The 57,671-nt window shown below is 69.2% G+C and carries 50 protein-coding genes (1 of these 50 running past the window's edge); 28 read left to right on the top strand and 22 right to left on the bottom strand.

What is annotated here, in order from left to right:
- The 3 genes from AB0J78_RS20020 to AB0J78_RS20010 form a co-directional block, all read right to left on the bottom strand.
- A protein-coding gene (locus tag AB0J78_RS20020; RefSeq protein ID WP_363791065.1) for a nitrate- and nitrite sensing domain-containing protein crosses the window boundary here: on the bottom strand, positions 1-1,172 show its beginning. 1,198 nt of this gene lie to the left of the window's left edge; 1,172 of the gene's 2,370 nt are visible here — the first part of the coding sequence; the start codon lies at positions 1,170-1,172; its stop codon lies off the left edge, out of view.
- Positions 1,173-1,273: 101 nt separating this feature from the next.
- The gene (locus tag AB0J78_RS20015; RefSeq protein WP_363791063.1) at positions 1,274-2,071 is read right to left on the bottom strand and encodes an MHYT domain-containing protein; all 798 of its coding nucleotides are present in this window, start codon (positions 2,069-2,071) and stop codon (positions 1,274-1,276) included.
- 552 nt (positions 2,072-2,623) lie between these two features.
- Complete coding sequence (locus tag AB0J78_RS20010) at positions 2,624-3,625, bottom strand: hypothetical protein (protein WP_363791061.1); 1,002 nt, start codon at positions 3,623-3,625, stop codon at positions 2,624-2,626.
- Between AB0J78_RS20010 and AB0J78_RS20005 the strand changes: the two genes are divergently transcribed.
- Positions 3,624-4,838 carry a cation:proton antiporter gene (locus AB0J78_RS20005; protein ID WP_363791059.1) on the top strand — a complete coding sequence of 405 codons (1,215 nt, stop codon included), beginning with the start codon at positions 3,624-3,626 and terminating at the stop codon, positions 4,836-4,838. The genes AB0J78_RS20010 and AB0J78_RS20005 overlap by 2 nt on opposite strands.
- A gap of 188 nt (positions 4,839-5,026) precedes the next feature.
- Complete coding sequence (locus tag AB0J78_RS20000) at positions 5,027-5,848, top strand: lipase family protein (RefSeq protein WP_363791057.1); 822 nt, start codon at positions 5,027-5,029, stop codon at positions 5,846-5,848.
- Positions 5,849-5,919: 71 nt separating this feature from the next.
- Here the strand turns inward: AB0J78_RS20000 and AB0J78_RS19995 are convergent, their stop codons facing one another.
- Positions 5,920-6,873: an FAD-dependent oxidoreductase gene (locus AB0J78_RS19995; protein ID WP_363791055.1), complete on the bottom strand. Its 954-nt coding sequence runs from the start codon at positions 6,871-6,873 to the stop codon at positions 5,920-5,922.
- A gap of 111 nt (positions 6,874-6,984) precedes the next feature.
- On the opposite strand from AB0J78_RS19995, the gene AB0J78_RS19990 reads away from it, so the two are divergent.
- Together AB0J78_RS19990 and AB0J78_RS19985 are read left to right on the top strand one after the other, a co-directional pair.
- Positions 6,985-7,881 carry a LysR family transcriptional regulator gene (locus AB0J78_RS19990; protein WP_363791053.1) on the top strand — a complete coding sequence of 299 codons (897 nt, stop codon included), beginning with the start codon at positions 6,985-6,987 and terminating at the stop codon, positions 7,879-7,881.
- A gap of 625 nt (positions 7,882-8,506) precedes the next feature.
- A complete protein-coding gene (locus AB0J78_RS19985; protein ID WP_363791051.1) occupies positions 8,507-9,547 on the top strand; it encodes an NAD(P)-dependent alcohol dehydrogenase in 1,041 nt (346 codons plus the stop codon).
- A 188-nt stretch (positions 9,548-9,735) separates the two neighbouring features.
- Here AB0J78_RS19985 and AB0J78_RS19980 read toward each other — a convergent pair whose 3' ends face one another.
- Together AB0J78_RS19980 and AB0J78_RS19975 are read right to left on the bottom strand one after the other, a co-directional pair.
- Positions 9,736-9,954: a DUF397 domain-containing protein gene (locus AB0J78_RS19980; RefSeq protein WP_363791049.1), complete on the bottom strand. Its 219-nt coding sequence runs from the start codon at positions 9,952-9,954 to the stop codon at positions 9,736-9,738.
- The gene (locus AB0J78_RS19975) at positions 9,947-10,816 is read right to left on the bottom strand and encodes a helix-turn-helix transcriptional regulator (RefSeq protein WP_363791047.1); all 870 of its coding nucleotides are present in this window, start codon (positions 10,814-10,816) and stop codon (positions 9,947-9,949) included. The genes AB0J78_RS19980 and AB0J78_RS19975 overlap by 8 nt, the downstream gene beginning before the upstream one ends.
- A 175-nt stretch (positions 10,817-10,991) precedes the next feature.
- On the opposite strand from AB0J78_RS19975, the gene AB0J78_RS19970 reads away from it, so the two are divergent.
- Entirely contained in the window at positions 10,992-11,321 is a 330-nt protein-coding gene (locus AB0J78_RS19970) for a hypothetical protein (protein ID WP_363791046.1), read from the top strand.
- Between the two features lie 77 nt (positions 11,322-11,398).
- On the opposite strand, the gene AB0J78_RS19965 is transcribed toward AB0J78_RS19970, so the two are convergent.
- Genes AB0J78_RS19965 through AB0J78_RS19955 form a run of 3 tightly spaced genes read right to left on the bottom strand, consistent with a single transcriptional unit; the run spans position 11,399 to position 12,857 of the window.
- Positions 11,399-11,824: a hypothetical protein gene (locus AB0J78_RS19965; RefSeq protein ID WP_363791044.1), complete on the bottom strand. Its 426-nt coding sequence runs from the start codon at positions 11,822-11,824 to the stop codon at positions 11,399-11,401.
- 1 nt (position 11,825) lies between these two features.
- A complete protein-coding gene (locus AB0J78_RS19960) occupies positions 11,826-12,542 on the bottom strand; it encodes a hypothetical protein (protein WP_363791042.1) in 717 nt (238 codons plus the stop codon).
- An 18-nt stretch (positions 12,543-12,560) separates the two neighbouring features.
- Positions 12,561-12,857, bottom strand: coding sequence for a hypothetical protein (locus AB0J78_RS19955; protein ID WP_363791041.1), 297 nt, complete (start codon positions 12,855-12,857; stop codon positions 12,561-12,563).
- Between the two features lie 103 nt (positions 12,858-12,960).
- On the opposite strand from AB0J78_RS19955, the gene AB0J78_RS19950 reads away from it, so the two are divergent.
- From AB0J78_RS19950 to AB0J78_RS19930, 5 genes are all read left to right on the top strand, one after another.
- Positions 12,961-13,275 (top strand): hypothetical protein, encoded by a 315-nt coding sequence (locus tag AB0J78_RS19950; RefSeq protein ID WP_363791039.1) that lies wholly within the window; start codon positions 12,961-12,963, stop codon positions 13,273-13,275.
- Between the two features lie 185 nt (positions 13,276-13,460).
- Positions 13,461-13,841, top strand: coding sequence for a hypothetical protein (locus tag AB0J78_RS19945; RefSeq protein ID WP_363791037.1), 381 nt, complete (start codon positions 13,461-13,463; stop codon positions 13,839-13,841).
- Between the two features lie 212 nt (positions 13,842-14,053).
- Complete coding sequence (locus AB0J78_RS19940; protein WP_363791034.1) at positions 14,054-15,565, top strand: acetyl-CoA hydrolase/transferase family protein; 1,512 nt, start codon at positions 14,054-14,056, stop codon at positions 15,563-15,565.
- A gap of 45 nt (positions 15,566-15,610) precedes the next feature.
- Entirely contained in the window at positions 15,611-17,170 is a 1,560-nt protein-coding gene (locus AB0J78_RS19935; protein WP_363791032.1) for a M20/M25/M40 family metallo-hydrolase, read from the top strand.
- A 442-nt stretch (positions 17,171-17,612) separates the two neighbouring features.
- The gene (locus AB0J78_RS19930) at positions 17,613-18,035 is read left to right on the top strand and encodes a GreA/GreB family elongation factor (protein WP_363791030.1); all 423 of its coding nucleotides are present in this window, start codon (positions 17,613-17,615) and stop codon (positions 18,033-18,035) included.
- 142 nt (positions 18,036-18,177) lie between these two features.
- Here the strand turns inward: AB0J78_RS19930 and AB0J78_RS19925 are convergent, their stop codons facing one another.
- A complete protein-coding gene (locus AB0J78_RS19925) occupies positions 18,178-23,673 on the bottom strand; it encodes a carboxyl transferase domain-containing protein (protein WP_363791028.1) in 5,496 nt (1,831 codons plus the stop codon).
- 210 nt (positions 23,674-23,883) lie between these two features.
- Here AB0J78_RS19925 and AB0J78_RS19920 point away from each other — a divergent pair, with 210 nt between their 5' ends.
- The 3 genes from AB0J78_RS19920 (at position 23,884) to AB0J78_RS19910 (ending at position 26,541) form a co-directional block, all read left to right on the top strand.
- Positions 23,884-24,858 (top strand): hypothetical protein, encoded by a 975-nt coding sequence (locus AB0J78_RS19920; protein ID WP_363791026.1) that lies wholly within the window; start codon positions 23,884-23,886, stop codon positions 24,856-24,858.
- A gap of 149 nt (positions 24,859-25,007) precedes the next feature.
- Positions 25,008-25,751, top strand: a complete 744-nt coding sequence (locus AB0J78_RS19915; RefSeq protein ID WP_363791024.1) for a DUF4190 domain-containing protein — start codon at positions 25,008-25,010, stop codon at positions 25,749-25,751.
- A gap of 346 nt (positions 25,752-26,097) precedes the next feature.
- Positions 26,098-26,541: a ribonuclease domain-containing protein gene (locus AB0J78_RS19910; RefSeq protein ID WP_363791022.1), complete on the top strand. Its 444-nt coding sequence runs from the start codon at positions 26,098-26,100 to the stop codon at positions 26,539-26,541.
- 33 nt (positions 26,542-26,574) lie between these two features.
- On the opposite strand, the gene AB0J78_RS19905 is transcribed toward AB0J78_RS19910, so the two are convergent.
- Both AB0J78_RS19905 and AB0J78_RS19900 read right to left on the bottom strand, forming a co-directional pair.
- Entirely contained in the window at positions 26,575-27,495 is a 921-nt protein-coding gene (locus AB0J78_RS19905) for a D-isomer specific 2-hydroxyacid dehydrogenase family protein (RefSeq protein ID WP_363791020.1), read from the bottom strand.
- A 15-nt stretch (positions 27,496-27,510) separates the two neighbouring features.
- On the bottom strand, positions 27,511-28,806 hold the full coding sequence (locus tag AB0J78_RS19900; protein ID WP_363791018.1) for an Nramp family divalent metal transporter: 1,296 nt from the start codon (positions 28,804-28,806) through the stop codon (positions 27,511-27,513).
- 376 nt (positions 28,807-29,182) lie between these two features.
- Between AB0J78_RS19900 and AB0J78_RS19895 the strand changes: the two genes are divergently transcribed.
- Positions 29,183-30,640 carry an MDR family MFS transporter gene (locus AB0J78_RS19895; RefSeq protein WP_363791016.1) on the top strand — a complete coding sequence of 486 codons (1,458 nt, stop codon included), beginning with the start codon at positions 29,183-29,185 and terminating at the stop codon, positions 30,638-30,640.
- 163 nt (positions 30,641-30,803) lie between these two features.
- Positions 30,804-31,631 (top strand): aldo/keto reductase, encoded by an 828-nt coding sequence (locus AB0J78_RS19890; protein ID WP_363791014.1) that lies wholly within the window; start codon positions 30,804-30,806, stop codon positions 31,629-31,631.
- A 113-nt stretch (positions 31,632-31,744) separates the two neighbouring features.
- Here AB0J78_RS19890 and AB0J78_RS19885 read toward each other — a convergent pair whose 3' ends face one another.
- A complete protein-coding gene (locus AB0J78_RS19885) occupies positions 31,745-32,707 on the bottom strand; it encodes a transcriptional regulator (RefSeq protein WP_363791012.1) in 963 nt (320 codons plus the stop codon).
- Positions 32,704-32,841, bottom strand: coding sequence for a helix-turn-helix domain-containing protein (locus AB0J78_RS19880; RefSeq protein WP_363791010.1), 138 nt, complete (start codon positions 32,839-32,841; stop codon positions 32,704-32,706). The genes AB0J78_RS19885 and AB0J78_RS19880 overlap by 4 nt, the downstream gene beginning before the upstream one ends.
- A 438-nt stretch (positions 32,842-33,279) precedes the next feature.
- Here AB0J78_RS19880 and AB0J78_RS19875 point away from each other — a divergent pair, with 438 nt between their 5' ends.
- Both AB0J78_RS19875 and AB0J78_RS19870 read left to right on the top strand, forming a co-directional pair.
- Positions 33,280-34,011: an alpha/beta hydrolase gene (locus AB0J78_RS19875; RefSeq protein ID WP_363791008.1), complete on the top strand. Its 732-nt coding sequence runs from the start codon at positions 33,280-33,282 to the stop codon at positions 34,009-34,011.
- A 52-nt stretch (positions 34,012-34,063) separates the two neighbouring features.
- Positions 34,064-34,681 (top strand): MOSC domain-containing protein, encoded by a 618-nt coding sequence (locus AB0J78_RS19870; RefSeq protein WP_363791006.1) that lies wholly within the window; start codon positions 34,064-34,066, stop codon positions 34,679-34,681.
- An 8-nt stretch (positions 34,682-34,689) separates the two neighbouring features.
- On the opposite strand, the gene AB0J78_RS19865 is transcribed toward AB0J78_RS19870, so the two are convergent.
- The 7 genes from AB0J78_RS19865 to ykgO form a co-directional block, all read right to left on the bottom strand.
- Positions 34,690-35,712 carry a phosphotransferase family protein gene (locus AB0J78_RS19865; protein ID WP_363791004.1) on the bottom strand — a complete coding sequence of 341 codons (1,023 nt, stop codon included), beginning with the start codon at positions 35,710-35,712 and terminating at the stop codon, positions 34,690-34,692.
- Positions 35,713-35,717: 5 nt separating this feature from the next.
- Positions 35,718-37,373: a class I adenylate-forming enzyme family protein gene (locus AB0J78_RS19860; protein ID WP_363791002.1), complete on the bottom strand. Its 1,656-nt coding sequence runs from the start codon at positions 37,371-37,373 to the stop codon at positions 35,718-35,720.
- The gene (locus AB0J78_RS19855) at positions 37,366-38,718 is read right to left on the bottom strand and encodes a phosphotransferase family protein (protein ID WP_363791000.1); all 1,353 of its coding nucleotides are present in this window, start codon (positions 38,716-38,718) and stop codon (positions 37,366-37,368) included. Before AB0J78_RS19855 ends, AB0J78_RS19860 begins: the two co-directional genes overlap by 8 nt.
- Positions 38,715-39,971: an acyl-CoA dehydrogenase family protein gene (locus tag AB0J78_RS19850; RefSeq protein ID WP_363790998.1), complete on the bottom strand. Its 1,257-nt coding sequence runs from the start codon at positions 39,969-39,971 to the stop codon at positions 38,715-38,717. The genes AB0J78_RS19855 and AB0J78_RS19850 overlap by 4 nt, the downstream gene beginning before the upstream one ends.
- Before the next feature lie 63 nt (positions 39,972-40,034).
- Positions 40,035-40,826 (bottom strand): enoyl-CoA hydratase, encoded by a 792-nt coding sequence (locus AB0J78_RS19845; RefSeq protein ID WP_363790996.1) that lies wholly within the window; start codon positions 40,824-40,826, stop codon positions 40,035-40,037.
- Positions 40,827-40,981: 155 nt separating this feature from the next.
- Positions 40,982-41,677, bottom strand: a complete 696-nt coding sequence (locus AB0J78_RS19840) for a methyltransferase domain-containing protein (RefSeq protein WP_363790993.1) — start codon at positions 41,675-41,677, stop codon at positions 40,982-40,984.
- A 125-nt stretch (positions 41,678-41,802) separates the two neighbouring features.
- Positions 41,803-41,925, bottom strand: coding sequence for a type B 50S ribosomal protein L36 (gene ykgO, locus AB0J78_RS19835; protein ID WP_093416249.1), 123 nt, complete (start codon positions 41,923-41,925; stop codon positions 41,803-41,805).
- Between the two features lie 403 nt (positions 41,926-42,328).
- Between ykgO and AB0J78_RS19830 the strand changes: the two genes are divergently transcribed.
- Positions 42,329-43,486, top strand: a complete 1,158-nt coding sequence (locus AB0J78_RS19830) for an acyl-CoA dehydrogenase (protein ID WP_363790991.1) — start codon at positions 42,329-42,331, stop codon at positions 43,484-43,486.
- Between the two features lie 5 nt (positions 43,487-43,491).
- Here AB0J78_RS19830 and larA read toward each other — a convergent pair whose 3' ends face one another.
- A complete protein-coding gene (gene larA, locus AB0J78_RS19825; RefSeq protein ID WP_363790988.1) occupies positions 43,492-44,775 on the bottom strand; it encodes a nickel-dependent lactate racemase in 1,284 nt (427 codons plus the stop codon).
- A gap of 366 nt (positions 44,776-45,141) precedes the next feature.
- Between larA and sbnA the strand changes: the two genes are divergently transcribed.
- From sbnA to AB0J78_RS19775, 10 genes are all read left to right on the top strand, one after another.
- Positions 45,142-46,125 (top strand): 2,3-diaminopropionate biosynthesis protein SbnA, encoded by a 984-nt coding sequence (gene sbnA, locus AB0J78_RS19820; RefSeq protein ID WP_363790986.1) that lies wholly within the window; start codon positions 45,142-45,144, stop codon positions 46,123-46,125.
- A 32-nt stretch (positions 46,126-46,157) separates the two neighbouring features.
- Positions 46,158-47,177 (top strand): 2,3-diaminopropionate biosynthesis protein SbnB, encoded by a 1,020-nt coding sequence (gene sbnB, locus AB0J78_RS19815; RefSeq protein WP_363790984.1) that lies wholly within the window; start codon positions 46,158-46,160, stop codon positions 47,175-47,177.
- Positions 47,177-48,829, top strand: a complete 1,653-nt coding sequence (locus AB0J78_RS19810) for an IucA/IucC family protein (protein ID WP_363790982.1) — start codon at positions 47,177-47,179, stop codon at positions 48,827-48,829. The genes sbnB and AB0J78_RS19810 overlap by 1 nt, the downstream gene beginning before the upstream one ends.
- Positions 48,829-50,055, top strand: a complete 1,227-nt coding sequence (locus AB0J78_RS19805) for an MFS transporter (RefSeq protein WP_363791127.1) — start codon at positions 48,829-48,831, stop codon at positions 50,053-50,055. Before AB0J78_RS19810 ends, AB0J78_RS19805 begins: the two co-directional genes overlap by 1 nt.
- On the top strand, positions 50,052-51,650 hold the full coding sequence (locus AB0J78_RS19800) for an IucA/IucC family protein (protein ID WP_363790980.1): 1,599 nt from the start codon (positions 50,052-50,054) through the stop codon (positions 51,648-51,650). The genes AB0J78_RS19805 and AB0J78_RS19800 overlap by 4 nt, the downstream gene beginning before the upstream one ends.
- Positions 51,647-53,395, top strand: a complete 1,749-nt coding sequence (locus AB0J78_RS19795; protein ID WP_363790978.1) for an IucA/IucC family protein — start codon at positions 51,647-51,649, stop codon at positions 53,393-53,395. The genes AB0J78_RS19800 and AB0J78_RS19795 overlap by 4 nt, the downstream gene beginning before the upstream one ends.
- Positions 53,389-54,162 (top strand): aldolase/citrate lyase family protein, encoded by a 774-nt coding sequence (locus AB0J78_RS19790; RefSeq protein ID WP_363790976.1) that lies wholly within the window; start codon positions 53,389-53,391, stop codon positions 54,160-54,162. The genes AB0J78_RS19795 and AB0J78_RS19790 overlap by 7 nt, the downstream gene beginning before the upstream one ends.
- On the top strand, positions 54,155-55,333 hold the full coding sequence (locus AB0J78_RS19785; RefSeq protein ID WP_363790974.1) for a type III PLP-dependent enzyme: 1,179 nt from the start codon (positions 54,155-54,157) through the stop codon (positions 55,331-55,333). Before AB0J78_RS19790 ends, AB0J78_RS19785 begins: the two co-directional genes overlap by 8 nt.
- Before the next feature lie 133 nt (positions 55,334-55,466).
- Positions 55,467-56,069 (top strand): methyltransferase domain-containing protein, encoded by a 603-nt coding sequence (locus AB0J78_RS19780; RefSeq protein WP_363791125.1) that lies wholly within the window; start codon positions 55,467-55,469, stop codon positions 56,067-56,069.
- A gap of 89 nt (positions 56,070-56,158) precedes the next feature.
- Positions 56,159-57,628 (top strand): sulfatase, encoded by a 1,470-nt coding sequence (locus AB0J78_RS19775; RefSeq protein ID WP_363790972.1) that lies wholly within the window; start codon positions 56,159-56,161, stop codon positions 57,626-57,628.
- Positions 57,629-57,671: the final 43 nt, after the last annotated feature.

Raw genomic sequence — 57,671 nt, 5'->3', positions numbered from 1 at the left:
TCGATCTTCTCCCCCGCGCGCAGCCGCCGCATCGCCTCCGGCAGCTGCTCGTCGGCCAGCTCCATCGCCGAGTTCCGGAGACCGACCAGCTCGATCACCATGCCGCGTCCGATGCGCACCGAGATCGCCAGCGCCAGCAGCACGGCGACGAGACCGGCGACGACCGTCCAGATCGCATTGGTGCGCACCGACGCGCTCGCCGCCTCCGCCGCGGCCGCGCGCGCCAGCTGCGCCCGGTCCCCTCCGGCGTCCATCGCCTGGGTCACCTGGTCGACCGCGTCGCCCCACTGGTTCGGCGGAATGGTGCCGAGGGCGGCCGGATCGGCGCTGAGCAGCCGGGCCTGCATCTCCGACAGCGCGCGGTAGCCGTCGCTGCGGGTGAGCTGCTGGTATGCGTCCTGGTCCGCGCTCGACAACTCCGGCAGCAGGTCATCGGTCAGGACCCGCTGGCCTCCCAGCGCTTCGGCGAAGGCCGCGTGCTGCTCGGGACTGATCCGCGCGGCCGCGAACGCCGAGGTCGCCGCGGCGTCCTGCCGCTCGACCATCTCCTCGACCCGGCCGATGCCCAGGACCAGTCGCGCACCCTCGGCGGCCTCACCTCGTTGGACGCCGGTGATCCGCTCCTCGATGGAGAAGACGTCGTCGATCGCGCGCGTGTAGGCGCGGTAGGTGGAGTTCCAGTCGGTGTTCCCCGCCAGCACCGCCTGGTGCTGGGGCCGCAGCCGCTCCAGGTCGTCGTTGAGCACGTCGACGCGTCCTCGCAACTCCGGCGCGAGGTTCGCGATGTTCGCACTGGCCTGCTGGACCGCGGTCTGCAACGCCGCTGCGGCCGAGGAGGTCTGCTCGTGCAGCGACGCGAGTTCGGCGGTGGAACCGGGTGCGGCGAGGTGCCTGCCCACGGCTTCGCGCTCGGCCTGCAGGCGTTCCACCACGTCGTGCATCGGCGCGGACAAGCTGCGGTCGAGCTGCTCGGCCTGGTGCAGCGACCACGCGTCCTGCACGGCGGTCACCGTGGTCAGCGACCACAGCGCCATCAGCGACACGACGGGCACCGCGAGCAGTGCGACGGTTTTGGCCCGCACCGTCTTCGGGCGCAGCAGTTTCGGAAGGGCGGGAGCGCGAAGTCTCGCCCGGGAATGGTCCGGCTTCGAGTGTGCCGGTTTTGCAGACATGCTCAGGCCTCCATCCCGAAATGGAGAATCCGGGAATGAGATGTGCGGGTCCGCCCGCTACCAGCGGAATGGGGCGCGGCGGAAGACTTGGCGAACGGGTGTTATCCGGAGAGGGGCTGGTGTTCCTCAGCCGCTTCCTCGGGTCTGGCGGGGTTCTTCCGGCGCGAATTCGATCCGGGCACGTTCGGTGAGATCGCGACGAACGCCGAGGACAGGAACAGGTACGTCCCCAGCAGCACGGTCAGCGGGAAGATGAACGACATCGGCGTCGCACCGGGCAGTTCCGAATGGATCGCGTGCGCGCCCGAGTGGAGTTCGACGTGCACCGCGGCCATTCCGGTGTAGTGCATGAGGCTCACCGCGATGCCCATCACCAACGACGCGCCGAACGCGGCGAGGGAACCCCGCACGGTCAGCGTCGCCCAGAGCGCGGCGGTGGCCGCGACGACCGCGATGAGCACGGAAAGCGCGACGGTCAGCGGGTCGTAGTGGATCGAGCCGGACATCCGCATCGCCGACATCCCGACGTAGTGCATGACGGCGACGCCGATCCCCGTGATCACGCCGCCACCGAGCACCGCAGGCGTCTTGCTGCGGCTGTAGCTGACCACGAAAACCCCGATGCCGACCACGATGACGGCCACGACCAGGCTCAACACGGTCAACGGCACGTCGTAGCGGATGTCGGTCCCGGTGACGCTGAAGCCCAGCATCGCGATGAAGTGCATCGTCCAGATCCCGGTGCCGATCGCGAACGCGCCGTTGATCAGCCAGCTGCGCCGCGCACGTCCCGTCGTCCCCAGGGCCCGGACCATGCAGCGCAGCCCGAGCCCGGCGCCAACGCACGCCATCACGTACGACAGCACCGGCGTCAACCAGCCGAAACCGAACTCGGTCATCGAGCCTATTTGACCCATGATTCCCTAATGTGTGTAGGCAGCACTCGTCAAAAAAGAAGCGACCCACAAAGCCCCGACTGGCCGTTCACAACGGCAGCGACCATACACACGTGATCGAAACGTGACAACCATACTCAAAAGTAGGTTGGATGGCGTGATTGAATGCGAACACGCAGTGATATCCCCAGCTACAGCGCCTTTTTCGGCAAATTGGTAACACCCGGCGAACTCTCGGCGATGAAGTTCGCAGGGCTCCCTGTGCGCGCGGAGAATTGCAGAAAGTGGCGCGACGTTACCTCACCGTGATCGGCGATCGAATCCGCAAGATCAATTCATGGGCGACGCCGTCGACGCCGCATCGATCTTCTTCGAGATAGGGCGCCCGTCGGCGACCATCGGGCTGCTGCCGATGGCGACTTTCCGTGCGATCCGCCCGTCCAGGCGAAGTGCCCTGAGCGCGAAACGAGCAACACTGCCCTGGTCGACGGAATCTCCGAGGAACGAGGCTGGTCGGCGAACGTGAGGCTCAAGAGGCTTCTGCTGGTGTTCTCGTCAACCCAGCCGCGACTTGGCGAATTCGAGCACGGGGATGAGCAGGTACGGGATGAACAGGACCGAGGCTGATAGCGGTCCTGGTGTCAGGTTCTGGACCGCCCAGATGAAGATTCCCCCGGATGCCAACGTGGCGGACATCCAGGACGGCGAACTCTCGTACGACGTCATGACTCGATCGATCTTCTCGTACCGCCACTGCGAGCGAGGCGAGTTTCGCGCCCGTCGGCGGCGCTGCGCCGTCGGCGCCAGGCGTGCTAGGTACCGGTGATGCTCCGGAGTTCCCCTTCTGCAAGTCATCATGTGCCGGGCGAACACCCGGTGCTCCCTGCGGACTTCCTCGCTCAACCCGCTCCCGTGGAAGCCGAACGCGTTCCGAGTGGATCTGAGCAACCGCATGAAGAAGATCATCACAACCCAGAACACGAGGCAGTGCACCAGGGAGGAGAAGGCGACCCAGAAGATCCGCCATCCTCCCGGCAGCTCTTTCCAGAAGTCGTTCCACCCCAGCACGGTCATGATGGGGAAGAAGACGACGCTGATCCAGTCACCGACGCTCAACGATCGCCACGAGAAGGCAGCAGCACCGAGCGGCGCCCGCAGGAGAACACCGAATGCGAGGGCAACGCCGCCGAATCCTCCGACAATTCGCGCAACGACCGGATGCACCAGACCGAAGTTCACGCACAGCCCCACCAGTGCAGCCGTCCCGAGGAGCAAGGCGACGATCCGGAGAGCGAATCGGAGGAAATCAACAGCACTCGCCCGCCGCTGCACACCGATCTCGCAGGCGCAGTATCCCCACATGAGATCAAGTATGCCCGCCAGATCGTCGAGCCAGAGCTCCTTTGTCCAAGACTGAAGCGCCTCCGGCACAGCGATGTTCGAGGCTTCTGAGCGGTTCCGGCGCTGGATCACGCGCTGCTCTCGCCGCCAGTCGGTGCGCGTCCCGGTTCTGCGGGAGGGCGGTTGGTGCTCTTCCCCGTTAGCGTTGCTGCTCATGGGTGAGGAGCACGCACTGGTCACGGACCTGCTGTCGGTGTGGTGGATCGCTTTGGCCGCGGCGTTGGGGCCCGTGTTCGCGCTGGTCACTCGACGGGTCGTTCCGGACGTGGTGTGGTTGCTGGTGTTCGGCGCGTTGATCGGGCCGCACGCGCTGGGTCTGGCGTCCGAGACCGATGCGGTGGGGTTCCTGCGTGAGCTCGGGTTGGGCCTGTTGTTCCTGCTCGCGGGCTTCGAGGTGCGCGTGGCGGACATGCACGGTGCGCAGGGCAGGCACGCGGCGCTGACGTGGGTGGGGTGCGTCGTTCTCGGTGTCGGCGCCGGGCTGCTGTTGACGCACGGCCAGCTGCAGGTCGCGATCGTCGTCGCGATCGCCTCGACGTCGACGGCGCTGGGAACCTTGCTGCCGATCTTGAAGGACTCCAACGGGATGGGCACGCCGTTGGGGCGCGCGATCATGACCCACGGCGCCTACGGTGAGCTGCTGCCCATCGTGGCGATGTCGGTGCTGCTGTCGACCCGCGGCACGTGGCAGGCCGCCGCGGTGCTGCTGGCCTTCGCCGCGGCGGCCGTGATCGTCGTCGTGCTTCCCGCCCGGATCCTGCGCAGGCTGCCGCTGCTCGGACGGGCGGTCATGGGAGCGTCCAACACGACGATGCAGACGACGCTGCGGATCACCGTTCTCGTGCTGGTGACCTTGATGCTGCTGACTGCGGTGCTCGAACTCGACGTCGCGTTGGGGGCCTTCTCCGCCGGTCTGCTGTCGAACGCCGTGTTGCAGGCGGTCGCCCAGGGTCATGCCGAGGAGATCACGCACAAGATCGAGATCGTCGGGTTCAGCCTGCTCATCCCGGTGTTCTTCGTGACCAGCGGCATGGCCATCGACATCGCGGCGGTCGCCTCGCAATGGCCGCTGCTGCTCGGGTTCATCGCGATGATCCTCCTGGTGCGCGGCCTGCCCGTGTTCCTGCGCGAGGCGTGGACCACGACCCGTTCCGGCATCACCGACACCCGCGAGCAGGTCGCGCTCGGGCTGTACGCGGCCACCGGGCTCCCCATCATCGTCGCGGTCACGCAGATCGCGGCGTCCTCCCAGCTCATCACCGCCGCCACGGCCTCGGTCATGGTCTCCGCAGGCGCGGTCACCGTGCTCCTGTTCCCGCTCGTCGCCGGCCGCTTGTCCCAGCACGGCAGAGCGGGCGTGGTGCGCTGATCCCGAAGTCGCCGCAGCCCCCCATACGCCGCCCGTGCCGCGCGAGCGGGTCGCTGAAGCGTGCCAGTCTGACCATTCTTTACGGTGATCACCCGGGACTCCGGGAGCAGTCGTTGCCATCGTTGCGGTGGTACCGCAGCGCACTGCGGCGTTCACACGAGTCCCTAGCTGCAGAGGTGACGAACAAGATGACAACGGTGTCCGAACTGGACCAGACGGTGACCGATTACCAGCTCTCCCACGTGTACTGGCTCGTCAAGGCGGCCAAGCTCGCCTACTCGGACGAAGCTGAGGTTCGCGAGACGACCCGCCGGTGGGGGCTGGACCGGTGCGAGTTCTTCCACACCAAACTCGACGCGTCGTTCCCGATCGAGGACACGCAGGCGTTCGTAGCGGGCAGCGACAAGATGATCATCGTGGCGTTCCGGGGAACCGAACCGACGAACATCAAGGACTGGCTCTCCGACGTCAACGCGTTGGGCACGCCGGGCCCCGCGGGCAAGGGGTTCGTGCACGACGGATTCAGCCGGGCACTGGATTCGATCTACCCGCAGGTGAAGCAAGCCGTGCAGGAGCTGCGGGACAACGACCAGACGTTGTGGATCACCGGGCACAGCCTCGGAGGCGCGCTGGCCATGCTGGCGTCGGCACGGATGCACTTCGAGGACCCGAACCTGCTGCCCAACGGTGTGTACACCTTCGGGCAGCCGCGCACCTGCGACAGGTCGCTGGCCGCGCCGTACAACGAGGCGTTCGCTTCGCGAGTCTTCCGCTTCGTCAACAACAACGACGTCGTCGCGCAGGTTCCACCGGAACCGGCGTTCCACCACGTCGACGACGTGCGGTACTTCGACAGCGACGGCGTCCTGCGCGAGAAGCTCAGCTTCACCGGCGGACTGACCGACGGCATCAAGGGCCTCACCAGCGACCCCCTCGCTCCTGGCACCGACGGCGTGCGGGACCACTTCATCGACCACTACGTCGAACTGGTGGAGAAGAACCTCTCCTGATCACCCGCGCAGCGCGCCCCCGGAGGTGGCTCTCCGGGGGCGCGCGGACGCGGTGGCGTCGCCGTCCGACGTCACGCGTGGGCGATGAGGTCGGCGGTTGCGCGAGCGCTCCCCCAGGACAGGGTGATTCCCGCGCCGCCGTGGCCGTAGTTGTGCACGACCGCTCGACCGGGGATCAGGGATCGGTCGAGTTCGACGCGTGGGCCGTCTTCGCGGGCGGGGCGCAGACCGGCGTGGTGTTCCAGGACGCGGGCCTGGTGCAGTTCGGGGACGAGTTCGGTCGCGCGCGCCCAGAGCGCCCGTGCCGTGTCGGGGTCGGGAGCGGTGTCGGTCTTGCCGGGCTCGAAGGTGCCTCCGATGATCACGTCGTCGTGGCGGGGGTGGACGTAGGTGTGCCCGCCGGGGTTGTGCTCGTCGCGCACCGACACCGCGAGTCCGGGATTCGACGCCCGGATGACCTGCCCGCGCACGGGCTGCACGGTCGTGTCACCGCACAGCGCGCCGGCGGCCAAGCCGGTCGCGTTGACCACGAACCTCGCGTGATCGGTGATCTCCGCCAGCGATGCCAGGTTCCTGCTGCGCACTTCGACGCCGAGTTCCCGCGCCTGCGCGTGGAGCCAGGGCAGGTACAGCGGAACCTCCACCAGCGGCACGGAGAACCGCCAGGTTCCGGTGAACGGGTCGTCCGCGTCCTCGGTCTCGAACCCGGGAACCGCCGTGGACCACCACGGGTCCGCGGGCAGCGGGCGCCGGTGCAGCATGCGCGTGCCGATCATGCGCACCCCGGGCACTCCCCGCGCCGCCTGATCGGCGAAGACGTCGAAGCTCTCCTGCGCGAAGGTCAGCGCGCGTTCGCTGCCGCCGATGCCGACCGGGTACCAGACCGCGGCCGCGAGCCAGGACGTCGTCCTCGCGGGTTCGTCGGCGGTCACCACGCACACCCGGGCACCGCGTCGGCGCAACTCGACGGCGCAGGTCATCCCGACGATGCCACCACCGACCACCACGACGTCGAACTCCTCCACCTTGCCCCGCTCTCCCACGACGACACGAACCAGCCCAGTGCACGTCGTCCACCAGGCCGTTGTCCAAGATCCGATTGGTATGCGCCCATAAGGAGCGCTTATAGTGGCTGGATGGAGGTTCGCCGGCTGCGCTACCTGGTCCACCTGGCTGAGCACCGCAGCTTCACCCGCGCGGCGGCTTCGCTGCACATCGCCCAGCCCGCGCTCAGCCAGCAGATCCGGTTGCTCGAACGCGAGCTCGGCGCGGCACTCGTCGACCGCCGGTCCACCGGGATCGCGCTGACCCCGGTCGGTGAGATCGCCGTCGCCGAAGCCCGGCAGGTGATGGACCGGCTCGACCGCGCCGAGCGGGCCATCCGCGATGCCGTCACCGGCCAGGTCGGCCGGTTGCGCATCGCCTACACGCGCTCGGCTCCGGGCGGTGTGACGGCCGAACTCGTCGACCGCTTCCGCGAGCAGCACCCGGGCATCGAACTCGCGCTCACCACCGGGTGGACCGCCCGCAACATCGCCGATCTGCGGAACGGTTCGCTCGACGCCGCGTTCGTTCGCCCACCGCTGGACATACCCGACCTGCGCTGCGACATGCTGACCACGGAGGAACTCCTGCTCGCCGTACCCGCGGGGCACGAGTTGGCGTCGGTGCGCACGGTCCGACGCGACCAGGTCGAGGACGAGCCCGTCGTCCTGTGGCCGCGCGAGAACGCCCCGGGCATGTACGACCGGATCGCCAACCAGATCTGGCCGGGTTCGACCCCGCGAGTCGTGCGCGAGGAACCCGACGACGAACAACTCCTCCGCGCCGTCGCCGACAACGCCGGCATCGCACCGGTACCCGCGCCCCGCGCACGCTCCCTGCGCACCCGCGGCGTGCGCCTCAAACACCTCGCGGCACCACGCCCCACGGTCGACCTCGCCCTGGCCTACCACCCCGAGACCAGCCCCGCGCTCAACCACTTCCTCGATCTGTGCGGGCAGCTACCGGGTCTCGGTGGCGCTTCGCGGTGATCAGCAGGTGATTTCAGCCGTCCTCGAATCCCTGGAATCTCTGCGCGGAGTCGTCGCCAACTGCTCATCCGAGCCCGGAGGCTAGCGCCCGAGGAACTCGCCTTGATCATGGGCAGCCCCGGCGCCCGAGTGATCTTGCTTGAGTCGAGGTCGCTCCCACAGCTGACGGTGTGGTCATCCGCCACAGCAAGCATCCCGAGCGAAAGCCGTTGTGCCACCGCCACCTGCGGCCACCATCAGCCTGCGACGATCACTCCCCACCGTCCCGCTCGCCATCCCGGTCCACCCATCATGTTGCGGGGCAATGGTTTCCGTCACCGAGTCGTTCGGCGACCGGATGGTCGTGCGCAGGGAGGACGACCGCACGTCCGTGCGTGCGGAAGCGCGCATTCGCGCTCCGACATGCGCTTGAGCAACAACGAGGTCGGGTCCTGGCGACGCTCGATCGCGATCACACACCCAGGGTGCTCGCTGCGCCCGGCCGCACATGACCGCGATTCCGGTGAACCCGATGGTCCGTACGGCTGGTCGGCCCGCGCCAACGCGCGCGCCGAACGGCCCGCGGTCACATACGATGCGTGACCAGAAGGTCGCATCGCGAAGCAACCCCGCGGAGGAGCAGGCGATGAAGGCGTTGCAATACCGGGAGATCGGCGCAGCCCCCGAGGTCGTCACCGTCCCCGACCCGGAGCCCGGTCCCGGTCAGGTGCTGCTGAAGGTCACCGCTGCCGGCGCGTGCCACTCCGACATCGCCGTGATGAGCTGGCCCGCGGAAGGCTTCCCCTACGCGCTGCCGCTGACCTTGGGCCACGAAGGCGTGGGCACGGTAGCCGCGCTGGGCGCGGGCGTCACCGGTGTGGCCGAGGGCGACGCCGTCGCCGTCTACGGCCCGTGGGGATGCGGCACCTGCCTCAACTGCGCCGCAGGCAAGGAGAACTACTGCCTGCGCGCCACCGAACTCGGCATCCACCCGCCCGGACTCGGCGCCCCCGGGTCGATGGCCGAGTACGTGCTCGTCGACGACCCCCGCCACCTCGCGCCCCTGAACGGCCTCGACCCGGTCGCCGCGGCCCCGCTGACCGACGCAGGACTCACCCCGTACCACGCGATCAAACCCTCGCTGCCCAAACTCGTCCCCGGAGCGACCGCTGTGGTCATCGGCGTCGGCGGGCTGGGCCACATCGCCGTCCAGATCCTCCGCGCGCTGACCACCGCCCGCGTCATCGCCCTCGACGTCAACGAGGACAAGCTAACCCTCGCCCGCACCGTCGGCGCCCACGACACCGTGCTCTCCGACGAACGAGCAGCCACGAAGGTCCGCGACCTCACCGACGGCCGCGGAGCCCAAGCCGTCTTCGACTTCGTCGGCGCACAACCCACCGTGGAAACCGCCGGAGCCGTCGCCTCGGTCGAAGCCGACATCACCATCGTCGGCATCGGAGGAGGCAGCCTCGCCGTCGGCTTCGGCCTACTCCCCTTCGAAGCCTCGGTCACCGCCCCCTACTGGGGCAGCCGAAGCGAGTTCCACGAAGTGCTGGAACTGGCCCGAGCCGGAGCCATCTCCGTCCACACCGAGACCTACACCCTCGACGAAGCCCCACTGGCGTACGAACGCCTCCACGACGGCCAGATCAACGGCCGCGCCGTGATCGTGCCGAACAACTGAGGGCACACATCACCCGGCCTGGAGCGATTCTGCGACGAAAGCGCGCCGCACTCGGCTATTCGCGTTCGCAGCTTAAGGGGCCCACGTCTTGCACCCGATCACGCTTGGCCCAACCAGGTACGAGCTGCCGCCAAAGCAGCTCGAACAATGACGCGTCGGTCTGCTGGGATTAAGAACCGCGGCAGGAATCAGACGCCACCAGCGCCCAAATCGTCGAACTCGCCTGCTTTGCAGCCCTTGATCCAGGCATCCATCTCGGCCGGGGTGAAGAGCATGACGCCCGCTTCGGGACGCTTGCTGTTGCGCACGGCGATGGTGCCCTCCTGCAGCGAAGCGACCTCGACGCAGTTGCCCCCGGCATCGCTGAAGCTGGACTTGCGCCAGGCGGCGTTGGACAGGTCAGACATGGGTCGCGTCCCTCCGATGCTGTTGCTCCAATACTGCAACCAGCATCTCGGCTGATTCAGCCTCGGACAGCGCCATATGACGCAGATCATCGAACATGTTGATGAGCGTGACGACGCCACCTTCATCACTGACCATGTGCCCGCCCAACGGGCCGTCGAAGTAGCCCAGTGGCGGGTCGATCTTGGCATCAGCGAAATGCAGCACGGTGAAGTTGCTGGCTATGCCTCCGATTCCACGGCTTTCCGCAGCGAGTACTTGTATGGTGATGTTCGGACTCTGCGACGCCTCCACGAGTCGTCGCAACTGGCTGGCAAGCACACCTGGCCCGCCAACCTGCAGGCGCAACGCCGCTTCGGCGACCACCACGTGCAGTTGCAGGAGATTCGGTTCACCCAACCTCCTCTGTCTTTGCATCCGAGCCGCGACCCACTTGTCGACGAATTCGGGAGCAACCTTGTGCCGTCCGGCAGTGTGGATCGCACGGGCGTACTCCTCGGTCTGCAGCAATCCGGGCACGAGGACAGGTTCGAAGGAACTCAGAGCTGTCGCGTCTTCTTCGAAACTGACCAGCGGGCGCAGCCACTCAGGTAGGCCGTAAGTAACCCACTGCGAAGTCCCTTGCCTCGACTGGTCACGTAGCTGTTCCAAACCGGTCCGCACCGAAGCAGGAGCGCTCAGCTCCACCAACAGACAAGCCAAGTCCGATTTGCTGATTTTTGTCTTGCCCGACTCCCAGTTGACCAGCGTCGCGTGCGTGCGCCCGATCGCCGATCCCACATCGGTCTGTGTGCGGCCGGCGGCCTCACGAAGGCGCCGCAACTCCGCACCCAGCCGCCGCAACGGTGCTGACGAACCAGCCATCGTCGGCCCCTCTCGCTGAAGATCGACCTGGCGGGAACCCTACCGGTAGCACCTTGACATCAAAGATTACGCCCGACCGGATGATGACGATCTTTTATGTCAATCTCTAACATCACGTGTTGGATGAGGCAGTCGCCGAGACACGCGCGAGCCGCCACCGACACCTGGAGGACCTATGACAAGCGCAATCGACAACCAAGCGGACGATCCCAACCTCCGTCCAATATGCGGCCGCGCGCGGTTTACCGAGCTGGTCGAGGCCCTAGTCGCGGACTTCACACCGCAGATGTTCGCCGTTGTACAGGAGTATGGCGACTGTCTGGATGCCGACATAGTCGCTTGGGGCATCGCGTTCGAAAACCGTGTCGAAGTCATCGACGTGAGCGGTGGACTCCGGATGAGCCTGCAGTCACCTGAGCGAGCGCTGCAAGCCTTTCAAACCGACGGCGACTTCACCACACACCTAGTCTGGGCGAGTCCCGAACCAAACACGCAACGACCTTAAAAAGGTACAAGGTCAACATCGACAGGTTCTCCACCGAGAAGAATTTACAACTACAACCCGCTGATCACCCTAGTGGCCTATAGATCACGCCTGCCCGGATCTTCAAGGAAAGTCATCTGACTGAAGTCTTCGTCTTCTTCCTCGGAACTAGGCGTATCCTGAGGAGCAGGCCCGCCCGGTCCATTACCTTGCGCGAAATGACGGCGAATCTCGTCGAACTGTCGCTCCCCTTCCTCCGCGAGCTCCTGCTTCTCATCCTCGGACATTTCATTCACACGATTAATCGCTTGTTGCGCAAGGGGAGCAACCGCCTGGCCAAATGCCGCGGTCTGAGCAACGTCACGCAGACTGGCTTTGCCCGCCAGCACGTCATCCACGAGCTTGCGGAATTGCGGGTTCTCGACCCTGTCGCGCAGCAGCTGAAGCGAAGCACGGAGGTGGCGCGAGCGCGCCTCATCGCCACGAGCGATATCAAGCACCGGCTCCTGCTCGGGATTGGACACGTCAGGCTCCAGGGTGATCGTAAGCCCCTGCGGGCAACGGGTGGTTCTTGAAGCCATGCAAGTTGCCCAGGAGTCCAGCAATGATTCCAGACGTACCGGTGCAGAGGTTCCAGGCCATTCCGTGGTACTTGCAGATGTCCATCCAGACCTGAACAGCTCGGCCGATAGTGAGCAGCATCGCACTGCCACCAGCGATCGCACCAACGCCCGTCCAACTGCTGATTGCAGTGGCAGCAGCTTCGATGACGAACCCAATCGCAAGATCGAACAACAGCTCCAACAAGCTGACCATCGTCTTCGCTGTCGCCCACACTCCGTAGGCCGCCTGCTCGAACTGCTCGCCAACTTTCTCTAGCGCTGAGATTTGGTCACGCAGCGACTTGGGCAGCGCCTCGAAATACTCCCCCGCCGCCGAAGCCGCGTTGCCCTCCCAAACTTTCAGCATGTCAGCACCGCCACGGTCAATTTCAGCGGCAAATGCTTCATGAAACTTGCTCAGGTTCTTCAGTGCGTCGCCAGCTTTGGCCACAGCTTCCCAGTTTCCGGCAAGTTCCTTCGCGACCCACTCCGCTGGGTTCACCCCAGAGACTTGGTCGATAAAAATGTACACCCAATGGCCCAGACTGAAAAAATCAGGAAATGATACCGCCTTGTCGATCGCGTCGGGAATTGCTTTCTCTGCGACCGGGGCAACAAGGGTTGCTTTTGGTTCACTCATCGCCGCAATCCTTAACTTTTACGAACTGGGGTAGGTTGCATCAAGTCGGCGTTCCTCGTTTGCATCGGTTTCCCGGTAGACCTTCGCGGACTTCTCGAGCTCTCCCGCAGAGGCGGACAGTAGTTGGTCCAAGTGCTTGAGGTTGTCACCAACGGCGGCTTTGGTGTCATTGTTCGCGTTGGCGATCGTGGCGAACATCCGCGCATCGCCGTAGTCGTAGGACAGGTGCTGGTTTAAGTACTCCTGCGCCTTCTTCACGTCGTCCTGCAAGCCCTTCAGCAGAGACGCAAATGCATCGAGCCCTTCGGGCTGCACTCGAAACCCCATACGAATCCCCTCTCTCTGGTGATCACGCCAGCGCGACCGCGTAGGCTACCGCCTGAAGCGATGCGCTGGCACAAAAAACGGGAAGGACGTCATGTCGCTGCAGTCCACACCCCCTGCTAATCCCGCCCGCCGCCGCTGGCTGCGGGTGGCATGGATCGCCACCTTCACACCGATCTGCGCAGGACTGCTCATCGCCGGCTTTGCGTTCCACTGGGCGTTCTTGCTTGCCGCTGCGCTCTGGGGAGGAGCGCTGGGGTGCGTGCTCCGCATGGAATCCCTTGATCACCGCAGCCGGTCGGTGGCCCAGGCAAGCCCACGTCAGCAGCTCGCCAAGGCGGGGTGGCTGTTCCTCGCCATTGCCTTGATCTTCGCCAGTGCCGGGGTTGTGAGCGCGGCTTTCCGGTAGACCGCAGTGCGTCACGGGATCGCCGGTCCGGCTGACGGACTGGCCGTCATGGTCGGGGCAAATGGCCTGCGCAGTGACGTGTTGGGCGTGGTGGACTGGGGTATTCACCGCCGTGCGGGAAGGCAGGTGAGGAGATGTCGTCTGGGCATTCGGGTGGGTCGTCTTCGGTTGCAGGTGGCCGGGCTTTGGCTGTCTGGCGGCGGTTGAGCGCGGTTTTCCTGCTGGGCATGGGTGGGATTCATCTTTTTCTCGTGCTCACCGGGACCGGGGGTTTGCTCGGGGTGTTGTTCGTGGTGAACGCGGTGGGGGCGGTTGCGTTGGCCGTGGCGGTGATCGTGGTCCGGCAACAGCGGTTGGGGCTGGCGAGCGGTCTGGGGCTGCTGTTCGTGTTGGGGACGTTGTTGGCGTTGTTGATCGCGTTGAGCCCGGTTTCGCTGTTCGGGATGCGGTCGAGCCTCGGCTACCGGCTGGCGCCGACCTCGATCGTCGTGGAGTCGGTCGGGGTGGTCGTCCTCGCGGTGACCACGGTGCTCGCGCTCCGGAAGCGCGCCGGTGGAGTTCGCTGAGCGACCATCGGTGTCGCTCAGCGAACGATGCCGAGACGCTCGCCTGAACCCTCGGCCGCCGCGTCTTGCCTGGTGAGCGCGCTCCTTCAATGCGGCTCGTGCCCCACGTCACAGCCGGTTCCGCTCGGTGTCGCGCTTAGGATCCGCGTCACAGCAAGCGCCCTTGGCCCGAGATGGCGCTGCGCGTCTCAACGTTGAGCGGGAGGTCGTGGATGACCGGCAGGATTCGGAATCGGCAGTTCGCGTCGAAGATCGTCTCGGCGGAGGAGGCCGCCGCGATGATCGAGCCCGGCGAGAACGTGGGCATGAGCGGGTTCACCGGTGCCGGGTATCCGAAGGAGGTGCCGGGAGCGCTGGCGAAGCGGGTCGCCAGGTCCCACGAGCAGGGGCGGCCGATGAAGGTCGGGTTGTGGACCGGGGCATCGACCGCTCCGGAGCTCGACGGGGCGCTGGCGGAGGTGGAGGGGATCGACCTCCGGTTGCCGTACCAGTCGGATCCGGTGAGCCGGGCGAAGATCAACGCGGGCCGCCTGGACTACACCGACATCCACCTCTCGCACGTGGCGCAGCGGGTGTGGCAGGGCATCTACGGCGAGCTGGACGTTGCTGTCGTGGAGGTCAGCGGCATCACCTCGGACGGCCGGTTGATCCCGTCCTCTTCGGTGGGCAACAACAAGACGTGGCTGGAGCAGGCCGATCGGGTGATCCTCGAGGTGAACTCGTGGCAGAGCGAGCACCTCGACGGCATGCACGACATCTACTACGGGACCGCTCTCCCACCCCACCGCAAGCCCATCCCGATCACGCACCCCGCCGACCGGATCGGCGTGCCTTACCTGGAATGCCCGGCGGACAAGGTGATCGCGGTCGTGGAGACCGAATCACCCGACCGCAACGCGGCTTTCACACCGCCCGACCGGACCTCCGAGCAGATCGCCGGGCACGTCCTGGACTTCATGGAGCTGGAGGTGCGCAGCGGCCGGTTGCCCAGGGAGCTGCTGCCGCTGCAGTCCGGGGTGGGCAACGTCGCCAACGCCGTCCTCGCCGGTCTCGGAACGGGCCCGTTCGACGGGCTGACCGCCTACACCGAGGTCATCCAGGACGGGATGCTGCAGCTCATCGAATCGGGCAAGCTCCGGATGGCTTCCGCGACGGCGTTCTCGCTGAGCCCGACCGCGGTCGACCGGTTCAACCGGGACACCGCCGCCTACCGCGACAAGATCGTGCTGCGGCCGCAGGAGATCAGCAACCACCCCGAGGTGGTGCGACGGCTCGGCTGCCTGGCGATGAACGGGATCGTGGAGGCCGACATCTACGGCAACATCAACTCCACGCACCTGATGGGCAGCCGCATCCAGAACGGCATCGGCGGCTCCGGCGACTTCGCGCGCAACGCCTACGTGTCGATCTTCGTGACGCCGTCGCAGGCCAAGAACGGCGACGTGTCGGCGATCGTGCCGATGGTCTCGCACGTCGACCACACCGAGCACGACGTGGACGTAGTCGTGACCGAGCAGGGCCTGGCCGACCTGCGCGGACTGTCACCCAAGAAGCGTGCGGAACGCATCATCGACCGCTGCGCGCACCCCGACTTCCGGCCGCTGCTCCACGACTACTTCCAGCGCGCGCAGCACTCGTCGTTCGGGCTGCACACCCCGCACCTGCTCGACGAATCCCTGTCCTGGCACCACCGCTACGTCGAGCACGGATCGATGCGACCGTGAGCATCCACCCGCGTGCGAGGCGGGGGTCGGGGTCAGACTGTGGTCATGTCTCAACCGCCGTTGCTGCTCGCGCTGGATCTGACGGGGACGTTCGCGTTCGGCCTCAACGGTGCGCTCACCGCCGTGCGCGTGGTGCGGCTCGACCTGGTCGGGGTCCTCACGCTGGGCATGATGACCGCGCTCGGCGGCGGCATCCTGCGGGACATCCTGATCGGGTCGCTGCCGCCCGCCACCTTCAGCGACGCGCTCTACCTGGGCGTCGCCGCTGGTGGGGCGCTCGTGGCGTTCTTCATCAGCGTGGAACTGGAGCGGTTCGCGAAGCTGATCACGATCTTCGACGCGATCGGGCTCGGCGTGTTCTGCGTGACCGGTGCCAGCAAGGCGCTGGCGTACGGCCTCGGCGGGGTGCAGGCGGTGCTGCTGGGGGCGCTCACGGCCGTCGGCGGCGGGACCCTGCGCGACATGGCGATCAAGCGGGTCCCCTCTGTGCTGACCAGCGACTTCTACGCCGTTCCTGCGCTGGTGGGCGCCACGCTGACGGTGCTCACCGTGCACCTGGGGATCTACGGGATCGCGAGCGCGCTCGTGGCCGCGGCGGTGTGCTTCACCATCCGGATGCTCGGGGTCAGGTACAGCCTGCGGGTGCCCAGCACGCCGCGGCGCGATGGTGCGGGTCGGCCGGCGGTGGCGCATCCTGGCCGAGATTCCGGGCGCACACCCAGGAGTGAGACCAGCACGGACACGCCACGAGCCGCAGCGGTGCTCGCCGTTTTCGACTCCGCGCTGGCCTGGCAGGAGGACTTCTACCGGGATCTGCACGCGCACCCGGAGCTGTCCCACCAGGAGACCCGCACGGCATCGCTGGTCGCCGAACGGCTCCGGGGATCCGGCTACCAGGTCCACGAGGAGGTGGGCGGCACCGGCGTGGTCGGGGTGCTGGCCAACGGTGACGGGCCCACGGTCCTGCTGCGGGCCGACATGGACGCCCTACCGGTGCAGGAGGACACCGGCCTGCCCTACGCGAGCACCGCGACCGCTGACGGCGAACCGGTGATGCACGCGTGCGGCCACGACGTGCACGTGGCCTGCCTGCTCGGGGCCGCGCAGCTGATGGCCTCGGCCACCGGCCGGTGGAACGGCACGCTGGTCGTGCTGTTCCAGCCCGCCGAGGAGGTCGCCGACGGCGCCCGGGGCATGGTCGACGACGGTCTCCGCGCGCTCATCCCCCGACCTGATGTGGCGCTGGCCCAGCACGTGCTGCCGATGCCGGCCGGGACCGTGGCCACCAACGCGGGCCCAACGCTCGCCGCGGCCGACAGCGACGCCTCGTCCACCGGCAAGGTCGCCGAGGCGTTCGCCGGCTTCTTCGGGGACCGCGCCGGGCCTCTCGGCCGGTGGGCCGCCAGCGAGGACTTCAGCGACCTGGCCACCGCCTTCGACATCCCCTACACCTATTGGGGCATCGGCGGCCTCGATCCCGACCTGTTCGACGGCGGCTCCCAGGACGTCCCGGCGAACCACTCGCCCACCTTCGCCCCGGCGATCCAACCGACGTTGACCACGGGCACCCAGGCTCTCGTCGTGGCCGCTCTCGTCTGGCTCTGACCAGCGACCTCTTCCAGTTCGACCTGCGGTAGACCGCGGTCGTGCCGCGGGCTGGAGGAACCGCACAAGTGCCACTGTTCGATTTGTTCGCTTTCCACAGCGGCGTTGGTCTGAACGTCTGCCATGATCGGGCTTGAACGGTGAGGTCAGATCACGGGAGGGCTGGTCATGGGCGCTATCGCACGCACCCGTCGTGGTCCACGGGCCTCAGCGGTGATCGGCTCGCCTTCCGAAGACCGCGCGACCGTCCGGCTCAGACCGGTACGCCGCCGACGGTGATCACCCCGCGCGACTGAGCGGCGCGAGCGGACATCGTCCACCGACGCCTCGCCGAGCTTCCTCCCGATGCCGCGCACCTCGGATCGCTGAGGTCCGGACGCACACCTCTTCGCATCACGCGGCAGCAACGTCTTGATCCCGACCCGTCGACACGAGGAAGACCATGACGACCACGCACCCCCGCTGGATGACCCAGGACGCTCACGACCGGCTGCGGGCCGAGCTCGCCGAACTGGTTTCCCACCGTCCCGCCGCCGAGCTGGACGACGAGGGGCACCGGCGTGCTCGCATCCGGCAGATCAGAGATCTGCTGAACAACGCGGTGGTCGGTGACCCGCCGCCGGACGACGGGGTCGCCGAGCCCGGCATGCAGCTCACCGTCCGCTACGACGACGGCGAGATCGAGACCTTCCTGCTCGGCACCCGCGACGGGACCGACACCGACGGTCTCGCGGTCTACTCCCCCGAATCGCCGCTCGGCGCCGCCCTGACCGGAGCCCGGCAGGGCGACGAGCGGACCTACGAGGTCCCCAACGGGGGCACCGAGCGGGTCACCCTCCTCAAAGCGGTCCCGCACCACCCGTGACGCCTTCGCGGCCGGCCGGCCGACGCCGTGTCGATCGGACGGCCCCCTCGCGCCTGCGTTCAGGGTCGGTTCTGGTCCGAACCGTCCATGATCGATGCCCTCTTCGACCGGACAGTTCGGACCAGATCCGCAACCCTCTGGTTCAGCGCTGCTGCGCCGCCTTCTCGATGGCGTCGATGATCCGAGGACGCAGCTCTTCCGCGCTCACGATCGCGTCGACGGAGCCGACCTCCACCGCGCGCTGGATGCTGTGGACGCGGTCGAACTCCGCGGCCACCTCGCCGAGCTTCTCGGCACGCACCTCGGCCCGGACGTCGGCCAGCTTCAGGCTCTGAGCCGCTCGTTCCGGACCGTCGGCAGCCGACACGAGCTCCTCGAGCTCCCGCACCCTCGGGTCGTTCGCGGTGCGCTCGTTGACATCACCCGCGAAGACGACCGCTGCCGCCGGTGCGCCACCGATCACCGAGGCGTAGGAACCCTCGACCGCGAGGACGGTCATGTTCGGGTTCAGCGCCTTGGAGAACACGACGAACGCGCCGCCGTGGTAGCGGGAGATCACGCAGAACACGATCGGGCCGTCGAAGTTGACGATGGCCCGGCCGATCTCGGCGCCGTACTCCAGCTGCAGCTTGCGCATCGACTCGGGCGAGCCGTCGAACCCGGAGAGGTTCGCCAGCACCACCAGCGGCCGGTTCCCGCTGGCCGCGTTGATCGCTCGCGCGACCTTCTTCGACGACCGCGGGAACAGGGTGCCCGAGGTGTAGGCGTCCGGCCCGTCGGTGGGCGGGAACCCGCGCCGAGCGACCGAACGCGATTCGACACCGATCAGGCAGACCGGGCTGCCACCGAGGTGCGCGTCCTGGACGACGGCCGTGTCGGCGTCGGCCATCCCGGCCCACCGCTCCAGCACCGGGTGGTCCTGGTCGGACACCGCCCGCATCACGGTCCGGATGTCGAAGGACTTCTTGCGGTCCGGGTTGTGCTCGGCGGAGAAGATCTGCCCCACGGTGCTGAAATCGCTGTCGGCGAGCTCGTGCGGGTAGGTCGAGACGTCGCGATCGCGCGGGTCGCTGCTGCCCGCCCGGCGCGGCCCGGCCTCGCCCGGGGCGATGTAGGTGTGCTCGTAGTGGGCCATCAGGACGTCGTTGGCGGCGGCGAGGTTCGGCGCCCAGTACTGGGCCTGCCCGTTCGGGCCCATCACCCGGTCGTAGCCGCCGATGCCGAAGTTGTCCTCGGCCGACACGCCACCGGAGAAGTCCAGCGACTGCTTGCCGGTGAGCACCATCGCCGAATCCGGTGTCATCACCAGGATTCCCTTGGTGTGCATGAGCATCGTGGCCTCGGCGTTCCAGTACGGCTGCGCGCCGACGTTGATGCCCGCCACCACGACGTTGATCTCACCGCCACCCTGGGTGAACGTGACGATCTTCTTGAGCGCGGCGGCCACCCAGTCCATGTTCTCGGTGCCCGAGGACATCGAGATCCGCGCACCCGCCGACAGCGCGAACCACTCCAGCGGCACCTGCATCCGCTCGGCCAGGTCCAGCGCGGCGATCACGCGCGAGCACTCCGGCTCCGACAGGGCGCCCAGCGCCTTGGTCGGATCGCCCAGCAGCACCACCCGCGACATCCCCTCGGGGTGCCGGCGCGTGGGCGTGGTGACCACGCCCGCCACGATCGCCGCCGAGTTCTGCCCCTTCGGCCGGTCCACCGGCACCAGCACGCCGTCCTCGTCGAGGTCGTGCTCGACGAAGCGGCCGTGGGCGCCGGCGAGCATCTTCGTCAGCTCGTACGGGTACGCGGTCCCGCGGTTGGCCGCCCGCAACACCTTCTGCCGGTAGGAGTCCAGCGGCTGCACCGGCTCCACCGACGGCTGCTCGACGGAGAGCCGCATCCCCGCCCCGGCGTCGTAGCCGATGCGCACCGCGACCTCGCCGAGCTCACCGGTCTCCGGGTCGGGCTGGCGCACCAGGAACAGCACTTCCTCCAGCCCGGCACCGGCCGTCGTGGGCAGCACGCGCTGCGCGACGACGTCGAGCTCCTCCATGGACAGCTCGTTCGGAGGCCAGACGTAGATGACGATGCGGTTGGTCCCGGATCGCTTGTTCGCCTTGGGCTTCTTCGCCTGGGCCTTGCGGATCGCGTCGAGGCACGCGGTGAGCACGCCCTCCGCGGCGGGCAGCGCGACGAGCCTGCCGTCGGACTCCCGCAGCGGCGTCAGGTCACGCACCTGGGCCAGCGCCACCAACCGCTCGTCAGCGGGGTTCTGCGGTGCCACGCACCGGAACAGGTAGACCTCCTCGTCTGCCGAGGGCAGGCGGTCGAGGTCGAACTCGCGCAGCCGCTCCAGCTGCATCCGATCGGCGAGCAACGGGTGCAGCCCGCGGATCAGGCGTTCCTCGGCGAAGCCCTCCGGCGACGGGCGGAAGGTGAAGTGGTGGTGCATCACCGCACCACTGGGACCGGCCACCGTGGTGGTGATGCGGTTGACCTGGCTCGGCAGCTGCTGAGCGGCGAGCACCTCGCCGAGCCGGGCCGCCATCGCGTCGGTGTCGTCGGGCTGGCCGTCCCACACCAGGTAGACGTCGGCGACCAGGCCGCCGTCGGTGGCCAGCTCACCGATCGCCCGCACGACGTCGGGCAGCGCGGCGAAGTCCACCGCCGTGCTCACCACGCGCGAACCCGCGCTCCGGTGCTCGGCGGTGACGAAGGTGCAGTCGGCGACCTCGACCGTGCGGACGTCGTCGAGCTCCCGGTTGCCGTAGTAGCGGCGGGCGAGCACCTCCAGCAGCGGCGCCGGGTCGGTTCCCTCGCGACCGATGCGCTGCCCGACGAGCCGGACCAGCGGTTCGGCGCTGGAGACCATCGCGGAGATCCGCTCGGCCCGGTCCGGTGCGGCCGGGTTCTCGTCCAGGTACCTCAGGTGCTTGCGCACCCCCGCGTAGACCTCCGCGCGGTGGCGCCGCAGCATCGGCTGGGCGAACCAGCGGAACGCCACGGTGCGGGCGAGGTCGGACAGCGCGGGGAACCGCAGCTGGGTGGCCGCCACCAGGTGCTCCAGGGCGAGACCGGCGGGCTGCCGGTTCGCGCCGGAGGGCGGCGCCTCGGCGAGCCACTGCCGCAGCAGCGTCGCCATGGCCGCCTCGTCCGAGGAGGCGCGCTGCTGGGCGAGGAAGATCCGGAAGACCGCCTCCTCCAGCTCCGGGGTCCGGTCCAGCTCGTCGACCCCGTAGTGGGCGAGGACCTTGACCAGGCGCCGCTGGAACGTCTCGGACAGTCCGGCCCGCTCGACGTCGAGGCTCTGCAGGTAGGTGTGGAAGTACTCGCGCGAGCTGTGCACCCGCGAGTCCGCCGCCGTCTCCTCCCCGACCGGCCGGTTGCGGCTCAGCTCGGAGAGGTCGGCGAAAACCTCCAGGAGCTCGATCTCCTCGGCCAGCGGACGCCGTCCGGCCTCGACCAGTTCCTCGCGGGCCCGCAGGTAGTCGTTGAGGACGCGGCGCTCGTCCTGCGGGTCCACGTCGAACCCGAGCAGCATGCTGCGCAGGTCCTGCCGGCTGCGCGTCGCGCGTTCGCCCGCGTCGATCCCTTCCCGTCCCGGGGGGAGCGCGAGATCAGCGGTCTCGGACGTGGCCTGCTCCGCGTCGGCTTCGTCGGAGTCGCCGAGCGGTTCCAGCCGCAGCAGCGGCGCGCCCGTCTCGACCTGGCTTCCCGTGCGCACCAAGCACTCCCGCAGCTTGGCGCGGAAGGGTGCGCGCAGCACGGTCTCCATCTTCATGCTCTCCAGCACGAGGACCGCTGCGCCTTCCTCGACCTCGGCGCCGACCTCCAGCGGGGTCGCGACGACCAGCGCGGGCGCGGGCGAGCGCAGCACGCCGCCCTCGTCGCGGCTGACCCGGTGCGCCACGCCGTTCACCTCGGCCAGGCACACCGGACCGTGGGTGTCGGTGACCAGGCGGTAGCGCTCGCCGTTGACGGTGAGCTGCCCGACGTGGTCGTCGAAGCGCTCGACCTCGACGTCGGCGGTGTGCACCGGAGCGCCGCTGCCCGCGCTGATCCCGATCCGGAACCGCTCGTGCCCGATGCGCGCCACCTGCACCCGGTAGGAGTTGCCCCGCAGCTTGAACTCCAGAGGCCTCCCGCTCTCGTGCTGCGCCTGCGGCCGTCCGCCGTGCGCCGCGGCCAGGAACCGCTGCCGCTCGACGAGCTCGGCGTCCTCGTACGCCTCGATGCCGGCCGCGGCCAGGGCGATCGCGGAGTGCCGGTGCGACTGGAGCTCACCTTCGGCGCGGACCCGGTCGATCCAGCCCGTGTCGGCGGAACCGTCGATCACCTCGGGCCGGTCGAGCAGGTCGAGCACGAAGCTCTTGTTGGTCGCGCCGCCGGAGACGATCACCGTGGTCTGCGCCATCGCGCGACGCAGCCTGCCCAGCGCCTCGTCCCGGTCGCGCCCCACGGCGATGATCTTGGCGATCATCGAGTCGAAGTCGGCGGGGATGCTGTCGCCCTCGTCCACACCGGTGTCGACGCGGATGCCGGGTCCTGCGGGGAAGTCGAGCCGGACGATCTTGCCCGGTGCCGGTGCGAAGTCGCGTTCCGGGTCCTCGGCGTTGAGCCGGGCCTCGATGGCGTGCCCGGATTCGGCGGGCGGCTCCCCTTCGAGCTTGCCGCCCGACGCCACGTGCAGCTGGGCCTTCACCAGGTCGATGCCGGTGGTGGCCTCGGTGATCGGGTGCTCGACCTGCAGGCGGGTGTTGACCTCCAGGAAGGCGAACAGCCGGTCACCGGGGTGGTAGAGGAACTCCACGGTCCCGGCGCCCCGGTAGTCCACGGCCAGCGCGAGCCGCTCGGCCGCGGCCTTCAGCTCCGCGCTCTGCTCGGCGCTGAGCACCGGCGAGGAGGATTCCTCGATGACCTTCTGGTTGCGCCGCTGCACGGAGCAGTCGCGGACCCCCAGCGCCCACGCCGTGCCCTGGCCGTCGGCGATCACCTGGACCTCGACGTGCCGGGCGCCGGTGACCAGCCGTTCCAGGAAGACCGCGCCGCTGCCGAACGCCCGCTCGGCCTCCAGCCGGGTGCGCTCGTAGGCGTCGGCCAGTTCCCGCTCGTCGTTGATCACGCGGATGCCGCGTCCGCCACCGCCCGCGGTGGCCTTGAGCATCAGCGGGTAGCCGATCTCACCCGCGCTGCGGACGGCCGAGTCCAGGTCGGCGACCTCGCCCCGGCTCCACGGCGCGACCGGGACACCGACCTCCTCCGCGATCAGCTTCGCGCCGATCTTGTCGCCGAGCTTGCGCATCGCATCGGCGCTCGGGCCGATGAAGGTCACGCCCACCTTCTCGCAGAGCTCGGCGAACGCCGGGTCCTCCGCGACGAAGCCCCAGCCGACCCAGGCCGCGTCCGCCCCGGTCTCGACCAGCGCCCGCTCCAGCACACCCAGGTCCAGGTAGGGCCGATCCCGAGCCGCACCGAGGTCGTAGCCGAGGTCCGCCTCCCGCACGAAGGCCGCCGAGCGGTCCGCGTCGGTATGGAGGGCGACGGTCTCGATCCGGGCTCCGGTCTCGGCCTCGACCTCCCGCACAGCATGAATCAGCCGCATCGCGGCTTCCCCGCGGTTGACGATCGCCACACGACGGAACACCGACAAGACCTCCCAATCTCCTCACGGGAGCTGTCACTCCCGACGTTCAAGAACACCCTCCCGGTTACCGGGAAGTAGGGATATGTAGCCAGCCTGGCGTGGTGGACCCCGAAAATAGTCGAGACCCACCAAACGGAAGCCCTCCGGACGCCGCCGGTAGGTCCGCGATCACGATCCGGCGTCGATCACCGGAACCGTTGATGGACACTGGTGGCGCACGCGCAGCCCCTGGAGGAACAGATGGCCTTCACCCCGCAGACCTGGCCGGGCCGGGTCATCCCGGCCGACCGGGAGCAGGTCGAGCTGGCCACCAGGAAGCTGTTCGGCGAACTCTTCCCAGGTCACCCGGTGACCTCGGAGGCCGTCGCGATCCTCAACCGCTGGTTCGACGCGGGCTGGTGCGTGGACGCGATCAAGGTCGCGCTCGACAACCTCCCGGAGGGCCAGGAGGGCTTCCAGCCCCGGCGGGGCGACCGGGAGTCGCCGGAGGACTTCCTGGTCAGGCGGTTGCGGAAGTGGTTCCGCGACTCGGACGACGACTTCGAGCGCAACGCGCGGCTGGCTCCGCCCCGGGCCGGGCAGTCGCTGGACATGCACCTGCGGCTCAAGCGCCAGCAGCAGATCAACGACGGGTTGGTCTCCCGGCCCCGGAGGTTGTCCGCCGCCGGGCAGCAGGCCCGTGAGAAGGTGCGGGAGCGCGCGGGCAAGGGGCGTCCGGACGCGATCGCCCGAGCGCGCGCCCGGGACGCGCGCGTGCAGCGTGCGATGGACGCGCTCGACGTCGACGTGCCGCCCGCTCACGCCGAGAACGGCCCGGGCGCTCCGGACGATCGACGCGGGTCGCAGATGGTGGCCGCGTACGCCGCAAGGGCCGCGACGGTCAAGAACGACCCGACCGTGCGACGCATCCTCGCCCGCCTCACCGAGGAGCGCCGGCGTCCGAACGCGCAGGAGACCACCATCCTCCGACGCGCCGTGCGCGGCGCCCAGCAGCGCGCGAGCCTCGGCACCCTCGACGCCGCCACGGCGGATTCCACCAACGCGGTTCTCGGTGAGGACGCGCAGCGCATCCTCACCTACCTGGACCACGCCGTGAACTCCGGCCTGACCCTCGACCAAACCCTCGCCCTCATGCACACCCAGGTCGACGCCGTCACCGAAAACCCGCAGCCCGGTCGGCAGTAGCCCGCCGTTCGCCAGGTTGACCCTTCGGCCGAAAGGGCCCGGAAAAGATCTCCTGAATGCGAACTCTTTCCGCCATTTCGCAGACAGAGCCCCATGTTCGCACGGTAATGTTCTGACCTCGAAGAGTAATTTCCATGAAGGAAGAGGTCATGACGACTTCGGCTTACACGCCTCAGCCTGCTCCGGTTCAGCCGCGCAACGGAATGGGAACCGCGGCGCTGGTTCTGGGCATCCTCGGCCTGCTGCTGGCCTGGATCCCGATCATCGGCTTCATCGGATTCGTCTTGGGCGCGCTCGCGATCGTCCTCGGAATCATCGGCATCGTGCGGGCCCGCAAAGGACGCGCGACCAATCTCGTCGTCGCGGCCATCGGCACCGGCCTCGGGGTTGTCGCGTTCATCCTCAGCACCGTCGTGTTCGGCCTGTTCGCCACGGCGGTCAACGAGCAGATCAACACTCCCGGCTCGGTCATCGGGACCGGCATCACGCAGGGAGATCAAGCCGCTCCCACGGTGATCGCGTTCGGGCAGGGCCACACCTGGAGCGGCGGTGAAACCGTGACCGTCTCCACCCCTCGCGAGTTCACCCCGGACAACCAGTTCCTGCAGGCACCTTCGGGCAAGCGGTTCGTCTCGGTGGACGTGGCGGTCAAGAACGGCACCAGCCAGCCCTACCAGGTAATGATGGCGCAGCTGACCGCGCAGCACGCCGGCCGCGTCGCGCAGGAGAACTTCACCGCCGGCGACCCGCTGCCCAACACCGAGATCCCGCCCGGCGGCGAGGTCACGTTCACCAAGGTCTGGGAGGTCGACCAGCAGCCCGGTGAGCTGCAGGTGTCGGTCAAGCCCAACCCCATCGCCGGTCAGACGGTGTTCTTCAAGGGCCAGTTCTGAGCACTGCTGTCGGCCACGTAGTGCATTGAACTTCGCCCCACCGGCGGAATGGGACGTTTCAACTGAAACTTCACCCCCTCCGAATGCGTGGTTTCCTCAGGAGGGTCGAGGTTTCAGTTGAAACCTTCGTCGTGGGGTGCTGGCGGAGATGAGGCGTTTGCTTCCGCCTGTTCTGCTCGCGAGGACCACGTGGTCGGGTTCGACGCCGTCACGTCGCGGGGTCAGGGCTGATGTCGTTCGGACTGTTCCCGCGCGCTTGAGCCAGTTGTCCAGTTGTCGCAGATCCGACCCGAAAGCCTTCAGACGCCTCTAGATTCCGAGGCGCTGCCAACTTTCGGGAGAACGCGTGAGGCACAACCGAATCAACCCAGTGATCAAGCTGCTCGTTTCCGCTTTCGCCGTGCTCGGCTTGCTCGGCGGCGGCAGCGCCGTGATCGCCCCGACCGCCACGGCCGCCATCGCGCAGGCCTGCGAGGTCAAGGGGTGCGACGAGGCTCGCAGCTCGAACGAGATCTGGGCGTCGCTGAACTACCCGCCGGAGCGCGGCTGGGTGGACTGGCCGGACGGGCAGTGCAACTTCGCCGGCGGCGCCTACAACAACTACGAGGGCCAGCTCCCCGAGGGCCACAGCTACCTCGAATTCGACGTCACGCCGCGCGAGTGCGGCGCCCAGCGCCAGGCCTACCGCCTGGTCCTGGACACGACCACCAACGAGGTGTACTTCTCCCCCCCACCACTACGGCACCTTCCACCTGCTCTGAGCGCCACACCGGATCAGCTCACGGCGTGATCGGGGACCGGAATACCGGAGTAATCCGGGTGGCTAGTACCCGCGTGTGAGGTCCACCGTTCCGATCAGGGTTTCTCCTCGGACGTACCGGCCGATGTTGTGCGCCAACCGTTCGTGGAATCCGCGGCGGAGGGTGACCGCCGGGTTGGCCACGTGCGGAGTGACGACGGCTCGCGGATGAGTCCACAGTGGATGACCGTCGGGCAGCGGCTCGGGGTCGGTGACGTCGAGGGCCGCCCCGCCGATGGTCCCCTCGTCCAGCGCTTCCACCAGAGCCTCCGTGTCCACGACCGAGCCTCGGGCGACGTTGACCAGCCACGCGCCCGGGCGCATGCGCTCGATCTGGTCGCGGCCCACGAGGTGCTGGGTGTCGCTGGTCGCGGGCGCGGCGACGACGACGTGGTCGGCCTGCGACCAGACCTGCGCCGCGTCGTCAGCCGCCACGGTGCGGAGGGCGCCTGGAACGGTCCGTCCGCTGCGGTTGACGGCGATGACCTGGGCGCCGAGCGCTCGCAGGGACGGGATGAGGGCGCGGCCGATGCTGCCGCAGCCGATGATGGCCACCGTCGCACCACCGAGCGTCCCCACGGCCGGCATCAGCTCGGCCTTGGACCACGTGGTGGCGCGGACGCACTCCGGCATCCGACGTATCCCGGTGAGCAGCAGCAACAGCGCGTGCTCGGCGACCGGTGCGGCGTAGGCACCGGTCGCCGAGGTCCAGGTGCGCGCGCCGTCGACGATCCCGGCCTGGAACCACTGCTCGACCCCGGCCGAGGGGAGCTGCACCCAGCGGATCGAATCCGGCAGCGCTGAAGGGAACTCGGCGGTGGCCGAGGTCGTCCAGGCCAGCGCCTCGGCCTGGTCGAGCCCCACCACTTCCGCGCCCGCATCGCGGGCGACCTCGGCCACACCACCATCGGGGTCCGGCAGGACGGCGATCTCGAGCTTGTTCATGCTTCCTCGCTCGGGTCAGAAACCGAGAACCTGGGCGAATCCCTGCACGGCGGCTGCGCAGACCAGCAGCGCGACGATGACCAGGACCAGGTTCTCCTTCCAGGTGTTGACGTGCTCGCCCATGATCCGGCGCTTGTTCAGCATCGCGATCAGGCCGATCACGATGATCAGCAGGAACGGGGAGGTCAGCACGTGCGAGATCACCACGAGCACGACGAATCCCGGTGCGGCGGGCAGGGACCAGACGATCGCGGCCAGACCCCAGACGACCATCACCTTGTAGAAGCCGTCCTCGCGAGGGTCATCGCCGACCCGCTCCCGGCGGCCCGGCCGAACCGTGTGCAGGGCTTCGACGCTCATCTTGCTCAGCGCGAACAGCGAGCCGGCCACCGTCGTCCACGCCGCGCCCAGCAAGCCCAGGTAGAACAGGTAGGTGCCGATCGGGCCGATCGCGGTGCCCAGCGCTCCGGCGATGTCGGAGGCCTCGTCGACCCCCTCACCGGTGCTCAGCACCTCCGCCCCCAGCGCCCAGACGCACACGCCGAGGAACAGCACCACGAACGAGCCGAACAGCAGGTCGTACTGCTGGACACGGCGGTAGGCCGGGGTCACCCAGCCCTTCTCCCGCAGGAACTGCGGGTAGAACAGGTTGGCCATCGAGCCGAGCGTGGCCAGGACCAGGCTCGACGCCACCAGCGAGGAGTCGAACAAGCCGCTCTGCGGCGGCAGCTCGAAGGCGAATCCGCGCACCAGTTCGGGCCAGTTGATGCCCACCATGACGACGCCGACGACGAACGCGCCCACCATCACCGCGAGCACGACCTTGAAGGTGTTCTCCAGGACTCCGTAAGCACCCCGGAAGGTCACCGCGAACACCGAGATCGCGCCGATCACCGACCACCAGAACGGCGGAAGCCCGCCGAACAGCCCGTGCAGCGCCACGCCCACACCGCTGAAGCTGAACGCCAGCAGCAGGTGCGTGTAGAGCACGAAGGAGATCAGCATCAGCCACCCGAAGACCGGGTGCGTGCGGGCGAAACCCCGCACGATGCTGGAGTCGTTCTGGACGTTGTAGAGCGGGTACTTCGCGAGGCTGTTGACGAACAGGAAGCGGAAGACCAGCGACAGCGGCAGCACCCACAGCAGCGCGTAGCCGTAGTTGCCGCCGGCCACCGAGTTGTCGATGAGGTCGCCGGTTCCGACCCAGCTGAGCGCGATGACGATGCCCGGCCCGAAGGACCGCAGGTATCCCAGGAACGATGTCGGTGGTGGCGCGGCGAAGGTGGTGTTGAGCGACTTGGATTCGACCACGAGAGGCTCCTTTGCCCTTGCCAGCACCGGTTTCCGACGCGCCTCGTCAGGCGCGCACCGGAATCCGTCGGCTCGGAGGCCTCGACCGCACCTCCACCGGCTGGCGAATGTCGTAGTGCTCTGAATCACCCGGCATGATCGGGCTCGACGCTAGATCTCCGGACAATGCCCGTCCAACATCCGTTCGGTATTCACTGATACCCGGAGAGCATCGGATTCCTGTGGCGGAGCGACGCGGCGGTCCTTGATCGTTGACCTCATGCCCGGCGAGTTCGAGCCAGAACCGCGCTCTTCCCAGAAATCTCCGCAAACCCGGGGAAATCGGGAATCTTCGCAGCGCCCGGAATAATTCCGCTTCCAGGTACCTTATGGAGTCGTGCCCGCTCCATCTTCCGGTGTCGGGCTGCGCTCCGAGCGCGGCCCGATCCTGCTCGCGCTGATGTTGTCCACGGCCCTGGTGGCGCTGGACGCGACGATCATCGCCACCGCGTCGTCCACGATCGCCCGCGATCTCGGCAGTTTCGCTCAGGTCCCGTGGTTGTTCTCCGCCTACCTGCTCGCGCAGGCGGTGAGCACGCCGCTGTTCGGCAGGCTCGCCGACGTGCTCGGCCGCAAGCGCCTGATGCTCGCGGGAGTCGGATTCTTCCTGGTCGGATCGGTGCTGTGCGGTGCGGCCTGGTCGATGCCCGCGCTGATCGTCGGCCGGGTGCTGCAGGGTCTGGGCGCGGGCGCGGTGATGCCGGTCTCGCTGACCATCGCCGCCGACATCTACACGCTCCAGGAGCGGGCGAAGACGCAGGGATACCTGGCCTCGGTGTGGGCGATCTCGTCGGTCGTCGGCCCGACGCTGGGTGGCGTGTTCAGCGAATTCATCAGCTGGCGCTGGATCTTCTGGATCAACCTGCCGCTGTGCTTCGCGGCGGCGGCGATGCTGGTGCTCAAGTATCACGAGTCGGCGCGCGAAGGCGACCGCGAACCGATCGACTACCTCGGTGCCGCGCTGCTCACCGGCGGCAGCACGCTCGTGCTGCTCGGTCTGCTCGAAGGCGGCACCAGCTGGGCATGGATGTCGGTGCCGTCGGTCCTGATCTTCGTGACGGCCGTGCTGCTGCTCGCGGCGTTCGCCGCGCACGCGCTGCGCTCCTCGCACCCGATCCTGAACCTGCGCCTGCTGCGCCGCCGCGTGGTGGGCGTCCCCACGGCCGTCTCGCTGCTGGTGGGCGTGATCGTGCTCGGTCTGTCCACCTACGTGCCGATCTACGCCCAAGGCGTGCTCGGGTTCGGCCCGCTGATCGCCGGCTTCGCCCTGGCCGCCATGACGGTCGGCTGGCCGCTGGCCGCCACCAACGCCGGGCGCGTCTACCTCAACCTCGGGTTCCGCTACACGTCGATGATCGGTTCGGCCTTCGTGGTGGTGGGCACCGGCCTGACGCTGCTGCTGGGCGAGAACTCGACCGTGTTCATGATCGGGGCGTTCACGTTCGTTGTCGGCCTGGGCATGGGCCTGACCGCGGTGCCGACGCTCATCGCATCGCAGTCCTCGGCCGCGTTCAGCGAGCGCGGCGCCGTCACCGGCGTCAACATGTTCGCCCGCTCGCTGGGCTCGGCCGTGGGCGTGGCGGTCTGCGGAGCCATCGTCAACGCCCGCACCGCCGTCGGCCCCGACGGCACCCCCGCAGGACCGGGCCTGATGGCCGCGGTGCACGTCGTCTTCGGCCTGCTGTTCCTCATCGCGGCAGCCCTCGCGGTCCTGTCCTACCTCATGCCCGCAGACCACCCCGAGCGCCAAGCCGCGCAGACCGAACAACCCGACCAATCCCCCACCACGGTCTGACGCACGACCGAGTCCGCACGCTCCACCAGCCGCGGCAGGTGCAGCGCCATGACTGGACCTCAACCGCGATTGAGGTCCTAGGGTGAAGACCATGCCAACTGCTGAGACGGGAACGCGTTCGTCCATGAGCCGAGAGAGGTTCGGCCGCCAGGGATTCGGGGCGATGAGGTTGCGCGACGGGGTCGCCGACGGCGGCGACCGCGACCCGGTGGCCGTGGTCCACGCCGCCCTGGATGCGGGCATCACGATGGTGGAAACCGCCGATGCCTACCAGAACGAGGAGCTGGTCGGCCGGACGATCCAAGGGCGCCGTGACGAGGTGCTGCTGGCCGGCAAGTTCGGGCTGGTGTGGCAAGGAAAGGTCGCCGGTGACTTCGACGTGCGGGCCGACCCGGAGTACGTGCGACAGGCATGCGAGTCGAGCCTGCGACGGCTCGGTGTCGAGGTGATCGACCTCTACTACCTGCACCATCGCAGCGAGACGGTCCCGATCGAGGAAACGGTCGGCGCCATGGCCGAACTGGTCGACCAGGGGAAGGTGCGCGCTCTCGGCCTGTCCAACGTCACGGCGGACGACCTGCGCCGCGCACACGCCGCACATCCGATCGCGGCGCTGCAGGAGCAGTGGTCGCTGGTGCAGCGCGACATCGAGCAGGAGCTGCTGCCCACCGCGGCCGAACTCGGAGTGGCGGTCGTGGCCCACTCCCCGAACGGCCATGGAGTTCTCCACCAGGCCCAGAGCACAGCCGACGAGCGGACGACGAACGATCTGAGCACCGCGCTCGGTGAGATCGCTCATGCGCACGACACCACGCGGGGGCAGGTTGCGCTGGCCTGGGTGCACCACCGGCAGCAGGCGCACGGCGTAGCGGTCATCCCGATCCCCGGGACCACCAGCGTCCGCCACCTGCGTGCCAACGTCGCCGCAGCCGACCTGGTCCTGTCCGACGACGAACTGCGACACCTCGACATCCTCTGCGCCACATCCTGACCCCGCGCCCCGCACCCGAGGTCCCGGAAACATTCACCGGAACGACCAAGAACCTTTGCCCGGTCAATTCCAGGAAGAACCGTCCCGGGACGTTGCCACCACGGTCCGACGCGTCAGAGCATCCCCACGACCGAGTCCAGGCGGTCTTCGGCCCTGGACGAGGGCATGGTCGCCGCATGGCGCTGCGCCCGCTCCACGACGTCGCGTGCGGCGTCCAGGTCACCGGTCCTCGCATGGGATTCGGCCAGCCACGTCAGGTACAGCGCCACTTCCCTGGCGTGCTCGGCCGGGTAGGTCGCGATGGCGTTGGCCAGAAGGGGCTCGGCGTCGGCGGGACGTCCCAGTTCGATCATGCACCGACCGGCCATGACGTCGATCTCCGCCTGGTTGAGCCAATAGACCCACTCCGGCTCGGACTCGGTCCCGCCTCGGCGGTCGTACGAGTCGTTCACGGCGTCCAACGCGCGCCAGGTGCCCTCGGCGTCTCCCGCCTTCACCGAGGCCCACGCCAGGCGCTCCAGCAGGAGCGCACGCACCACCGGCGACGCGCCGTCGGCCCCTCGAACCGCCGTCCGCGCCAAAAGGGCTGCGTCACGCGGGTTCCCGACATTGGCCAGCTGATAGCTCAGACTGGACAGCAGCTGCGCCCCCAGCACGCGATCGCCCGCCGCCTCGGAAGCACCCACGCCCGACAGGTACAGCCGCTGCGCGTCGGCACAACGCCCTGCGTCACTGGCGATCCACCCCGCGAGCTGCGCGAGTTCCCCGACCGCCGTGAACAGCCGCCGCCCCACCTGCTCCGCGAAGCTCGCCAAGCCCACCAGCGCCTCGACCTCACCGAGCTCCTTCAACACGGCAGGCAGGAGGTCCCGGCTGCTGACCACGTCATCGAGATGCCGCAGCTCGACGACTCGCTCGTCGAGCTCATCCGCCAACGAACCCCCGACCCGCCGACCGGCACGGACGTGCGCGGCCATCGGCGACTCCGCCACGAGCCACTCGTGCGCAACCCGCACCGGATCACCGCAACCGGCCCGCAATGACACACCGAGCACCTGCTCGTAGGCGCTGATCACGTCCTGCGCCGCAGTCCGTTCCCGGTTTCGACCATGCTCAGGTACGACTTCGCGAAATGCGTGCGCTGCGCCATCCGCGCCAGGCTCAGCCCCGCAGCTTCCCGCGCAGCCCGCAGGTCCGCACCCACCGTCATCAGCCCCACCTTCGCTGTGAACGCCTGTGAACACCCAAAGCCCAAGGATCACCACCCGGACGGCAGCGCATCGCCTTCGCCCTGCTCGTCCCCTTGCACAACGTTTTGTGTAGCGCGGCAATGGGCAGTTTTGGTCCGACCCGCCCATGATCGTTGTCCTTTTTCCCGGTCAATTCCTAGAAAAGGCGTCCCGGGACGTGGCGTCGCTGACGGTTGTCCGGAAGTTCACCTCGGCGTTCGTGATCGACGGCCCGATTCCGGACACGGGAAAATCGGTTGGTTGTTCGCGGCGGGCGCTGCTACTTTTTCGGAGGCCGTGTGAGAGTTGAGGAGGTGGTACCCGTGGGCGTTGTGACGTGGGTGCTCCTTCTCGGGGTCACGGTCGGGCGGTAGGTCGTCCGGGAGCGCCGTTGGTGAGCTCTCCCGAAAGGCACGACCATGCGATTCACTTCTGAACAGCGCCTCGACGACGGTGTCATCGAGCGCGGATTCACCCTCGGCGGGATTCCCGGCATCCTGTGGACGCCCGAATCCGCGCCCGGCCCGTGGATCCTGCTCGGCCACCCCGGCGGGGTCGGCAAGATGTACCCGCGGCTGGCGAATCGGGCGCGGCATTCAGTGGCTCAGGGCTTCACCGCGGCCACCATCGAGCTGCCCGGGAGCGGTGACCGGCCGCGTTCCGCGGAGGCCGACGTGGCGCGCGCCGACCTGCGTCGGGCGTTGGCGGCCGGCGAGCCCGTGGACGAGATCGTCGAACGGCTCGTCTCACCACTCGTCGACCAGGCGGTTCCGGAGTGGCAGGCCGCTCTGGACGCGCTCCTCTCGTTGCCCGAGGTCGACGGGCCGGTCGGGTATTCGGGTGGAGTCATCGCCATCGGGATCCTGTTGGCGGTGGTCGAGCCGCGCATCGCGGCAGCAGTGCTCTTCGCCGGGAGTTTCGTGCCTCGCAGCATGTTCGACGAGGCGCGAAAGGTCGCCATCCCGCTGCACGTGCTGCTGCAGTGGGACGACGAGGGGAACGACCGGGGGCAGTCACTGGAGCTGTTCGACGCCTTCGGTTCCGAGGAGAAGTCGCTGCACGCCAACATGGGCGGGCACATCGGTGTCCCGCCGTGGGAGGGCGATTCCGCCAACCGGTTCTTCGCCAGGCACCTGCGGGGAACCGCCTGAGTCGGGCGAAAAATCAGTCGCTCCGAGGTCGGCCTGGCCGTACGGTCAGAGGATGAAGGTGCTGTCCGTCAACGTCGGCCGACCTCGGCCCAACCCGTGGAAGCAGGTCAGCGCCACCGGCATCGACAAGCGGCCGGTCACCGGTCCGGTGGCCGTCTGCGCACCCGGCCCGAAGGGCACCGGTGCGGTCGGGCTAGCGGGTGATCGGGTGTACGACGTCAAGCACCACGGAGGCTCCGACCAGGCCGTCTACGCCTACGCACGGGAGGACCTGGACGAGTGGCAGGTCGAGCTCGGTACCCCGCTTCCCCACGGCACTTTCGGCGAGAACCTGACCACCTGCGGTCTCGACGTGAACGGCGCCCTCATCGGTGAGCGCTGGCGCATCGGTCGGGAGGTCGTGCTGGAGGTGTCATCCCCTCGCATCCCCTGCGCGACCTTCCAGGGATGGATGGGGCGCAACGGCTGGATCGAGCGGTTCGTGCGGGCGGCGAAGCCCGGGGCGTACCTGCGCGTGATCGAGCCGGGAAACGTCCAACCCGGCGACTCCGTCGAGATCGTCCACCGGCCGGACCACAGCGCTACCGTCGCCCTGGCGTTCCGCGCGATGACGCTCGAACCTGCTCTGTTGCAGTTTATTCCGCGTTCGGTCCGCGAAGCCCTCGACTGACCGGATTGCTAGGCCAGGCCGAGATCCTTGACTGCCTGCCAGGCCAGTTCGGCTTGGCGCTGTTCGGTGTCCGCTCTGGCAGCGGCGTCGTAGCCGTCGTCACCCATGTGGCCGGCCTCGTAGCGGGCCCGGACCCCTGCGGTGATGCAGCAGGAGCGCCAGCGCTGGAAGGCGACGTAGAACGGCAGGTCGGAGAGGTCTCGGCCGGTCAGCTCGGCGTACCGGGCGATGAGGTCGTCGCGGGTCGGAAAACCGCCCTCGGCCGTGGGGCCGGGGGTGACGGCGGGGAGGTCGTCGCCGGGTTCCTCCCAGGTGGCGATGAGCCAGCCGAGATCGGCCAGCGGTTCGCCAAGGGTCGCCAGTTCCCAGTCGAGGACCGCGAGGACCTCGCCGTCGAGGCCGTAGGAGAGGTTCCCGGGGCGGAAGTCGCCGTGGACGATTCCGGTGGTCTGCTCGGGCGCGTTGGCGACGAGCGCGTCGTGCACCTGGTCGAGCAGGCCGAGGTCCGGGGCGCCCGAGGCGTGGACCTGCTTCTGCCAGCGCCGCAGCTGACGTTGCAGGTAGCCGTCGCGGCGGGCCACGTCGCCGAGCCCGACGGCGTCCGGTTCGAGGTTGTGCAGCGCGGCCATGCACTCCACGGTCGCCATCCCCGCGCGGTGCCGAGCCGTGAGCGGCATCGCGGTCACCGAGGAGCCGTCGGCGAGCACGGTACCGTCGACGAAGTCCATCACGTAGAACGCGGCGCCGGTGACCTCGTCGTCCTCGCAGTACGCGAACGGCGCCGGAACCGGGACACCGGTCCCGTGCAGCGCGGAGATGAACCGCCACTCGCGGCTCATGTCGTGGGCGGTGCTCAGCACTCCCCCGGTCGGCGGCCGGCGCAGGGCGCGCACCACGCCTTCGGCGTCGGTGACCCGGTAGGTGAGGTTGGACCTCCCGCCCGAGACCAGCGAGAACTCCACCGGTCCGGGCACGCCGCGCTCGGCCAGCCAACCGGTGACCGCGTCGTGCTCGATGCCTGGCAGCTCCACCGCGCTCACCCCTGCTGGACGATCTGCTCGCGGAGTCGACGCTTGAGGACCTTGCCCGTCGGCGTGCGCGGCAGCGGGTCCTCGTGCACCACCACGTGCGCCGGCACCTTGAACACCGCCAGGCGTTCTCGGACGTGCGCTCGCAGTTCCTCCGCATCCACAACGGTTTTGAGGTTCACCACGGCCGCGACCTCCTCCCCCAGGGTGGCGTGCGGCAGCCCGATGACGGCGACGTCGGCGACCGCCGGGTGCTCGTACAACGCGGCTTCCACTTCGGCGCAGTAGACGTTCTCGCCGCCCCGGATCACCACGTCCTTGAGCCTGTCCACGACGTACACCCAGCCGTCGTCGACGTAACCGAGGTCGCCGGTGTGGAACCAGCCGTCGGTGAAGGACTCCGCGGTGGCCTCGGGCAGGTTCCAGTAGCCGCGCACGACGCTGGGGCCCCGGAACCACAGCTCGCCGATCTCGCCGTCCGCCAGGTCGTCGCCGGTCGCCGGGTCGACGACGCGGATCTCCGCGCCCGGCATGGGTTTTCCGACGCTGTCGGGGTGGTCCTGGTAGTCCTCGCCGGAGTTGCCGACGACCGTGGAGGTCGTCTCGGTCAGCCCGTACCCGCTGGACGCGCTGCTGCCGAGCCCGCCGATGCGCTGCACGAGGTCGGGCGGGATGGGGGCACCGCCCATCGTGACGCCCTCCAGGCCGCGCACCGAATCGCTGTTCTCGACCAGGTCCCGCATCACCGTGGGAACACCGGAGGCGCTGGTCAGGTCGTTGTCGCGGATGAGCTTCTCCGCCTGCGCACGGTCCCAGCGGTACATCGTCGCCAGCTTTGCTCCCGCGAGGGTCGCGAAGCACAGCACGGTGATGCCGGCGATGTGGAACATCGGGAACGTCAGCAGCGCCCCGGGCTGCGGGTCGTTCGAGTCGGGTTCGGGGAAAGTGCCGCCGTTGACGATGGCGGACCCGACCTTGCGGGTGACGACCGTGTTGAGCAGGTTCGTGACGTGGTTGCGGTGCGTGGCGACCGCGCCCTTGGGGCGTCCCGTGGTGCCCGAGGTGTAGAGGATCGTGGAGTCGTCGTCGGGTTCGATGACGACCGCGGGCGGTTGCACGTCGTCCGGGAAGCCGGCGATCAGGTCCGCCCAGGGGCGCACGCCCGGTCCCGGTTCGCCGCCGCGCACCTCGACGACCGGGACGTCGCGGTCGAGCAGCGCCGTGCGCTCGGGGTCGGCGAACACGAGCTTCGCCCCGCTGTCGGTCATGCCGTAGCGCAGTTCGTCGCGCGACCACCAGGCGTTGAGCGGGACGGCGACGAGCCCCGCGACCTGGACGGCCCAGAAGATCGGCACCCACTCCGGGAAGTTGCGCATCGCGATGGCGACGCGATCTCCGCTGGTCATCCCGTACTCCTCGCGCAGCGCTCGGGCGAGTCCCGCAACGAGCCGCTGGTGCTCCGTGAAGGTGCAGCGGTGGTCCTCGTAGATGAGGAAGTCGTTGTCGCCGTGGAAGGCGCTGAGCAGGGCGGCATCGCGCAGGGTGCGCAACGGCTTGGCGTAGACGCGCATGGGTGTTCCGCGCACCACGGCGTCGGTCATCTCGAAGTCACCGCCGGGTCCGGTGAGCTCGTCCAGCAGGCGTTCGCGCAGCTCGTCAGGCACCGTGGCCTCCCCTGGTCGTTCCCTTGGCGTGCTTCGGATTGGCGACCGCGAGCCGGTCCCGGACTTCCGACCACAGCAGCGCGGCGACGTCTTCGTCCCACGGGTCGGCCTCGCCCGCCCGCAGCGCCGCTGCCAGCGCGGCGCGATCGGCGAATCCCAGCGCTCCCAGCCGCTCGTGATGCCGCCGCCCCTGGTCGGCGCCGAACCGCAGCTCACGTTCCACAGTGGACAGAACGTTCACCGCCACCAACGACTGGAACCGCATCCTGCCGTCGAACGCGGTGAGCACCTCGTCGCGCAGGAAGTCCCGCGTCGCCGCGACGAGCTCGGCGGCGGTCGGCCGCCCGTGCAGATCCGCGGAATCGGACTCCACCTGCGGTTCGACGGCTGATTCCGGGATTCCCAGCTCGGTGAGCAGGTCGTGCTCCTGCTCGCAGACCCTGCGGCCGATCGCGGCGAGCTCCACCGACGGGCGCGCGCCGCTGAGGTGCTGTTCGGCCTGGGAGCGGCAGATCACGCCCCACCTGGCGGTGCCGTAGACCTCCCACCAGCGCACGACCTCCGGGTCCGGCCGCGTGCCCGCGATCTCGGCGTAGCCGTCGAGAAGCTCGTCCGCGGAACCGAAACCGCCCACCGGCAAGGGCGATCCGAAGCGCCACGCGTTGGTGCACAGCCAACCCAGGTCCTCCATCGGATCACCGACGTGCACGAGCTCCCAGTCCAGCACCGCGCGCAGTCCGGTCTCGTCGACGATGAGGTTGCCGTTGCGGAAATCCCCGTGCACCAGGGCCCTTCCCGATCCGGTCGGCCGGTTCTCGCGCAGCCAGCGGAAGGCGACCTCCACGGCCGGGATCGGGTCGCCGAGGGCGTCGTGGTCGGCGACGAGCTGTTCCAGCGGGTCGGGCTCCGGGAAACCCTCCGGAACCGGGATCAGGTGGATGCGCGCGGCGGCCCTGCCGAGCTCGCGGGCCAGCCCGTCGCGCGCTGCGGCGTAGGCGTCCTCCCGCAGCAGGCGCCGGGGAATCGTCTCGCCGTCGACGTGCTCGGTGAGCACGTACGGCGAACCCAGAACCGACTCGTCAGCGCTGTGGTCGACCACGTGCGACACCGGAACTCCGGCCTGTTCAGCGGCTTCGAGCGCCACCGCCTCCCGGGCCATGCCGTCGGGACGGGCCTGGCCGGGCGGGTCCCGCCGCAGCACCAGGCGACCGGTGTCGAGCTCGACGAACCACGTCTCCCGGCTCGCGCCGCCGCTGGCCCGCTCCAAGCGCATCACCCGCACCGGGTGCCCTCGGACCGCGCTCAGCCGCTGAGCCAGTCGCTCGCCGAGCTCCGCAGCGCTCATGCGCGCTTCCCCGGACCGGCGAAGCCGAACAGGTAGCCCGCGACCTTGCGCATCTGCACCTCTTCGGCGCCCTCGGTGATCCGGTAGCGGCGGTGGTGGCGGTAGATGTGCTCGAACGGTGCGTGCCGGGTGTAGCCGAGCCCGCCGTGCACCTGGATCGCGCGGTCCGCCGCATCGCACACCAGCCGGTTCGCCCGGTAGTTGCACATCGAGACCTTGTCGCTGATCTCGAAGTTCGGTCGCCGGTCCAGCTCCCAGGCGGTCTTGCGCACCAGCCCGCGCACCATCTCGGCCTCGGTCTGCAACTCCACCAGCGGCCACTGGATGGCCTGCCTGCGGGCCAGCGGCTGACCGAAGGTGACGCGCTCGCGGGCGTGGGCGACGCTGCGGTCGATGCAGAACTGCGCGGCTCCGACGCCCGAGGCGGCCTGGCGGATGCGGTTCTCGTGCACGAAGCACTGCGCCAGCTCCAGACCCCGGCCCTCCTCGCCGAACATCGCCGAGGCCGGCACCCGCACGTCGCGCAGCGACACCTCGGCGTGGTCGGTGGGCATGTTGAAGGTCCACCAGTGGAAGTCCACCGAGAACCCCGGCGTGCTGGTGGGCACGACGAACGCGGTGATGCCCCGGGCATCGCCCGGTTCGCCGGAGGTGCGCGCGAAGATCACATCGTGGGTAGCGGAGTGCATCCCGGAGTTGAAGCGCTTGCCGCCGTTGATGATCCAGTCGTCGCCGTCGCGGACCGCGGTGGTCTCCAGCCAGGTGGCGTCGCTGCCGTGGTCGGGTTCGGTGAGGCCGAAGCCGAGCCGGACTTCACCGGTGAGCATCGGCTGCAGGAACTCCTGCCGCTGCGCATCGGTCCCGAACTCCAGCATCATGTGCACGACGGGGAAGTTGCCGACCACCGATGCCTCGTTCTGCAGGTCGTTGTGCAGACCAAGACCTTTGGCCGCCAGGTGCTCGCGGATCACGGCCATCTCGAAGTTGCCGCCACCACCGCCTCCGACCTCCTGCGGCAGCCCGTAGCGCAGCCAGCCGGCCGCGTCGGCGCGCCGGGACATCTCGCGCAGCAGCGCTTCCCACTCTGGGCGGGGCGTGCCACCTGCCTCGAAATCGGTGCGGGCGTACTCCCGCCGGTGGTCGAAGAAGCGCTCGTTGTCGTCCTGCTGCTGGAGCGGGACGATCTCGGACTCGATGAACTGGTCGAGCTCACCGAGCAGGGCGACGAGCTCACCGGGCATCGAGAAGTCCATGCAAGCCTCCTTAGCGCCCGTTCAGTGACCTTAAGCACACGTCCCGGCTGGCACAAGAGGGCGTCAGTCGACCAACCACTCGCCGGTGAACTCCGGCTCGGTCTTGTTCACGAAGGCCCGGAACGCCGCGGGTGCGTCGGCGGTCGCGAAGTTGACCGACTGGGCTCGCGCCTCGGATTCCAGCGCCTCGCGGAACGTCTGCTGACCTGCGGCGTTGAGCATGGCCTTGCTCTGCGAGAGCGCCACCGGAGGCCCGCCCGCGAGCGTGTCGGCGAGCTCGTCGACGAAGCCGTCCAACTCGTCGTCGTCCTTCACCCAGGTCACCAGACCGAGCTCGCGGGCCTCCTCGGCGCCGATGATCTCGCCGAGCAGCGCCAGCCGCTTGGCCTGCTGCAGACCGACCAGGCGAGGCAGCAGCCAGGAGCCGCCGAAGTCCAGCGACAGGCCGCGCTTGGCGAAGATCTGCGAATACCGGGCGTCCGGGGCCGAGACCACCAGGTCGCAGCCCAGCGCCAGGTTCCAGCCCGCCCCCACCGCGACCCCGCGCACCTTGGCGATCACCGGCTTGGACAGCTCGTGCAGGGTCAGCGCCACGTCGTTGATCCGGTGCATGCGGTTCAGCGGGTGCCCGCCCCGGTCAGCGGAGAGGTCGGCTCCGGCGCAGAAGTCCCCACCGGCCCCGGTCAGCACGACGGCCCGCACGGCGTCGTCCAGCTCCGCCCCGCGCAGCGCCTCGTGGAGCGCGTCCCAGGTCGGCGGGTCGATGGCGTTCTTGCGCTGCGGCCGGTTCAGCGTCAACGTCAGGACCGGCCCGCGCTGATCCGCCAGAACGGTGTCACTGTCCACTGTGCTCACACGCCCTCCGCCGAACTCCGATGCACTTATCGATCGCTAAGTTAACACCCGGAAGACCAAAACGTAACCGCCCACAACCGCACGATTCGCGGATGGACTGGGCCGACGGAGGCTGTTCGGCGCCTTGGCGGTGCACCGATCCGAACGTGGCGTGACTAGCGGACGTGGCCTGTTCCTACGAGCGTGGTGGTGTCGAGCTCGGTCAGGCCCGCGTCGTCGAGGCGAGCGAGGTAGCCGTCCCGGACGCGGGTGACCTCATCCGGATCGAGGGCGCCGAGGACGCCCCGGTAGCCGGAGCCGAGGACGAGCAGCCAGGCCACCTCGGGCGTCATCGGCAGTCCGCGCTCGTGGACGGCTATATCCACTTCGGACAGACCGAGGTCGTTCAGCCAGGTGGCGAACGTGTCCGGCTGGTTGATGCGGTCACCGGGACGCTTCGGCCGCTCCCCCGGAGGCTCGGCACCGGTCGCCTCCGCGACTGCGAGGGCGAGCTGCCTTCCCGCCGGGTCCATCGCGCCACGACGCCAGATCGTGAACGCGACCCGACCTCCCGGCCTGGCGGTGCCGATGAGGTGCAGGGCTCCGGCTTCCATGTCCGGGAAGAAGAAGATGCCCAGCACTGACTGGACGAGGTCGTACCCCGCACCGCCCCAGCTGGTGACGTCGGCTTCGTGCGCGTGCAGCTGTGGCAGCTCGCCCGCCCGTTCGCGCAGCTCGGCGATCATCGGGCCGGAAACGTCGACCGCGTCGACCAGCCCTCCGGGGCCAACCCGCCGGGCCGACGGGATCGCGGAGGCACCCGTCCCGCAGCAGGCGTCGAGGACCCGCTCACCCGGTTGCGGATCGGCCACCAATACCGCGTCCGCACCCACCGGTTCCCAGAGGTGACGACCGAGAGCGGCGAAGTCCGCCGCAGCGGCGTCGAACGCGTCCCGCGGGCCGACCTAGCCACGTCGTGCCATGGCCGTCCCCCCCTTCAGCCCTGACGGGCCTTGTAGCGCGGGTTCTTCTTGTTGATCACGAAGGTCTTGCCGTGCCTGCGGATCACCTGAGCCCCGGGCTTCTGCTTCAACGACCTCAACGACTTGCGCACCTTCACCGTTCCACGACCTTCCTCTCGAGCAATGCACCTCCACCTTAACGAAAACGACAACCATTGTCATCAACTTCGGACTTCCACGGAAATCGAGCACCGGACTTCAGTGGAAATCGGGTCCCGGATTTCCACTGAAATCGGGTCCCGGACTGCCGTCGGCGACCTCGGTGCGGGCGGTTTTGGTCCGAACCGTCCTGGCAGAACCGACATTGATCATGGACGGTTCGGAGGAAAACCGCCCCCTGGCGGACCCTCGCGCCGCACGCCCGCAGATGGGTCCGAGCGTCGTTCTCGATCACTGCGGACGTCGGCGGCGGTAGCATCTGCAGCGTGCTGGACCGGGCGCGCCTCGGCGTTCGAGCACGTCCTCGAACCTCATGACGGCGCCGCACGCGGAGGAGACCACGTGACCGCACCCACGGACATCCTGCGTCTCGCCACCGAAGCCCGCCCGCTGCTCGAAAGCCACCGCGAGAGCAACGATCGGCTGCGCAGGCTCAGCGACGAGACGATCTCCTGCCTCGTCGACACCGGAGTGATGCGGGCGCTGGTGCCCGCGCGCTTCGGCGGCGCGGAGTGCTCGCTGCGCACCGCCATCGACGCGACGTGCGAGGTCGCGAAAGCCGATCCCTCCGCCGGATGGGTGGTGATGATCCTCGGCTCCGGCGCGTTCCTCAGCGGGATGTTCCCCCCGCTCGCGCAGCAGGAGGTCTACGCCGACGGCCCCGACACGCGCGTGTGCACCGTGCTCGCGCCGAAGTCCGCCGCACGGGCGGTCGACGGCGGTTGGCTGCTGACCGGGCGCTGGGGCCCGGCCTCCGGATGCCTGCACTCGCAGTGGGCGATGATCGGATTTCCCGGACTCGACGGAGAAGCGTCCCTCGCGCTGGTCCCGATGGACGAACTGACCGTCGAGGACACCTGGTTCACCACCGGCATGCGGGCGACCGGCAGCAACCTGCTCGTCGGGAGCGACCTGTTCGTCCCCGAGCACCGGGTCCTGCCGTTCACCTCCGCCATCCGCGGCCGGTATCCCGCCGGACGCCCGGCGGAGTCCCGCTACCGCTCAGCGCTGATGTCCACGCTGGCCACCTACATGATCGCGCCCTACCTCGGGATGGCCTCCGCCGCGCTGGACCACGTCGTGGCAAGCGCCGACACCAAGGGCATCGCGTTCACCCACTACGAGCGCCAGCGCGACTCCACGGCGTTCCAGCTGGCCGTGGCCGACGCCTCGATGAAGATCGACCTGGCCCGGCTGATCGCGGAGAACTCCGCCACCGCCGTCGACGGCCACGCCGAAGCCGGCACCTTCCCCGACGACCTCACCCGGGCCAGGATCCGCCAGCACACCGGGCACGCCGCGCAGCTGTGCCGGCAGGCGGTCGACGAACTCGTCACCGCGCACGGCGCCGCGGCGTTCTCCGAGACGAGCCCGCTGCAGGCGCACGTGCGCGACATCCACACCGCGTCCCGGCACGCCGTGGCCAATCCGGCGTCGTGCGCCGAGGTCTTCGGCCGCGCGCTGCTGGGGGTCGAGCCGAACATCACCGACATGATCTGACGCGATCAGCCCTCGACGTACGGGATGGTTTGCGGGCCTTCGGGGAGGACGCAGACGCGGGCCTGCGGGCCCCTCGCGGCGAGTTCCTCGGCGACCGCGGTGGCGATGTCGTCGACCCGGTAGAGGTGGGCCGTGCGCAGTTGCGCGTCGGTGAGGTGGGTGGTGTGCACGCCGACGCGGGCCGTGGCGAGCACGCGGGCGAGGATCTGCACCTGCCACTGGTCCGGGACGGTTTCGGTTCTCCCGGAGATGGTCCGCAGCAGCGCCTCCGGCGTGGGCTCGGACGCCAGGACTTCGCGGAACGAGCCGTGATCGGGGAAACCGTCGCTGCACTCGGCGGCGCAGATGATCAGCCCGCCCGGCTTGACGACGGTCGCGGCGGCGGTCATGCCCTTGACCGCCTGGTAGACGTTCTGGTCGAGCGGGTACCCGGAGTTGGTGGTGACCACGACGTCGTAGCGCTGCGGAACCGGCTGCATCGACAGCTCGCGCACCACCTCGCGGGCGGCGGCGTGCATCGGGAGCAGGTCTCCGCCGAAGGCCTCGACGATCCGCTGCTCGCGGTTGAGCACCACGTCGAAGGCGAAATCCACGCCGGTGCCCGCCGCGATGGCGCGGACGTCGTCGTGAACCGGGTTGCCCTCGCAGACCGCCCAGGTCGCCTGCGGGCTGGCGATGCGCGCCGCGTCGTGCAGCGTGAGCACGGTGTCCAGTCCGGCGAGGCCCGGGGCGACGAGCTTGGGACCGCCGCTGAAACCGGCGAAGAAGTGCGGTTCGACGAATCCGGTGGTGATCCGGACGTCGGCCTCCGCCCAGTGCCGGTTGAGCGACACCGGTACGCCATCACCGAAAGTTCCCAGCGGGCAGAGCACTTCGGGGTCTCGGCAGTCGTGGTTGATGATGCGCATGGTCTCGACGAGCTCGTCGCCGAGCATCGCCCGCAGCTCGGAGTCGGTGTTGCCGCGGTGCGTCCCGGTGGCCACGAGCAGCGTGAAGTCCTCCCGCGTCGCGATGCCCTCCAGCTCGGCCAGCAGTGCGCGCACCATCGCTTCGCGGGGCTGCGGCCGGGTCGCGTCGCAGAGCGACACGGCGATCCGCTGCCCGGCCCGCACCCGTTCCCGCAACGGCGGACCGGCGACCGGCTCGGCGAGCGCTCGGCGCAGCGCCGCCGCCGAGTCGGGTGCCGCCGGCGGGTGGGCGGGCGCGACCACGGTCGTGCGCTCGGACGGCAGCTCAACGGTGAGTCCCGTCCTTCCGTAGGCCAGCTCAACGGACAACGTCTCCGGCATTCATCGCTCCAGGTCCACTCGGGTCTCCCCCAATCCTGACCCAGCGAACATCGCGGCGGGGAGCCCCATCTCATCGGGCGGCTCTCCCGCGGCCACCGCCGAATTCTCCACCCATTCGGAGCATTCGGATCCACTTCGTCGAAGATCCGGAAACATTTGATCCACTTTTATCCCTGAAAATCCTGATAAGCGCAGCTCAGAATCCCCGAAAAGGGCGCCCGGAAATTTCACAACGGAGGATCCGCAACCGCTTGCGCCACCCCGATGTGCGCTGGCTCTCGCAGATCAATCCTGTTAAGTTAGCCTTGCCTTTGTTAGCGTTTCCGCTCGTAGCTGTGCCTTTCGGTCGTCGATCTGAGGAGAAACGTGGCCGTCGACACCCAGACCGAATCCGTAATCGGGTCGGTTCTCGAATGCGTGGGAAACACTCCTGCTGTCGCGATGAACCGGCTTTTCCCTCAATCCGATGTCGAGGTGATCGCGAAGCTCGAACTCATGAACCCCGGCGGGAGCATGAAAGACCGGTCCGCCCGGCACATCGTCGAATCCGGTTTGCGCAACGGTTCGATCCGGCGCGGAACCCACCTGGTGGAGAGCAGCTCCGGCAACTTCGGGATCGCGCTGGCCATCGCCGCGCGCATCCACGGGCTGCGGTTCACCTGCGTGCTGGACCCCAAGGCCGTGCCCGCCAACGTCGCGATCCTCCGGCACCTGGGTGCGGAGGTGGAGATCGTCGACCAGCCGGACGAGACCGGCGGCTACCTGCACACCCGGATCTTCCGCGTGCAGGAGATCGTGGCGAACTCGCCCGGAGCGATCTGGATCAACCAGTACGCCAACGACCGCAACTGGCAGGCGCACTACTACGGCACCGGCGACGAGCTGAGCCGTCAGCTCGACGGACCGCCGTCGTACCTGTTCGGGGCGGTCAGCACCACCGGCAGCCTGCTGGGTTGTTCGCGGCGCCTGAAGGAGGACTTCCCCGAGATGCGGGTGATCGCGGTGGACGCCGTCGGCTCGGTGATCTTCGGCGGCCCGCCCGGACAGCGCGACGTGCCGGGCATCGGCGCGAGCAGGGTCCCGGAGCTGTTCAGCCCCGACGAGATCGACGAAGTGGTGCACGTCAACGACTTCGAGGCCGCCGTGGGCTGCCGCGAACTGCTCGCCACCGAGGGGATCTTCGCCGGCGGGTCCACCGGAGCGGTGGTCGCCGCCGTGCAGCGCACCTTGCCGCGGCTCCCCCGCCCGTGCCGGGTGGTGGCGGTGTTCCCGGATCGCGGAGACCGCTACCTCGACCTGATCTACGACGACGACTGGTTCGACGCCGCCCGCCAGCGCTGCGCGAACTGACCAGAACACCGCAACACGAAGGAGAAAAACCGGTGACCACCGAGGAATCCCCGAAGATGCTCTACCTGAGCCGCAGCGACATCGCAGCGGTCGGCGGCGCGGCGTCCGAGCTCTACGTGGAAGCGCTCAACGCCGGGTTGATCGCGCACTCCGAGGGCAAGACCGTGCAGCCGCTCAAGCCGTACCTGCGGGTGGCGGGCAAGCAGGGCCACATCGCCGACCGGATCATCGCGATGCCCGCGCACGTCGGAGACCCCGGGCTGTCCGGCATCAAGTGGATCGGCAGCAAGCACGACAACCCCGCCGAGCGCGGCAAGGAGCGCGCCAGCGCGGTCATCGTGCTCAACGACCCGGCGAGCAACTACCCGGTGGCGGTGCTCGAAGGAAGCCTGATCAGCGCCTGGCGCACCGCGGGCGTGACCTGCCTGGCCGCCCGGCACCTGGCGCGCGCCGGGTTCTCCGAGGTCGCGCTGGTGGGCTGCGGTGTCATCGGCAGCACCCAGATCACGGCGCTGCTGGAGCAGTTCGACTGCATCCAGCAGGTTCACCTCCACGACCAGCGACCGGAGGCCGCGCACGCGCTGGCAGAGCGGATCGGCCGCGAGTACCCGTCGGTCAAGGCCCACGTGACCGAGACCGCCGAAGAGGCCGTGCGAGCCGGCGACCTGGTCGTTCCGTGCACCGTCACCAGCGAGCCCTACATCGTCTCCGACTGGATCAAGCGCGGCGCGCTGCTGTGCAACGTGTCCATCATGGACGTGCACAAGGACGTCTTCCTCAAGGCCGACAAGGTCGTGGTGGACGACTGGGACCAGAGCAACCGCGAGAAGAAGATCATCAACCAGCTGGTGCTGGAGGGCTCGTTCTCCCGGGAGCAGCTGCACGCCGAGCTCGGCGAGATCCTGGCGGGCACCCGACCGGGCCGCACCGATGACGACGAGATCATCGTGCTCAACCCGATGGGCATGGCCGTCGAGGACATCGCCTGCGCGGGCGCGGTCTACGAACGCGCCAAGGAGCAGGGCGTCGGCACCTGGCTGGACCTGTACTGATGCAGGTGGGATCGGCCGAGCTGGTCATGCGAGACCTCATCGACGTGCTGCTGCAGGAGGAGCTCGTCGAGCTCACCGAGGAGCCGTCGGGCTGGGGCCGGATCACGCTGGCCGCCGGCGCGGTGCGCTTCCGGATCGCCTCCGGCGGCGCGCTGCAACGCCATCGCCACGCCGGCGGCCCGGTCCTGTTCGAGGGAACGCGGTCGCTGACACCGGCCGAGCTCCTCTCGCTGGTGAGCGAGGACTCGTCCGAGGTGGCCGCGGACCTGCGGGCCGCGGTGGAGCACGCGGAGGTGCTGCGCGAGCAGCGTGCGTCCCTCGACCTGACGCCGCGGAAGGGGCAGTTGCTGGCCGGGGAGCGGTTGGCGGCGACGCGCAACCGCCCGTTCCACCCCACCTCCCGGGCGGCGGCGGGGTGGCGCGCGGAGGAGGTCGAGCGGTACGGGCCGATGCGCGGTGAGCCGTGGGGCCTGGACTGGGTGGCGGTGCGCCGCGACCGCCTCGCCCACGGTTCCGACCCGCTCTCGCACCACCTCGCCGAGCTGGTCCTCTCCCCCGCCGAGCGGCAGGCGCTCGACGAGGCCGGCGAGGACTACCAGCCGATTCCGGTGCACCCGTGGCAGTTCCAGCACGCCCTGGCGGAGTCCTTCGGCTCGGAGATGGCGGAGGGGGCGGTGGTTCCGCTGGCGCGCGGGATCGGCGGTTTCCACCCCACCTCCTCGCTGCGCACCCTGGTCGCAGAACCCGAGACCGACCGGCACGTCAAGCTCCCGCTCGGTGTCGCCACGCTGGGCGCGACGCGGTTGCTCCCGCCTCGCTACCTGGCCAACGCCGAGCGGGCCCAGCGGTGCATGGCGGATCTGCTCGACCGCGTTCCGGCGTTGGGCGAGCGGGTCGCGTTGTGCGACGAGCGGATCTGGGCCGGTTGGCACGACCCGGACGACGAGTTCGGGGACCGGCCCGGGCAGCTCGCCGCGCAGGTCCGGATCTACCCGGAGCTCGACGGCCTGGTGCTGCCGATGGCGGCGCTGGCCGCGCACGAGTGGGACGTGCTGGCACCGGCGATCTCCGACCGGTTCGACCCTGTCCGGTTCTTCGGCGAGCTGGCGCGCTCGTTCTGCGAGGTCGGGTTCGGCTTCCTGAGCCGCGGGGTGCTGCCAGAGCTGCACGGGCAGAACGTGGTCGTGCGGCTGGAAGAGGGACGGGTGGAGCAGTTCGTGCTGCGCGATCACGACACGCTGCGGCTGTTCCCGGAGTGGATGCACCTGGCCGGTACGCCGGATCCGCAGTACGTCATCAAACCCGGTGCGCCGCAGTCGCTGCGGCTCGACTCGGCGGAGTCGCTGGTCGGTTACCTGCAGACCCTCGGGTTCCAGGTCAACCTCTACGGCATCGCCGACGCCCTGCGCCGTCACTTCGGAGTGGACGAGCGGGAGCTGTGGGCGCAGTTGCACCAGGCGGTGCGGGAGCTCCTGCCCTCGCAGCCCGCCGAGGTGCGCGAGGTGCTGCGGAAGTGCTTGCTGGGAGCCGACTCCTGGCCCAGCCGTCGGGTGCTGGAGCCGCTGCTGCGGCAGGGGAGCTCCAGCGGGGTGAGCATGCCCGCCGGTATCGGGTCGGTGCCGAATCCGCTGGTCGGGGGGTTGAGGGCGTGATGTTCTCGCCGGGCAGGACCTATCCCGTGCTGTGCCTGGGGCAGTTCGCGGCGACCGCGGGACTGACGATCGTCGTCCCGCTGCTGCCGTTCTACCTGGCCGGGCTCGGCACGCCCCGATCCGAGATCCCTTGGTGGACGGCGGTTTCGGTGGCGGCTCCAGCGGTGGTCCAGCTGGTCAGCGGGCCGTTGTGGGGTTGGGTCGGCGACCGGTTCGGCCGCAAGGCGATGGTGGTGCGCGCCCACGCCGGGCTGGGCCTGGCGATCGCGCTGATGGCCGTGGCGAGCACACCGGAGGAGTTCCTGGCCTGCCGGTTGCTGCAGGGCGCGTGCGGCGGTGTGGTCAGCGCGACCGCGTCCTACGCGACCGCGGCGGCCTCGACCGACCGGCGCGGGCGCGCGCTCGGGATGCTCTTCGGCGCCACGGCGGCGGGTTCGCTGCTGGGGCCGCTGGTGGGCGGGTTGCTGGCCAACCAGATCGGGTTCGGGCCGTTGTTCGCGGCGGTGGCGGGGATGCTCGTGCTGTCGAGCGTGCTGGCCGCGTGCTCGCTGACCGAACCACCGGCGCAGGCGCGTGAACGCCATTCGCCGCGCGCCATCGCGGGTCTCCTGCTCAGGCGCAGGGAGAGCCGCCTGATGCTGCTGGCCGGTTTCGCGGCGCAGGCCGCGATCTACGCGCTGGTGGTGGTCTTCGCGCCGCAGGTCGAGCAGATGGCCGGGTCGGTGGCCGCAGCGACGGTGTGGGTCGGTGCCCTGCAGGCGCTGACCTGGGCGGCGTCCTGCGCGGGCAGTCCCTGGTGGGGCCGCCGCAACGACCGCAGGCCCGCGCAGCTGGGGTTCGCCGTGGCGGCGGCCTGCTGCGCGCTCGCGGTGGCGTTGCAGGGATTGGTGAGCGTGGAAGCGCTGATCCCGCTGCGGATCGTGCAGGGCTTCTGCTTCGCGGCGCTCTTGCAGTCGGTGCTGCACGTCAACGCCCACCACGTGCCGGAGCGCGGTTCGGGCACGGCGTTCGGGTTCAGCACCGGGGTGCTCGACCTCGGTCAGGTCTTCGGCCCGCTCGCGGGCGCCGTCCTGGCGGTCCTGCTGCCGCCGGCGGCGGTGTTCTCCCTCATCGGCGCGCTGCTGGGCGTCGCCGCACTGCTGGCCCTGGCCGGCCGAACGAGGGCGGCGGAGGGTTCCACTCACACCTCCGCCCCGGTTGAGATTCAAGAGAAGGTGTTGCGGTGAACGAGGTTGTGGCCCGTGCGGCCGCGCGGCAACGGCTGCTGAACGCGCTGGTCAGGGAAGTCGAGGGCGAATTCAGCGCCGGCTCGGTGCGGATCCCGCTGCGATCCGGGGCCGGGGAAACCTCTCCGAGCCGGTTGTGCGCGGAGGTCCGGCACCGGTCCGAGATCGGACACCACGTCTACGGGGCGGAGGTGTCCCGGGACGGGGTCGCGCTCGAACACGAGGAGTTCGTGGCGCTGGTCGCCGACGAGCTGGCCGGGCGCTGCGCGACGGCACCGGAGGAAGCGGTGGAGCGCTTCCTCCGCCAGGTCGCCAACAGCGTCGCCCGGACGGCGCGCTACCTGGACCGGCCCGCGTTCGCGAGCGCGACCGATCCGGCGGAGATCACCCGGCAGGCGGAGCAGTCGCTGCTGCTGGGGCACCCGTTCCACCCGACGCCCAAGAGCGCGGAGGGGATCAGCGACGAGGACCTGGAGCGCTACGCCCCGGAGCTCGGCGCGTCGTTCCGGCTGCACCACTGGGCCGCCGCGCCCGAGCTGCTGCTCGAAGAGCGGGTCGGTGACGGGCCGTGGCTCCCGCAGGAGGACCTCTCGGTTCTCCCCGTGCACCCGTGGCAGGACCGCTACCTGCGGGAACAGCCCCGGGTGCAGGAGTTGATCGAGGCGGGCCAGCTGACTCCGCTGGGGCCGGTGGGAGCGCTGGTGTACGCGACGTCCTCGGTTCGCACCGTCTGCGATCCCGCCTTCCCGACCGCGTGGAAGCTGCCGTTGCACGTGCGGATCACCAACTTCGTGCGCAACAACCCCGTCGAGCACCTGCACCGCGCGGCCGACGCCGGTCGGCTGGTGGCGGCGCTCGAGAAGTGCTGGCAGCACGAGGGGTTCGAGGTGCTCCCGGAGACCGGCTACCGCACCCTCGACCCGGCGGCGGTCGGCGACCTCGCGGCGGACTTCGCCGTGCTGTTCCGCCGGAACCCGTTCGCGGGCACCGACATCGCACCGCGCGTGCTCGCCGCGCTGCTGGAGGACCGGGTCGACGGGCGCCCGGCGCTGGTGGACCTCGTCGAGCAGGCGGGCCCGCTGACCACCGAGCACGTCTCCGAGTGGCTGCGCCGCTACCTGCGGATCTCGCTGGGGCCGCTGCTGGCGGTGTTCACCGAGGACGGCATCGGCTTCGAAGCGCACGTGCAGAACAGCCTGCTGCACACCGACGACGGTTGGCCCAGCAGGTTCTACGTGCGCGACATGGAAGGCACCAGCGCCGACCGCGAACGCGTCCCGGATGGGATCCTGCCCCCGACCAGCCCGGTGCTCTACGACGACGCCGAGGCGTGGCACCGGTTGCGGTACCACCTGGTCACCAACCACCTCGGGCACGTGGTCGCGGTGCTCGGCCGGTGCACACCCGCCGGTGAGCGGGTGCTGTGGCAGGTCGTGCGCGAGTTCCTGCGCGGCCTTCCCGGGCGGTACGCGGCCGAACTGCGCGAGGCACCGACGCTGCCCGCAAAGGCGAACCTGCTCAGCCGGTTCGCCGAGCGCGGTGAGAACCCGCTCTACGTCGACATCCCCAACCCGATTCACGAGGTGACCCGATGACCGCCGAGCTCGTGCAGGCTGCGCTGAGCGACCCCCGCGCCGCGGACGTGCGGCGCCGGGTGTTCCGCCAGCTCGTCGAATCCCTGCTCTACGAAGGTGCTGTGCGCACCGATCTGGAGGGCGACGAGCACGTCGTCACCGGCACCGACCACGACGGCGAACCCGTGCGCTACTCCTTCCGCGCGGTGCGCAGGTTCGGGTTCGGCAGGGTCGGTCTGACCTCGCCGGTGCTGCGCGACGGCGTCGAGGCCGAGTCGGTCACCCGGTTCCTCTCGGAGGTCCGCGACTCCCTGGACGCCGACCCCGGCCACCTCCCCGGCTTCGCGCGCGAGCTGGAGGAGACCCTGTTCAAAGACGCTCTGTCGGAGCACCTCCGCGAGGACCCACCGTCCACAGCGGACCACGACGTCCTGGAATCGGCCATCACCGACGGACACCGCTACCACCCGACGTACAAGTCGCGCCTCGGGTTCGACGTCGCCGACAACATCGCCTTCGGCCCGGAGTTCGCCAACCCGCTGCGCCCGCTGTGGCTGGCGGCCCACCGCGACATCACCGAGGTCAGCGGCTCCGCGACCCTCGGCGGCGACTACGTGGCCGAGCAGCTGGGGACCGCGATCGAGGGCTTCCACCAACGGATCGAGGACGCAGGTCGCGACCCGGACGACTACGTGCTGGTCCCGGTGCACCCGTGGCAGTGGCGGGAGCGCATCGCGCGGGCGTTCTCCGAGCAGCTCGGGCGCGGTGAGCTGATCCCGCTGGGCGACGACCCGCACGAGTTCCTCGCCCAGCAGTCGATCCGCACCCTGACCTGCCGCGACGCCCCCGAGCGCCCCTACCTCAAGCTGTCGATGTCGATGGTGAACACCTCCACCAGCCGCGGCCTGGCCGCGCACACCGTGCGCAACGCCCCGCGCATCACCGACTGGTTGCGCGAGGTCGTCGCCGGCGACGACTACCTGTCCGGCGAGCTGCGGCCGATCCTGCTCGGCGAGGAGCTGGGCGTGTCGGTGACGCCGGAAGCCGATCTGCTGCAGGCCGACACCTACGGCGCGCTGGCGTGCATCTGGCGCGAGAGCCTGCACCCGCACCTGGGAACCGGGGAGCGGGCGATCCCGTTCACCGGCCTGACCGCCTGCCTGCGGGACGGGACACCGCTGATCGACGCGTGGGTGCGCGACTCCGGGGTCGAGGACTGGGTGAGTCAGGTGGTGCGGGTCAGCGCGCTGCCGCTGGTGCACCTGCTGTGCGCGCACGGGATCGCGCTGGAGTCGCACGCGCAGAACATGGCCCTGGTGCACGTCGACGGGAAGCCGGAACGCGTGGTGCTCAAGGACTTCCACGACGGCGTGCGCTTCTCCCGGGAACACCTCGCGGGGGAAGCCCCGGAGCTGGCGGGAACGCCCGCGCACCACCAGAACCGCAACTCCTTCGTCGAGACCGACGAGCTGAGCCTGGTCACCGACTTCCTGCTGGACGCGTTCTTCTTCATCAACCTCGGTGAGCTCGCCCTCTTCCTCACCGACCACTACGACTTCGCCGAACAGGACTTCTGGCGGCTGGTGGCCGAGGAGATCCGCGCCTACCAACACCGATTCCCGGAGCTGAAGGACCGTTTCGAGCTGTTCGAGCTGTTCACCCCGGCGATCGAGGTGGAGCAGCTGACTACCCGCAGGCTGCACCCGGACACCGAGCTGCGGCTGCACGCCGTGCCCAACCCGCTGGCGGAGGTGGAGCGGTGCTGAAGCCCAACACCGTCAAGCGCCGGCTCGCCGAAGGCGGTGAGAGCTACGGGCTGTTCTGCTCCATCCCGTCACCGCCGCTGGTGGAGATGATCGGCTGCGCGGGATACGACTTCGTCATCCTCGACACCGAGCACTCCCTGGTCGATCCGCAACAGCTGGAGAACCTCATCCGGGCGGCCGAGGCGGTCGACCTGATCACCTTCGTCCGCGTCCCCGAAGCCGATCCCGGCGCGATCCTGCAGGCCTTGGACGCGGGCGCGCTGGGCGTGGTGGTGCCGCACGTGCGGTGCCGCGCCGATGTGGACGCGGCGATCCGCGCCGCCCGCTACGCACCGGAGGGCATGCGCAGCCTCAACGGGGGCCGGGTGCCGGGCTTCGGGCGCATCGAGCTCACCGAGTACGTGCGCCGGGCCAACGAGGAGACCATGGTCATCGCGATGATCGAGGACGCCGAGGGCGTCGACGAGCTGCCGTCGATCCTCGCCGGTGGCGGTGTCGACCTGGTGCTGGAAGGCGCGGCGGACCTGTCGCAGTCCTACGGCGTCGCGTGGCAGACCCGGCATCCGCTGGTCCAGGAGGCGCTGGCCCGCGTGCACGCCGAGTGCGACGCCCACCGAGTGCCCTACTGCGCGATCCCCCGCACCCCCGAGGACCACGAGCGATGGCGCGCCGCAGGGGTGCGCACCTTCGTGCTCGGCGAAGAACGCGGCCTGGCCGCCCGCGCCCTGCGCGCCCACCTCGACCGACACCGGGAGAACCATGACTGAGCGACTCGAAGGACTCGTGCGGGAACGCGTCGGCGGCGACCCGGTGTGCCTGTTCGCCTACGACCTGGACAGGCTGACCGACCACGTCCGCGCGATCACGGCCACGCTGCCGCGCCGCTGCCGGATGTTCTACGCGATGAAGGCCAACAGCGCCGATCCGCTGCTGCGCGCCCTGGCTCCGCTGGTCGCCGGGTTCGAGATCGCCTCGGGCGGCGAGCTGGACAAGGCGCGCGCCGTCGGCGCCGACGTCCCGGTGGTGTTCGGCGGTCCGGCCAAGACGCCCGCGGAGATCGAGCAGGCCCTCAAGCAGGGCGTGCAGCGGCTGCACGTGGAGAGCCTGCTGGAGCTGCACCGGGTTTCGTCCGCGGCGACCCGGCTGGGCGCGACGGCGGAGGTGCTGCTGCGGGTCAACCTCTCGGGCCCGTTCCCGACCGCGACCCTGGCGATGGCCGGCAAGCCCACCCAGTTCGGCATCGCCGAGCAGGACCTGCCCGCCTGCGTCGCCGCGGCCCGCGAGCTGCCGGGTGTGCGGCTCGCCGGCTTCCACCTGCACTCGCTGTCCAACAACCTCTCCGCCGACGCCCACCTGGAGCTGCTGGCGCACTACGGGCGCACGGTGTCGGAGTGGGAGCGGGAGTTCGGGCTGCGCTGCGAGGTGATCAACGTCGGCGGCGGCATCGGCGTCGACTACGCCCGGCTGGACCGGCAGTTCGACTGGCCGACGTTCGCCCGACGCCTGCCGTCGGTGCTCGCCGAGTTCCCCCCGCACGTGCAGGAGATCGACTTCGAGTGCGGGCGCTACCTGGTCGCCGAGTGCGGCAGCTACGCCGTGGAGGTGCTGGACGTCAAGCGCAACCACGGCGTGGACTACGCGCTGGTGCGCGGCGGGACCCACCAGTTCCGGCTGCCGTCGTCCTGGCAGCACAACCACCCCTTCACGGTCCTGCCGGTGGACCGCTGGGAGTCGACGGCGCCGCGTCCGGAGGTGAGCGGGCCGGTCACCGTGGTCGGCGAGCTGTGCACGCCCAAGGACGTCCTCGCCCGCGAGGTGCCGGTGGAGCGCATCCGCGCGGGTGACGTGCTGGTCTTCAGCCACGCGGGAGCCTACGGCTGGGAGATCTCGCACCACGACTTCCTCAGCCACCCGCATCCCGAGCACGTCTTCTTCTGATCCCGCCCGCGATGGGCCTGGCCGGCAGCGCGCTCGACCGGCCAGGTTCATCGCGCGTGGGTACCGTTGGTCCTGAATCTCCCGTGCAGGGCTTCAACCCGGGTTGAAGCGGAAGGTTTGGGACGTGGCATCCATGACGTCGTGGAGCCGGGGTGAACCGGGTCTCTCGCCGTTCGTGCTCCCGCGCGGTGCGCGCGGCCGGATCGCCGGCCGCTTCATGCTGTGGGTGAACCGCCAGGAGGAGGTGCTGGACCTCCTCGACGTCCCAGCCGGCGCGGAGGTCCTCGAAGTCGGCTACGGGCCCGGCGGACTGATCCGCCTCCTGAAGCGGACTCGCGCGAGGCGGATCTGCGGCGTCGACCCCTCGGCGGAGATGCGCGACCTCGCGAGCCGTCCGCACTCCGACGAGATCCTCGCGGGCCGGATCGACCTGCGGCTGGGCACCGCCGCCGACACGGGTTTCCCCGACGCGGTTTTCGACCGCGTCGTCTCGGTGAACAACGTCGCCATCTGGCCGGACCTCGACTCGGGCGTCGCCGAGCTGCACCGGGTGACCCGCCCCGGCGGGCGGCTCCTGATCGCCTGCCACGGCGGCACGAGACCGTCGATCCTCACGCGCAGCAACGCGCTCTCCGCGGACAAGGTCGAACGGATCGAGCGAGCGCTGAGCGGCACCTTCGCCGAGGTCTCCCGCCGCGATCTGACCTCCCTCACCAGCTTCACCGCCATCCGCTAGCTCGTTCGACTTCTGGTCATCGGGTTGGCCGTGTGCCCGTGGCCGGGCATGCTGTGCGCGGCGCCGAAGTCCCCTGGAGGATGATCGATATGCCGCGTCCGCGGCTGGCCGTCTGCGTGGCCGCCATCGGCCTGATCCTGGCCGCGTGCACCACTCCCCCGCCGCAACCCGCCGGCGATCCGGCCCGGCCGAACATCGTGTTCGTGCTGGTCGACGACATGGACCAGGGACTGGTGCCGTTCATGCCGGAGGTGCAGCGGATGCAGCGGGAGGGCGTGACGTTCTCGAACTCCACCGTCACCGACTCGCTGTGCTGCCCCTCCCGCGCGTCGTCGCTGTCGGGGAAGTACCCGCACAACACCGGTGTGTTCACCAACGAGCCTCCGGACGGCGGGTTCGCGGTGTTCCACCGCCGCGACGAGCGCGACACCCTGGGCACCCAGTTGCAGCAGGCCGGTTACCGGACGGGGTTCATGGGCAAGTACCTCAACGGCTACCAGCCGGGCCGGACGCTCGGCGGTGAGCGGCCGTTCGTTCCGCCGGGCTGGGACGAGTGGGCCGTGGCGGGCGACGGCTACGCCGAGTACGACTACCAGCTCAACGTCAACGGTCGGTTGCGGTCGCACGGGCATCGGCCCGGCGACTACCTGACCGACGTGCTGGCCAAGCGCGGCAACGACTTCATCCGCGCCAACGCCGCCCAGGGCACGCCCTTCTTCCTGGAGGTGGCCCCGTTCGCGCCGCACGGGCCGTTCACCCCCGCTCCTCGGCACGCCGACGCGTTCCCGGGGCTGACCGCGCCGCGCACCCCGGCTTTCGACGAGCCGGACCGCTCGGACAAACCGGCGTGGCTGCGCCTGCTTCCGCCGCTGCCCGCCGCGAAGGTCCAGGCGGCGGACGTGAAGTTCCGCAAGCGGGCGCAGTCGTTGCAGGCGGTGGACGAGATGCTCGCCGGTTTCCGGCGCACGCTCGCCGAGACCGGGCAGGCGCAGCGCACACACGTCATCTTCACCTCCGACAACGGGTTCCACCTCGGTGAGCACGCGCTGGCCGAGGGCAAGCAGACGGCGTTCGACACCGACGTGCGGGTGCCGCTGGTAGCCACCGGCCCTGGCGTGCCCGCCGGCCGGGCGGTGGACGACTCGGTGCAGAACATCGACCTCCGCCCGACGTTCGCCGAAATAGCCGGTGCCGCACCGCGTTCCGACATCGACGGCATCAGCTTCGCGGGCCTGCTCCGAGGCGGCCCCGGCACGGGCCGGGAGGTCGCGCTCGTCGAACACCGCGAGCCGCGCGGCTCGCGGGAGGATCCCGACCGCCAGGGGAAGCCCGACGGGATCCCACCGACCTACACCGCGATCCGGACGCCGGAGGGCACCTACGTCGAGTACGTCAACGGCGAGCGCGAGTTCTACGACGCCCGGACCGACCCGTTCCAGCTGACCAACACCTACCCGAGCCTTTCGCCCGAGCGTCGCGACGAGCTCCACCGCGTCCTCACCGGCCTCGCCACCTGCCGGGGCGAAGCGCAGTGCACCGAGGCCGCCGCGGCACCCTGATGGCCGTCGCGCCATCGCGAAAGCGCCGCGGGGCGCGTGGCCT

Origin of the sequence: Saccharopolyspora sp. NPDC049426 (assembly GCF_040676935.1) — a bacterium.
In the GTDB taxonomy this organism is placed as follows: Bacteria; Actinomycetota; Actinomycetes; order Mycobacteriales; family Pseudonocardiaceae; genus Saccharopolyspora.
This window is presented reverse-complemented; position numbering and strand designations above follow the sequence as displayed.

What these genes read in the sequence shown, in the direction of transcription:
- AB0J78_RS19795 (WP_363790978.1), top strand. Translation starts at nt 51,647, where the DNA reads ATGACCGCCGAGCTCGTGCAGGCTGCGCTGAGCGACCCCCGCGCCGCG.
- AB0J78_RS20010 (WP_363791061.1), bottom strand. Translation starts at nt 3,625, where the DNA reads ATGAGCAGCAACGCTAACGGGGAAGAGCACCAACCGCCCTCCCGCAGA.
- AB0J78_RS20000 (WP_363791057.1), top strand. Translation starts at nt 5,027, where the DNA reads ATGACAACGGTGTCCGAACTGGACCAGACGGTGACCGATTACCAGCTC.
- AB0J78_RS19775 (WP_363790972.1), top strand. Translation starts at nt 56,159, where the DNA reads ATGCCGCGTCCGCGGCTGGCCGTCTGCGTGGCCGCCATCGGCCTGATC.
- AB0J78_RS19940 (WP_363791034.1), top strand. Translation starts at nt 14,054, where the DNA reads ATGACCGGCAGGATTCGGAATCGGCAGTTCGCGTCGAAGATCGTCTCG.
- AB0J78_RS19985 (WP_363791051.1), top strand. Translation starts at nt 8,507, where the DNA reads ATGAAGGCGTTGCAATACCGGGAGATCGGCGCAGCCCCCGAGGTCGTC.
- AB0J78_RS19975 (WP_363791047.1), bottom strand. Translation starts at nt 10,816, where the DNA reads ATGGCTGGTTCGTCAGCACCGTTGCGGCGGCTGGGTGCGGAGTTGCGG.
- AB0J78_RS19785 (WP_363790974.1), top strand. Translation starts at nt 54,155, where the DNA reads ATGACTGAGCGACTCGAAGGACTCGTGCGGGAACGCGTCGGCGGCGAC.
- AB0J78_RS19805 (WP_363791127.1), top strand. Translation starts at nt 48,829, where the DNA reads ATGTTCTCGCCGGGCAGGACCTATCCCGTGCTGTGCCTGGGGCAGTTC.
- AB0J78_RS19950 (WP_363791039.1), top strand. Translation starts at nt 12,961, where the DNA reads ATGTCGCTGCAGTCCACACCCCCTGCTAATCCCGCCCGCCGCCGCTGG.
- AB0J78_RS20015 (WP_363791063.1), bottom strand. Translation starts at nt 2,071, where the DNA reads ATGACCGAGTTCGGTTTCGGCTGGTTGACGCCGGTGCTGTCGTACGTG.
- larA (WP_363790988.1), bottom strand. Translation starts at nt 44,775, where the DNA reads ATGCCGGAGACGTTGTCCGTTGAGCTGGCCTACGGAAGGACGGGACTC.
- AB0J78_RS19780 (WP_363791125.1), top strand. Translation starts at nt 55,467, where the DNA reads ATGACGTCGTGGAGCCGGGGTGAACCGGGTCTCTCGCCGTTCGTGCTC.
- AB0J78_RS19875 (WP_363791008.1), top strand. Translation starts at nt 33,280, where the DNA reads ATGCGATTCACTTCTGAACAGCGCCTCGACGACGGTGTCATCGAGCGC.
- AB0J78_RS19990 (WP_363791053.1), top strand. Translation starts at nt 6,985, where the DNA reads ATGGAGGTTCGCCGGCTGCGCTACCTGGTCCACCTGGCTGAGCACCGC.
- AB0J78_RS19970 (WP_363791046.1), top strand. Translation starts at nt 10,992, where the DNA reads ATGACAAGCGCAATCGACAACCAAGCGGACGATCCCAACCTCCGTCCA.
- AB0J78_RS20005 (WP_363791059.1), top strand. Translation starts at nt 3,624, where the DNA reads ATGGGTGAGGAGCACGCACTGGTCACGGACCTGCTGTCGGTGTGGTGG.
- AB0J78_RS19870 (WP_363791006.1), top strand. Translation starts at nt 34,064, where the DNA reads ATGAAGGTGCTGTCCGTCAACGTCGGCCGACCTCGGCCCAACCCGTGG.
- AB0J78_RS19915 (WP_363791024.1), top strand. Translation starts at nt 25,008, where the DNA reads ATGACGACTTCGGCTTACACGCCTCAGCCTGCTCCGGTTCAGCCGCGC.
- AB0J78_RS19810 (WP_363790982.1), top strand. Translation starts at nt 47,177, where the DNA reads ATGCAGGTGGGATCGGCCGAGCTGGTCATGCGAGACCTCATCGACGTG.
- AB0J78_RS19935 (WP_363791032.1), top strand. Translation starts at nt 15,611, where the DNA reads ATGTCTCAACCGCCGTTGCTGCTCGCGCTGGATCTGACGGGGACGTTC.
- AB0J78_RS19880 (WP_363791010.1), bottom strand. Translation starts at nt 32,841, where the DNA reads ATGACGGTGGGTGCGGACCTGCGGGCTGCGCGGGAAGCTGCGGGGCTG.
- AB0J78_RS19960 (WP_363791042.1), bottom strand. Translation starts at nt 12,542, where the DNA reads ATGAGTGAACCAAAAGCAACCCTTGTTGCCCCGGTCGCAGAGAAAGCA.
- AB0J78_RS19855 (WP_363791000.1), bottom strand. Translation starts at nt 38,718, where the DNA reads ATGAGCGCTGCGGAGCTCGGCGAGCGACTGGCTCAGCGGCTGAGCGCG.
- AB0J78_RS19930 (WP_363791030.1), top strand. Translation starts at nt 17,613, where the DNA reads ATGACGACCACGCACCCCCGCTGGATGACCCAGGACGCTCACGACCGG.
- AB0J78_RS19850 (WP_363790998.1), bottom strand. Translation starts at nt 39,971, where the DNA reads ATGGACTTCTCGATGCCCGGTGAGCTCGTCGCCCTGCTCGGTGAGCTC.
- AB0J78_RS19980 (WP_363791049.1), bottom strand. Translation starts at nt 9,954, where the DNA reads ATGTCTGACCTGTCCAACGCCGCCTGGCGCAAGTCCAGCTTCAGCGAT.
- AB0J78_RS19905 (WP_363791020.1), bottom strand. Translation starts at nt 27,495, where the DNA reads ATGAACAAGCTCGAGATCGCCGTCCTGCCGGACCCCGATGGTGGTGTG.
- AB0J78_RS19890 (WP_363791014.1), top strand. Translation starts at nt 30,804, where the DNA reads ATGAGGTTGCGCGACGGGGTCGCCGACGGCGGCGACCGCGACCCGGTG.